This is a genomic window from Rhizobium sp. P38BS-XIX, from assembly GCF_012641435.1.
Lineage (GTDB): Bacteria > Pseudomonadota > Alphaproteobacteria > Rhizobiales > Rhizobiaceae > Rhizobium.
This window is the reverse complement of the sequence record NZ_JABAIJ010000017.1, coordinates 55,583-105,336: the sequence shown is the minus strand read 5'-3', so window position 1 is coordinate 105,336 and position 49,754 is coordinate 55,583. Positions and strand designations below refer to the sequence as shown.

The 49,754-nt window shown below is 60.7% G+C and carries 47 protein-coding genes and 1 tRNA gene (1 of these 48 cut by a window edge); 20 read left to right on the top strand and 28 right to left on the bottom strand.

Features of this window, described 5'->3' with window-relative positions:
• The first annotated feature begins 622 nt into the window (after window positions 1–622).
• From HGP17_RS31995 to blaOXA, 4 genes are all read left to right on the top strand, one after another.
• Window positions 623–1,534 carry a sterol desaturase family protein gene (locus tag HGP17_RS31995; RefSeq protein ID WP_168815806.1) on the top strand — a complete coding sequence of 304 codons (912 nt, stop codon included), beginning with the start codon at window positions 623–625 and terminating at the stop codon, window positions 1,532–1,534.
• 81 nt (window positions 1,535–1,615) lie between these two features.
• The gene (locus tag HGP17_RS31990; protein WP_168815796.1) at window positions 1,616–1,999 is read left to right on the top strand and encodes a hypothetical protein; all 384 of its coding nucleotides are present in this window, start codon (window positions 1,616–1,618) and stop codon (window positions 1,997–1,999) included.
• Between the two features lie 40 nt (window positions 2,000–2,039).
• Window positions 2,040–2,777 (top strand): SIMPL domain-containing protein, encoded by a 738-nt coding sequence (locus tag HGP17_RS31985; protein WP_168815794.1) that lies wholly within the window; start codon window positions 2,040–2,042, stop codon window positions 2,775–2,777.
• Between the two features lie 12 nt (window positions 2,778–2,789).
• Window positions 2,790–3,596 carry a class D beta-lactamase gene (gene blaOXA, locus HGP17_RS31980; RefSeq protein ID WP_168815792.1) on the top strand — a complete coding sequence of 269 codons (807 nt, stop codon included), beginning with the start codon at window positions 2,790–2,792 and terminating at the stop codon, window positions 3,594–3,596.
• A gap of 320 nt (window positions 3,597–3,916) precedes the next feature.
• On the opposite strand, the gene HGP17_RS31975 is transcribed toward blaOXA, so the two are convergent.
• From HGP17_RS31975 to HGP17_RS31940, 8 genes are all read right to left on the bottom strand, one after another.
• Window positions 3,917–7,042, bottom strand: a complete 3,126-nt coding sequence (locus HGP17_RS31975) for an efflux RND transporter permease subunit (RefSeq protein ID WP_168815790.1) — start codon at window positions 7,040–7,042, stop codon at window positions 3,917–3,919.
• 9 nt (window positions 7,043–7,051) lie between these two features.
• The gene (locus tag HGP17_RS31970) at window positions 7,052–8,179 is read right to left on the bottom strand and encodes an efflux RND transporter periplasmic adaptor subunit (protein WP_168815788.1); all 1,128 of its coding nucleotides are present in this window, start codon (window positions 8,177–8,179) and stop codon (window positions 7,052–7,054) included.
• A gap of 136 nt (window positions 8,180–8,315) precedes the next feature.
• Window positions 8,316–8,945: an outer membrane beta-barrel protein gene (locus HGP17_RS31965; protein ID WP_168815786.1), complete on the bottom strand. Its 630-nt coding sequence runs from the start codon at window positions 8,943–8,945 to the stop codon at window positions 8,316–8,318.
• Between the two features lie 265 nt (window positions 8,946–9,210).
• Entirely contained in the window at window positions 9,211–10,548 is a 1,338-nt protein-coding gene (locus tag HGP17_RS31960) for a HAMP domain-containing sensor histidine kinase (RefSeq protein ID WP_168815784.1), read from the bottom strand.
• Window positions 10,545–11,219, bottom strand: a complete 675-nt coding sequence (locus HGP17_RS31955; protein WP_168815770.1) for a response regulator transcription factor — start codon at window positions 11,217–11,219, stop codon at window positions 10,545–10,547. The genes HGP17_RS31960 and HGP17_RS31955 overlap by 4 nt, the downstream gene beginning before the upstream one ends.
• A 117-nt stretch (window positions 11,220–11,336) precedes the next feature.
• Window positions 11,337–12,539 carry an MFS transporter gene (locus tag HGP17_RS31950; protein WP_168815768.1) on the bottom strand — a complete coding sequence of 401 codons (1,203 nt, stop codon included), beginning with the start codon at window positions 12,537–12,539 and terminating at the stop codon, window positions 11,337–11,339.
• Between the two features lie 57 nt (window positions 12,540–12,596).
• Complete coding sequence (locus HGP17_RS31945) at window positions 12,597–14,015, bottom strand: HAMP domain-containing sensor histidine kinase (protein WP_168815766.1); 1,419 nt, start codon at window positions 14,013–14,015, stop codon at window positions 12,597–12,599.
• Window positions 14,012–14,686, bottom strand: a complete 675-nt coding sequence (locus tag HGP17_RS31940) for a response regulator transcription factor (RefSeq protein ID WP_168815764.1) — start codon at window positions 14,684–14,686, stop codon at window positions 14,012–14,014. Before HGP17_RS31940 ends, HGP17_RS31945 begins: the two co-directional genes overlap by 4 nt.
• A 144-nt stretch (window positions 14,687–14,830) precedes the next feature.
• Here HGP17_RS31940 and HGP17_RS31935 point away from each other — a divergent pair, with 144 nt between their 5' ends.
• Window positions 14,831–15,466 carry an rRNA adenine N-6-methyltransferase family protein gene (locus HGP17_RS31935; RefSeq protein WP_168815762.1) on the top strand — a complete coding sequence of 212 codons (636 nt, stop codon included), beginning with the start codon at window positions 14,831–14,833 and terminating at the stop codon, window positions 15,464–15,466.
• Window positions 15,467–15,493: 27 nt separating this feature from the next.
• On the opposite strand, the gene HGP17_RS31930 is transcribed toward HGP17_RS31935, so the two are convergent.
• The 6 genes from HGP17_RS31930 to HGP17_RS31905 form a co-directional block, all read right to left on the bottom strand.
• A complete protein-coding gene (locus tag HGP17_RS31930; RefSeq protein WP_168815760.1) occupies window positions 15,494–16,558 on the bottom strand; it encodes an ABC transporter ATP-binding protein in 1,065 nt (354 codons plus the stop codon).
• Entirely contained in the window at window positions 16,555–17,484 is a 930-nt protein-coding gene (locus HGP17_RS31925; protein WP_168815758.1) for a PfkB family carbohydrate kinase, read from the bottom strand. Before HGP17_RS31925 ends, HGP17_RS31930 begins: the two co-directional genes overlap by 4 nt.
• Window positions 17,485–18,507 (bottom strand): SIS domain-containing protein, encoded by a 1,023-nt coding sequence (locus HGP17_RS31920; RefSeq protein WP_168815755.1) that lies wholly within the window; start codon window positions 18,505–18,507, stop codon window positions 17,485–17,487.
• Window positions 18,504–19,349: a carbohydrate ABC transporter permease gene (locus HGP17_RS31915; RefSeq protein ID WP_168815753.1), complete on the bottom strand. Its 846-nt coding sequence runs from the start codon at window positions 19,347–19,349 to the stop codon at window positions 18,504–18,506. Before HGP17_RS31915 ends, HGP17_RS31920 begins: the two co-directional genes overlap by 4 nt.
• A complete protein-coding gene (locus HGP17_RS31910; protein WP_168815751.1) occupies window positions 19,349–20,233 on the bottom strand; it encodes a sugar ABC transporter permease in 885 nt (294 codons plus the stop codon). Before HGP17_RS31910 ends, HGP17_RS31915 begins: the two co-directional genes overlap by 1 nt.
• Before the next feature lie 71 nt (window positions 20,234–20,304).
• Window positions 20,305–21,543, bottom strand: coding sequence for an extracellular solute-binding protein (locus tag HGP17_RS31905; RefSeq protein WP_168815749.1), 1,239 nt, complete (start codon window positions 21,541–21,543; stop codon window positions 20,305–20,307).
• 229 nt (window positions 21,544–21,772) lie between these two features.
• On the opposite strand from HGP17_RS31905, the gene HGP17_RS31900 reads away from it, so the two are divergent.
• The gene (locus HGP17_RS31900) at window positions 21,773–22,975 is read left to right on the top strand and encodes an ROK family transcriptional regulator (RefSeq protein WP_168815740.1); all 1,203 of its coding nucleotides are present in this window, start codon (window positions 21,773–21,775) and stop codon (window positions 22,973–22,975) included.
• 9 nt (window positions 22,976–22,984) lie between these two features.
• Here HGP17_RS31900 and HGP17_RS31895 read toward each other — a convergent pair whose 3' ends face one another.
• Entirely contained in the window at window positions 22,985–23,320 is a 336-nt protein-coding gene (locus tag HGP17_RS31895) for a DUF6665 family protein (RefSeq protein ID WP_168815738.1), read from the bottom strand.
• 255 nt (window positions 23,321–23,575) lie between these two features.
• Between HGP17_RS31895 and HGP17_RS31890 the strand changes: the two genes are divergently transcribed.
• Complete coding sequence (locus tag HGP17_RS31890) at window positions 23,576–24,109, top strand: methylated-DNA--[protein]-cysteine S-methyltransferase (protein ID WP_168815736.1); 534 nt, start codon at window positions 23,576–23,578, stop codon at window positions 24,107–24,109.
• A gap of 91 nt (window positions 24,110–24,200) precedes the next feature.
• Here the strand turns inward: HGP17_RS31890 and HGP17_RS31885 are convergent, their stop codons facing one another.
• The 5 genes from HGP17_RS31885 to HGP17_RS31865 all read right to left on the bottom strand — a co-directional run bounded on the left by HGP17_RS31885 (window position 24,201) and on the right by HGP17_RS31865 (window position 30,443).
• Window positions 24,201–26,204 (bottom strand): aldo/keto reductase, encoded by a 2,004-nt coding sequence (locus tag HGP17_RS31885; protein ID WP_168815734.1) that lies wholly within the window; start codon window positions 26,202–26,204, stop codon window positions 24,201–24,203.
• Between the two features lie 54 nt (window positions 26,205–26,258).
• On the bottom strand, window positions 26,259–27,347 hold the full coding sequence (gene ugpC, locus HGP17_RS31880; protein ID WP_168815732.1) for a sn-glycerol-3-phosphate ABC transporter ATP-binding protein UgpC: 1,089 nt from the start codon (window positions 27,345–27,347) through the stop codon (window positions 26,259–26,261).
• 15 nt (window positions 27,348–27,362) lie between these two features.
• Complete coding sequence (locus tag HGP17_RS31875) at window positions 27,363–28,199, bottom strand: carbohydrate ABC transporter permease (RefSeq protein WP_168815730.1); 837 nt, start codon at window positions 28,197–28,199, stop codon at window positions 27,363–27,365.
• Complete coding sequence (locus HGP17_RS31870) at window positions 28,196–29,056, bottom strand: sugar ABC transporter permease (RefSeq protein ID WP_168815728.1); 861 nt, start codon at window positions 29,054–29,056, stop codon at window positions 28,196–28,198. Before HGP17_RS31870 ends, HGP17_RS31875 begins: the two co-directional genes overlap by 4 nt.
• 112 nt (window positions 29,057–29,168) lie before the next feature.
• Window positions 29,169–30,443: a sugar ABC transporter substrate-binding protein gene (locus HGP17_RS31865; RefSeq protein ID WP_168815726.1), complete on the bottom strand. Its 1,275-nt coding sequence runs from the start codon at window positions 30,441–30,443 to the stop codon at window positions 29,169–29,171.
• An 86-nt stretch (window positions 30,444–30,529) separates the two neighbouring features.
• Between HGP17_RS31865 and HGP17_RS31860 the strand changes: the two genes are divergently transcribed.
• Together HGP17_RS31860 and HGP17_RS31855 are read left to right on the top strand one after the other, a co-directional pair.
• Window positions 30,530–31,477, top strand: coding sequence for a helix-turn-helix domain-containing protein (locus tag HGP17_RS31860; protein WP_168815804.1), 948 nt, complete (start codon window positions 30,530–30,532; stop codon window positions 31,475–31,477).
• 195 nt (window positions 31,478–31,672) lie between these two features.
• On the top strand, window positions 31,673–32,443 hold the full coding sequence (locus tag HGP17_RS31855) for a TIM barrel protein (protein WP_168815724.1): 771 nt from the start codon (window positions 31,673–31,675) through the stop codon (window positions 32,441–32,443).
• Between the two features lie 46 nt (window positions 32,444–32,489).
• On the opposite strand, the gene copD is transcribed toward HGP17_RS31855, so the two are convergent.
• The gene (copD, locus tag HGP17_RS31850) at window positions 32,490–33,374 is read right to left on the bottom strand and encodes a copper homeostasis membrane protein CopD (RefSeq protein WP_168815722.1); all 885 of its coding nucleotides are present in this window, start codon (window positions 33,372–33,374) and stop codon (window positions 32,490–32,492) included.
• Window positions 33,375–33,754: 380 nt separating this feature from the next.
• Here copD and HGP17_RS31845 point away from each other — a divergent pair, with 380 nt between their 5' ends.
• Window positions 33,755–34,528: a metallophosphoesterase gene (locus tag HGP17_RS31845; RefSeq protein ID WP_168815720.1), complete on the top strand. Its 774-nt coding sequence runs from the start codon at window positions 33,755–33,757 to the stop codon at window positions 34,526–34,528.
• Between the two features lie 9 nt (window positions 34,529–34,537).
• Here HGP17_RS31845 and HGP17_RS31840 read toward each other — a convergent pair whose 3' ends face one another.
• Complete coding sequence (locus HGP17_RS31840; protein ID WP_168815718.1) at window positions 34,538–36,019, bottom strand: NAD-dependent succinate-semialdehyde dehydrogenase; 1,482 nt, start codon at window positions 36,017–36,019, stop codon at window positions 34,538–34,540.
• A 72-nt stretch (window positions 36,020–36,091) separates the two neighbouring features.
• The gene (locus HGP17_RS31835) at window positions 36,092–37,363 is read right to left on the bottom strand and encodes a 4-aminobutyrate--2-oxoglutarate transaminase (RefSeq protein WP_168815717.1); all 1,272 of its coding nucleotides are present in this window, start codon (window positions 37,361–37,363) and stop codon (window positions 36,092–36,094) included.
• Window positions 37,364–37,585: 222 nt separating this feature from the next.
• Between HGP17_RS31835 and HGP17_RS31830 the strand changes: the two genes are divergently transcribed.
• From HGP17_RS31830 to HGP17_RS31820, 3 genes are all read left to right on the top strand, one after another.
• Window positions 37,586–38,416, top strand: a complete 831-nt coding sequence (locus tag HGP17_RS31830) for a MerR family transcriptional regulator (RefSeq protein WP_168815715.1) — start codon at window positions 37,586–37,588, stop codon at window positions 38,414–38,416.
• A gap of 83 nt (window positions 38,417–38,499) precedes the next feature.
• Window positions 38,500–39,126: a ribonuclease D gene (locus tag HGP17_RS31825; protein ID WP_168815713.1), complete on the top strand. Its 627-nt coding sequence runs from the start codon at window positions 38,500–38,502 to the stop codon at window positions 39,124–39,126.
• A 249-nt stretch (window positions 39,127–39,375) separates the two neighbouring features.
• Window positions 39,376–41,097 carry a hypothetical protein gene (locus HGP17_RS31820; RefSeq protein ID WP_168815711.1) on the top strand — a complete coding sequence of 574 codons (1,722 nt, stop codon included), beginning with the start codon at window positions 39,376–39,378 and terminating at the stop codon, window positions 41,095–41,097.
• A gap of 203 nt (window positions 41,098–41,300) precedes the next feature.
• Here the strand turns inward: HGP17_RS31820 and rpsA are convergent, their stop codons facing one another.
• The 3 genes from rpsA to HGP17_RS31805 all read right to left on the bottom strand — a co-directional run bounded on the left by rpsA (window position 41,301) and on the right by HGP17_RS31805 (window position 44,485).
• Window positions 41,301–43,004, bottom strand: a complete 1,704-nt coding sequence (gene rpsA / locus HGP17_RS31815; RefSeq protein ID WP_168815709.1) for a 30S ribosomal protein S1 — start codon at window positions 43,002–43,004, stop codon at window positions 41,301–41,303.
• A 180-nt stretch (window positions 43,005–43,184) separates the two neighbouring features.
• Window positions 43,185–43,817 carry a (d)CMP kinase gene (gene cmk / locus HGP17_RS31810; protein ID WP_168815707.1) on the bottom strand — a complete coding sequence of 211 codons (633 nt, stop codon included), beginning with the start codon at window positions 43,815–43,817 and terminating at the stop codon, window positions 43,185–43,187.
• A 32-nt stretch (window positions 43,818–43,849) separates the two neighbouring features.
• Entirely contained in the window at window positions 43,850–44,485 is a 636-nt protein-coding gene (locus HGP17_RS31805) for an FMN-binding negative transcriptional regulator (protein WP_168815705.1), read from the bottom strand.
• A 325-nt stretch (window positions 44,486–44,810) separates the two neighbouring features.
• Between HGP17_RS31805 and HGP17_RS31800 the strand changes: the two genes are divergently transcribed.
• The 5 genes from HGP17_RS31800 (at window position 44,811) to HGP17_RS31780 (ending at window position 47,536) form a co-directional block, all read left to right on the top strand.
• The gene (locus HGP17_RS31800) at window positions 44,811–45,191 is read left to right on the top strand and encodes a TIGR02300 family protein (RefSeq protein WP_168815703.1); all 381 of its coding nucleotides are present in this window, start codon (window positions 44,811–44,813) and stop codon (window positions 45,189–45,191) included.
• Window positions 45,192–45,342: 151 nt separating this feature from the next.
• Window positions 45,343–45,418 (top strand) — tRNA-Ala (locus HGP17_RS31795).
• Window positions 45,419–45,604: 186 nt separating this feature from the next.
• Window positions 45,605–45,850, top strand: a complete 246-nt coding sequence (locus tag HGP17_RS31790; RefSeq protein ID WP_168815701.1) for a GIY-YIG nuclease family protein — start codon at window positions 45,605–45,607, stop codon at window positions 45,848–45,850.
• A 100-nt stretch (window positions 45,851–45,950) separates the two neighbouring features.
• Window positions 45,951–46,673, top strand: a complete 723-nt coding sequence (locus tag HGP17_RS31785) for a YoaK family protein (RefSeq protein WP_168815700.1) — start codon at window positions 45,951–45,953, stop codon at window positions 46,671–46,673.
• 71 nt (window positions 46,674–46,744) lie between these two features.
• Window positions 46,745–47,536: a YdcF family protein gene (locus HGP17_RS31780; protein WP_168815698.1), complete on the top strand. Its 792-nt coding sequence runs from the start codon at window positions 46,745–46,747 to the stop codon at window positions 47,534–47,536.
• A 20-nt stretch (window positions 47,537–47,556) separates the two neighbouring features.
• On the opposite strand, the gene HGP17_RS31775 is transcribed toward HGP17_RS31780, so the two are convergent.
• Window positions 47,557–48,036, bottom strand: coding sequence for a hypothetical protein (locus HGP17_RS31775; protein ID WP_168815695.1), 480 nt, complete (start codon window positions 48,034–48,036; stop codon window positions 47,557–47,559).
• A 141-nt stretch (window positions 48,037–48,177) separates the two neighbouring features.
• Here HGP17_RS31775 and HGP17_RS31770 point away from each other — a divergent pair, with 141 nt between their 5' ends.
• Entirely contained in the window at window positions 48,178–48,813 is a 636-nt protein-coding gene (locus tag HGP17_RS31770) for a trimeric intracellular cation channel family protein (protein ID WP_168815693.1), read from the top strand.
• Between the two features lie 43 nt (window positions 48,814–48,856).
• On the opposite strand, the gene irrA is transcribed toward HGP17_RS31770, so the two are convergent.
• Window positions 48,857–49,279: an iron response transcriptional regulator IrrA gene (gene irrA, locus HGP17_RS31765; RefSeq protein WP_168815691.1), complete on the bottom strand. Its 423-nt coding sequence runs from the start codon at window positions 49,277–49,279 to the stop codon at window positions 48,857–48,859.
• Window positions 49,280–49,575: 296 nt separating this feature from the next.
• Between irrA and fabA the strand changes: the two genes are divergently transcribed.
• On the top strand, window positions 49,576–49,754 hold the 5' portion of the coding sequence (gene fabA, locus HGP17_RS31760; RefSeq protein WP_015338264.1) for a 3-hydroxyacyl-[acyl-carrier-protein] dehydratase FabA. The gene runs 337 nt beyond the window's last position; the window shows 179 of its 516 coding nt (coding positions 1–179); the start codon lies at window positions 49,576–49,578; the stop codon falls past the right edge of the window.

Genomic DNA, 49,754 nt, shown 5'->3' with positions numbered 1-49,754 from the left:
GCCGGCCGCCGTCGTGCATTGATACTGGTAGGCGCGCCCGAGATACGTGCGTGTTCCCAAAATCGCCGGCAATCCCTCGCCCACACGTCGAACCAAAAGACCCTCCGCACGGCAACCAAGTACAAAATTCTCGGGAATGGCCCCGAAGTCATCCTGAGATAGCCTGATCTGCCCGCCGCCAAATGTCTCCGCCGTAACCAACGAACCCGCGCGGTCGATGACACGTAAAGGTGCTTCTTCCGAAAATCGCAATGCTCATGCAATTCATCGCACTGAAATTGCCGCCGTTCAATGAAGCGAAGGCGGCTCTTATGCGATTACCTTTTCTATTGGCGTGCATGGTTCTGACCGGAGGGCATTGCTTTTCCGAGGCGCAGTCCAGGCCCGCGCGTGACGGGATGTCTCCCGTCCCTGTTCAGCATCGATACGACCCGTGCACCGATGGTCGTTTTAGTGATGGGCGACCGCGAGGCTGCGCCGAGCTCCGTCGACAGCTCAGATACGATCGATGGCGCGATCGGCTTGATGAGGATGATCGCCGGCGCCGGTACCAACATATCAATCCCTGCACCGATGGTCGCTTTAGCGATGGGAAAGCGCGAAGCTGCGGCGAGCTCTTGGACTGGCTGGATCGCTCGCAATGAAGATCTTTCTATCCCTGATATCCTGGCCGCTGGTGTTCTTTTCCGGTCTTCTGGGCGCATATTTCGCGTTTTCCAGCAGCCGCCCGATGCTGGCTTTCGTGCTGGTCTATGCAGTCGCGGTGCTGCTCCTTTTTCTGCTTGAACGCTATATTCCCTATGAGCGACGCTGGCTGCTCGCGGATGGCGAGACGGTGAACGACATCGCCCATACCATTCTGACGAAGGGGCTGGTTCAGGTTCTCGCCTTGCTTGGCGCTCTTTTTCCCATGCTGGCCGCGACGATGCTGCAGCCGCTTTTGGTTGCCCGGTTCGATGTCTGGCCTGTAGCAATGCCGGCGCTGTTGCAAGTGGCGCTGGCTGTGATCATCGCCGAATTCGGCCTTTATTGGTCGCATCGAATCGCCCATGAGCGACTTTTCTTCTGGCGATTCCATGCGCTGCATCACAGCGTCACCCGGCTTTGGGTTGTGAACACCGGGCGTTTTCACATTGCCGATTCGCTCTTCAAAGTCGCGCTCAGCCAAATCCCGCTTTATCTATTGGGTGCCCCGCTTCAGGTGTTCTGGTGGCTCGGTGCTGTGACAGCCTTCATGGGGATTCTCACGCACTGCAACGTCGATATGCTCACAGGTGTCCTTGATTACGTTTTCAGCACGCCGCGGCTCCATCGCTGGCATCACTCCAAGGATATGCGCGAGGGCAACACGAACTACGGCGAGAATATCGTCGTATTTGACCTGCTGTTTGGCACATATTTCAATCCGGATCGGCCGTCCTCCACCGATATCGGCATTCGTGGCCAGATCGCCAAAGGCTTTCTGAGACAATTGGCGCAACCTTTCAGCAGGGATGGAATCCGTCAGATCCTGGGCCGCACGACAAAAGGTTGAGGGGCAGCGTTGCGCAATGCTGCCGTAATCCAGCCCACGTACCCCTGCTTGCGATCTCCTCCAGCGCAAAGGACGTTCCTGATGTCTTCCAGCATGAGACGGCTCACGACCGGCATTGGCATGCTTGGCGTGTTGCTGCTCGTTTCGGCCTGCGCCTCGCAGGTGATGAAGAGCTATATCGGCGCGCCCATCAGCAGCGTCATGCTCGACTACGGACCGCCGGACAATGTGTATGATCTGCGGCCCGGCGAGCGCGCCTATCAATGGCGCAAGCAGAAGACACAGGTGGTTGCCGGGCAATCCAGCGGCGAAGTCAAGGAGACACGGCGCGGCCGGCGCTATGAGGTTACCGAGACGCCAGGCTATGTCGAGCAGACCGAATGTTTTTACACCTTCCATGCCCGGCGCTCCGGGTCGGATTGGTATGTGACCAGCTTCCGGCAGCCCTCGCTGGAATGTGAGTGAGCCACTCGTCAGATATTTTCAGTTACGGGATTATCGCAACATGAAACCTAACTTCATCACCGCCGTTGCCATCACCAGCCTCTCCATCGCTTTGAACACCCCCGCCTATGCCCAGGAGAAACTGGGGCAGGGAGCCGGCCTCATTCGCGTCGTTGGCGAAGGGCAGATCCTGCGCAGCCCTGATCTCGCCGTCGTTCGCCTGACCGTATTGCGGCAGGCGGGTGAGGCGAACCAGGCCGTCGCCGCATCGACGGAGGCGACGCGCAAACTCATTGCCGCGCTGGTCTCCATGGGCATCAACAGGGACGACATGCAAAGTGCGGATTTTCAGATTTCGCCGCGCTTCGACTACACCGCAAAGCCAGATGGCATGGCGCCATCCTCGACGATCATCGGCTATGACGCCAGGAATACGCTGATGGTGCGTGTTCGCAAGGTGACGGAGGTCGGCAATGTCCTTGATGTTGCGCTGAAGAATGGTGTCAACGAGGGTGGCGCGGTCGATTTTCTGGTCGAGGATATAGCGGCCGCCGTCGATGAGGCGCGCAAGAAAGCCGTCAGCGCCGCCGCAAAAAGCGCTGGCACGGTGGCCGAGGCGTCCGGCCTCAAGCTCGGGCCGATCGTCGCAATCGAAGATCAACCCGCCGCGACGGTGTTTCCCTATGCTTCCATCGATGCGCGTCTGCGGGCCGCTAGTGCCGATGGCGGGGTTCCGGTCGAGACCGGCAAGAATGTCGTCACGGCAAGAGTTGCCGTATCCTATCTGGTTGCAAGGTGAGTGGAGACGATCATGAGACATATGTGCCTCGTTGCGGTGACCGCGGCGTTTGCCAGCCTTCCCGCGGTTTCTCGAGCCGAGACGATCTGCTCGATCGTGGCGGATGTCGAAAGCGGTAAAACCCTTGTGAAGCAGGGAGACTGCGATCGCAGGATCTCACCGGCATCGACGTTCAAACTCGCGCTCAGCCTCATGGGGTATGACGCCAATATCCTGACCGATGAGACGAAGCCGGTCTGGCCTTTTGTGAAAGGCTATTCGGACTGGTCGACGACATGGGAAGACAAGGCAACGCCGCGCCTGTGGATGGAGAAATCGATCGTATGGTATTCGCAACGTCTGACGGAGGCGCTCGGAGCTGCCAAGTTCCAAGCCTATACGAAGCAGTTCGACTACGGCAATGCGGATGTTTCTGGCAATCCCGGCAAGCATGATGGTCTGACGCATGCCTGGCTCGGGTCGTCCCTGAAGATCTCGCCTGTCGAGCAGCTCGCCTTCCTGCGAAAGCTTGTCCGCCGCGAGCTCGGTGTCAGCGACAAGGCCTATGAAATGACGGCGAAGATAGCCGACTACGGCGTCCAGCAGCAATCGGGCTGGCATGCCTTCGGCAAAACCGGTGCCATGCCGTCGTCACGCATTGGCATTCGCGGCGACCGCTACAAGATGTACGGCTGGTTTGTCGGCTGGGCGGTGAAGGGCGATCGCAAAATCGTCTTCGCACGTCTGATCGGTGAAGAAAGTAAAATCCCCGGCTCGGCCGGCAAGCGAGCGCGCGACGCCATTCTTGCCGATCTCTTCTCAAAGCCCGATGCGATATGAGTATTGAGTGCGGCGCCATACGGTGAGCCGAGAAGCTGCGGGCGAAATGCGCAAAGACTGAGAGAGCGCGACGCTTCCACCAAATTCGAACTCTGATCGGCGCCGCGGGCAGGATCCCGGCGCCGAATTCTTTTCAATAGGTCTCTGTTTCTGCCCATCGTCAACGCCATGGGTTTTCGTTTTCCCGCCGGGCTACTGGCACCGTCCACGTCGTCAGAACAATAGCCGCACTGACCTCCAGCACCGCCCATTCTTGCCAAAGGCATGCCAGACTTGCTCCACATTCATGGAGTTTGACGCGGAATCAGGCGTTTGTCTTGTCACGCCGACAGATCGTCTGCCTGTTCCGCGTCAGGACGCTCGGTCCTCTTCATGATCATCGCCCTGCAGCTTTCGATCAACGACAAGGCCACGGGTACGAAGACCAGCGTCAGCGCCGTCGAAGAGACAAGGCCGCCGATGACGGCATGCGCCATCGAAGCACGTTCCTGTCCGCCTTCGCCATAGCCCAGCGCCAGTGGCATCATGCCGATGATCATGGCCGATGTGGTCATGACGATCGGGCGGAAGCGGACGACGCCGGCATCGATCAGGCCTTGCCGCATGCTGGCGCCTTCCCGACGACGCTTGTTGGCATGATCTACCAGCAGAATGGCGTTTTTTGTCACCAGGCCCATCAGCATGATGAAGCCGATCACCGAGAAGATGTTGATGGTCGAGCCGGTCAGCAGCAGGCCGCCGAGCACGCCGCCGATCGAAAGCGGCAGGCTGGTCATGATTGCCACCGGCTGAATGAAGGAGCCGAATTGTGAAGCGAGGATCAGGTAGATAAAGACGACGGCCAGCACGAGTGCTTGCATCGCATAGCCGAAACTTTCCACCATGTCGTCCGCTTCGCCGCCGATCGCGATGCGATAGCCTGCGGGCAGGCTGGTGGAGTCGATGACCGCTTGGATGTCGCGAACGACGAGACCGAGAGGGCGGCCCCCCAGATTGGCAGAGAGGCGCACTTCACGATCGCCATCCCGCCGCACGATCGTCTGCGGTGCAAGTGTTTCCGTGATATCGGCCACTTGCGCCAGCGGCACCGTTGCGGCCGGATTGCTGGTACCTGAACGCTCCACCGGAATAGGAATCTGCTTGAGGTCGTCGAGCGTTCTGCGCCCTTCTTCCGGCAGGCGGATCGCGACATATCGCGATTCGTCGCCGCCATGCGCCCAGCTGGTCAGTTTTTCGCCGGCAACCAAAGGCCGGAGGTTGCGCTCGATCGTCGCCGTGGAAATTCCAAGGTCGGCCGCCTCCTCGGCGCGAAGCCGAACCATCAGCATCGGGCGCTTCTTGTCGGCAGAGGATTCCAGATCGATCAGCCCTTCGATGCCACGCAGCCTGCCCCTGATGTCCTGAGAGATGCGCTCAAGCATATTCAGGTCGCCGCCCATGATCGATATCTGGATTGTCTTTGCCTCCGCGCCGGAGATGTCGCCGGGCTGGCCAACCTCCAATGTCGCGCCGGAGATAGGGCTCAGGGCGTCGCGCAGCTTGGGCGCGATCGTGACCGATGTCATCGTTCGCTTGTCCGGTGACACCATGGATGCGGCGATCCGCGCCTCGTTGGTATTGGCGCCATCGCCGCTGTTGACGGTCGAATAGAGGTCGAGAATATCCGGAAACTGCCGAAGGATCGCTTCCGCCTGCCTGATCTTGGCGCCCGTATATTCAACCGACGACCCCTCCGGCAGTGTCAGGCCGACAGCGACCATGCCCTGATCCGATTTTGGCACGAACTCCGTACCGATGCGCGGAATGAGGCAGAGGCTGCCGATAAACAGCGCCAGAACGCAAAACGAGGTGACGGCACGGTGATCGAGGCACCAGCCGACGATGCGGCCATATCCCTTTGCTATGCCTTCAAATCCATGATCGAAGCGGTCGAGCATGGCTTGCAGTCTTCCTCTTTTCGCAGAAGGTCGGTCGACCCAGACGCTTGAAAGCATCGGATCGAGCGTGAAGGAGACGAACAGAGAAATCAGCACGGCGACGGAAACGGTGATGCCGAATTGCAGGAAGAACCGTCCGATCACCCCACCCATAAAGGCGACGGGAAGGAAGACGGCAACGATCGAAAGCGTCGTGGCGAGCACGGCGAGGCCGATCTCGGAGGTGCCGTCCAGCGCTGCCTGCTTGCGATCCTTGCCCATTGCCGCGTGCCGGCTGATATTTTCGCGCACCACGATGGCATCGTCTATCAGGATGCCGATGCAGATCGATAGCGCCAGCATGGTCATCAGATTGAGGCTGAAGCCGAGAACGGCCATTGCCGCAAAAGTGCCGATGACCGCGACCGGAAGTGTGAGTGCGGTAATGATGGTCGAGCGCCAGGAATTGAGAAACAGGAGGACGATGACGATGGTCAGCGCGCCGCCTTCGATGATCGTTCTCTGCACGTCGCCGATCTGCCCGATAATCGTTCGAGAGCTATCCTGCGATATGACGACGCCGATATCGCGCAGCGCGTCGTCTTTTCTCAGCAAAGCCAGCTCGCGCTCGACACCCTTGGCCACGTCGACCGTGTTGGCGCCCTCGAGCTTGACGATATCGAGGCCCAGCGCCGGTTTGCCGTTGTACCAGGCCCGGCTCTTCGGATCGGCGCCGGCCTCCATCACATCGGCGACCTCCGACAGACGGATGGCGCGACCGGCGCTGTCCCGGGTAACGACGATATCGGCGAACTCGCCGACACTGCCTGGCTGCACGCTGACGGTCACACTGCGATCTCGCGTCGAGGACACGATGGAGCCGATCGCGCTGTCACGCGTTGCCCGCTGAATGGATTCGATGACGGTCGGGATAGGAATGCCGAAGGATAGAAGCTTTGCGGGATCAGGCTGAATTCTCACCTGATCCTCGCTGCCGCCGACCAGTGTCACCTGACCCACCCCAGGCACGCGCCGCAAGCGCGGCACGATCGTCGTGTCCGCAATTTTCGTCATCCGGCTAAGGGAAAGGTCCGACGAGAAGGCGGCGAGCGACATGATCGGCGCATCCTGCGGATTGAAGCGCATGACGAGCGGTCGATCGGCGCTATCTGGTAGTGCATCCTGCAGTCGGGATACACGGTCGCGCACTTCGTCCGCCGCAGCGCGCGATGGCGTTTCGAGGGTGAATTCGGCAATGACGAGCGAATTGCCTGTCGATGACTTCGAGGTGATCTTCTTGACGCCGGCGATCGCGCCGATGCTTTCCTCGATCGGCCGGCTCACCTGCTGCTCGACGGCAAGCGCGGAAGCGCCATCATAGTTGGTGGATACGACGACGGTCGGGAGGTCGATCGAAGGCAAAAGGTCCACGGGCAAACGTAACCAGGCGCTGATGCCCAATACGACGATAGCGACCATGACCATGGTCGCGAAAACGGGCTGCTGGATCGAAATTCGGGCAAGAAACATCTGTTATTCCTAACGCACGGCGATTTTCACGGAGGTGCCGTTGGAAACGTCTGGCAGGGGGACGGTTATGACGACGTTGCCTTCGTTGAGCCCGCTCTGGATTTCAACGAGGTCTTCGCCGATTCTGGTCGAGCCGAGAACAACAGGCTGTTTGTGCACGACGCCATTGGCGATCGTGCGAATGAAGGTTTCCTCGCCTTCTTTGACGATGGCGGCTGCCGGAACCGCCAGAATATTTTTGTGATTGGCAATCTCCAGCAAGCCATGGCCGAACATACCGCCGCGAAGGCCGGGAACGACATGCTCCAGCCTCAGATAGACTTGCAGCGATCGGGAGTTGTCGAGGGTTGCCGGACTGATCCGGTCGAGTCTGGCGGAAAGTGCGTTGCTGGGTAGCCCTTCGATCTCGATGGATGCCTTCTGGCCGATCGAGAGACCGGCGCTTTCCTGCGGGGGGATGAGCGCGACGAGATCCAGTTGCGCGATATCGACGATCTCGAACAGTTCGGTATTGATCGACACGGCTTGGCCGGGGTTGATCCTGCGGGCATTGACGATCCCGTCGAAGGGAGCGGTGACGACAGCGTCGTCAAGCGCGCGCTGTGCTTCGGCTTCCTCCGCCTGCAGGGCGCGCAGCTCTGCCTTCAGCACCGCCACATCGGTCTCGACCTCGGTCAGCTTCGCCTGTGCAACGCCGCCACTGGCGGCAAGGCTGCGCGTGCGCTCGAGATCCTTCTGCGCGCGCAGGAGCGTCGCCGCCTTGGCTTCCGTCGTTGCCACCAGACGGTTCTGCGAAAGGGTGAGGGATTCCGTGTCGAAGCGTGCGATGACGTCGCCGGCACGAACGGCTATTCCCACGTCGGCTTCGACGGTCGCCAATGTGCCAGACAGTCTCGCCGTCAACGTCACGCGTCTGGCCGGTTGAATGAAGCCGTTGATGCGAATGTCCTGGCTATAGTTTTGCCGATGGACCTCCATCACCTCCATGGAGGCAACCTCAACTGATTTGGCTGCGGGCGTTCGCTCAGCCTGCTGTCCGCCTTGGACATCGCGACTGGCCTGTGCAACCACGGCACTGACAACACCTAGCGCAATCAGCGCCAGAACAATCGTTATTTTCGTGAGACGGCTTGTCATGGCAATCAACTTCACGCTTTCAGTTCATGGTTGAGAGCGGCGAGAGGACTGACTCGGGGTTTGATCAGACTCTCTCACCGCTCTCCGCCGGGCATGCCTTGCTTGGAAGGCATGTCGACGTCTGCGAATTGCTCTATCAGAAGCGGTAGTTCAGACCGGCCTTGATGACGTGATCGCGAAGATCGGTCTTCGACTTGCCTCTGGAGGTGGAGGTCGCAACGTCATTGGTCATGACGTAGTTGTATTCGACCTTGGCCGACAGGCCGCCGCCGAAACCCTGTTCGATACCGCCGCCGAGCAGATAGCCCTGCTTCCAGCCGCTGGGGCCGGAGACACCCTTTCCGCTATCGAACTTCGTCATGGTCAGACCGGCGGTGCCGTAGAGCAGGGTGCGGTCGAAAGTCAGGCCGGCCTTGGCCTTGGCTGCGCCGCGGAACCGCTCTTCGAGCTTGCCGTTGGGAACGCGCACCTCGTTGTTTCCGAGATAGGACCCTTCAAGTTCCGCACCGATGATGCCAGGGCCGACCTGGAAATTGTAGCCGGCCTGTACGCCGCCGGTCAGGCCCTTGCCATCGGCGAAGGGGTTTAGCTTCGGTGAGGCAATACCCCCATGCGCACCGAAATAGGCACCGCTCCATTTGAATGCCGGCGGCTGTTCGTAGCCGGCATCGGGAGCCTGATAGGTCGTGAGGTCGGCGGCGGATGCGTGGGTCGCGGCCGCAACGGCCATAACGGCGAACAGAATAGATTTTGCGCTGAGCGACATTGATAACTCCATACGAAACCCATGCGCCATCCCTAGCGCTCGCAAGGTCTCTGTTTGCGTTGGAGAACCGGAAGCCGGTTCCTGCTGGCCTCCAGCGCCGACCATTTCACGAACGGTCGGGTCCAAGGAGACAAGAGCCATTTTGCCTGCGAGAATTGCGGGTACATTGCAGGATTTGAAAATATTGAAAATTTATTCAGTATTTTTATGGAGTTGTACGGAGTTATTTAACTATATTTTAAGGATGGCGCGGACAACCGCCGGCTCAAACGGGGAAGGACAGACGAAAGCAGGCGCCGCCCTGCTGGCTGTCCAGCGCGACGACGTGACCGCCGTGTCGCTGCATGATTTCCTTGACCAGATTGAGCCCGAGGCCGGCTCCATGCTCATGCGGATGGAGGCGATGGAACGGCTCGAAGATCCGCTCCCGTTCCGTTGCGGGGACGCCCGGCCCTTCGTCGATGATCTCGATCACGGCTCGCCGCTCGATCCTGATCGTGATGTTTCCCCTGCCGCCACCATGTTCGATTGCGTTCTGAACGATATTGAAGACCACGCGGCGCAGGGCACCGGCGTCGCCTTGAACAATCAGGTGGTCGAGCAGCGTCTCTAGTGACAGGTCATAACCCTGCGCAATTGCCAGTGGCGCCATATCGGCAGCAACGTCCCGGCATATCTCCACCAGGTCGACGGCAGAGAAATTTCCGCCGATGACATCGAGCCGCTGCAGGTCCAGCAGTTGTTCGGCAAGTGCGGCGATACGGGCGGCATCGGAAAGCAGCCGATTGCGGATCGGACCTTCGGCAATGCTTTCGACCCGCGTCTGCAAAATGGCGACCGGTGTGCGCAGCTCGTGCGCTGCATCGAGAATGAAGCGCTGATGCCGCTCATGTCCTTCATCGAGGCGCTGAAGCGCCCCGTTGATCGCATTGACGAGCGGCATGACTTCGCGGGGGATCCCCGTTTCCGGCAATCTGTATCCGCGCCGGTCGATATCGATAGCCTCCGCTTCCTTGGCGACCGTGGAAAGGCGGGAAAATGCCCTGCTGACGATCCAAGGAATGACAATGATCGTGACGATCACCAGCAGCACAAGGATCGGCACCATCAGCAGGTTCGATAGCAGAATGATGGCGTATGTCATGCTGAACACGTCACCCTTGCCGATGACGGTAAAGTCTCCTGCCGGCCCCGATGTGCTGCGTATGACGGCCAGGTATGAGAAGGGGGCTTTTGTGTCCCTGATATCGCCGAAGGTTATGCGATCCAGATGCTGCGCCATCGCGGCATAAACCTCAGGCACATTGCCGGTCTGAACGATTTCGCCCCTTTCGCTTCGGGCGACGAACCAGAAGTCGGGCGACGTTTGCCTCAGTTTGGCAATCTGCTCCGTTTCGTTGAGAACGAGACGGCCATCCGCTTTGCGTTCGATTGCGCGTCCGGCCGCGTCTGCAAATTCGGGATCGGAGAGAACGATGCCCTCCCCTGCCTGTATCAGGTAGGCGACGAACGCCACGCTGAACAGGAGGAGAATGCCGACCTGGAAGAGGAGAAGCTGCGCGATCAGCCGACGCTTCAGCGATTTCGCCTTGATGCGCTTCATGCGGTCGGCCTCAACAGATACCCCACTCCGCGAATGCCGTGGATTTCCACGCCGGCCTGCGCATCGGCCAGCTTCTTGCGCAGTCGCGACACGTGCGAATCCAGCGCATTCGACTGGATCTCGTCATCGAAAGCATAGACGGCTTCCTCGAGCGCGGCTCTGAGCACCGTCCGGCCGTGCCGGCGGATCAGCGTTTCCAGCACCAGAAGCTCGCGCCTCGGCAGATCGAGCACCTTGCCGCCGATACGGGCCTCCCTGTCGTATAGGCTGAATTCCAGTCGGCCAAGCTTTGCGACCATGGGGGCGACCGCCGCAGGCCGGCGCATGAGCGCACGGATGCGCGCCAGGAGCTCATCAAGCGCGAAGGGCTTGGCAAGATAGTCGTCGGCGCCGAGATCCAGGCCGTTGACACGGTCGGCCAGAGAACCCCGGGCGGTGAGCACGATGACCGGCACGGTCGCACCGATCGCGCGCAAATGCTGAATGAGCTCAAGCCCATCGCCATCGGGCAGCTGCCTGTCGAGCACGATCATGTCATGCACATGTTCTGCGACCGCGCTTTTCGCATAGTCGAGGTTTGGCACATGGTCCACGATGATGTCGTGCTGGTGCAAGGCGGTGGCGAGCGCATCCGCCATCTGCGGCTCATCTTCCACGAGCAAGAGGCGCATTCCTTGTCTCCCTGAAATGGAACGGTTTTTCCAAGACATAGCGATCAACATTACGGCATCATTGCGCGTAATGGTTTGTTTCTCACATTGTCGGTTCGTTGTCCGATCTATTTCCGGCTAATCATTCTGAATGGACTCCAGCCAGGCCGCGCTGACCGCTGCCGCCAGCGACAGCAGGAACATCAGGAGGATACAGGTGGTGCGAAAGGACATAAGGCCGATTGCGGCGCCCGTTAGCATGTATTCGAACGGCAGAAACAACAGCACCACGGCATAGGAGAATCCCATGACATAGGGCTTGCTCTCGCGCGAAGCCTTGATCTGCAGGATCGCGACGAAGGCGGGCGACAGCCAGCCATTCGCCAATCCTGCGACAAAGCCCGAAAACATCATGGTCGCCGGCGAAACCTCGATCCAGAGCATCCCCATCGCAAGCGCCAGCCCGAGGAAGGCTCGCGAGACGATAGCTGCAGGTGGTGGCGTGTGCTGGCGCGATGCCAGATGCAGGTTCATCATGATCGTAGCGACTGCAGAGGCCGCGATAAATATGCCGAGCCACGCCATGGATCCGCCTTGCAGCCGCAGCGCCGCCGGCACGAGAAAGATCTGCAGCGTCATGAAGAAACCGAGGGCGGCGCTCGCGCACAGTGCCAACGGCAGCGAGGCGGCCAGGCGCCGGAACTGCTTTCCCGCTGCGATGACGTCCCTAAACCGTGGCGCCCCCCGAAGCCGAAATTTCGGCAGGCTGAAGGATAGAGTAACCATGGCGGCGAAGTTGCAGAACGCGATCCACCAGGCTGCATCCTTGGACCCGATGGCGGCGATAATGAAGGCGCTTGCGGCGGACGCCGTGAGCAGAACGAAGCCGTCGAGCACGTCGTCTATCGAATTGGCGTCGGTCAGCGACATCCCCGAAAGGCGGGCAATCTCCGGAATTTTGGCCTCCGTCGCAACGGTCGCCGGCCCGTCGAGGATCGAGCTCATCAGGCCAAGCAGAATAAAGATGCTGGGGCTGAGAAAATCGGCGGTGTAAAGCGCTGCGATCAGCAACGATGTCAACGTGCCGACCTTGGCGGATATGAGTGCGGTGTAGCGAACGCCCAGAAGTTCCGCCACATAGCCGCCGAAGGCCATGCCGAACAGAAGCACGATGCTGTTTAGAACCGCCATGACCGCCATGCAGACGACGCTCCCGGTCAGATCATACATGATCCAGGGGTAGAGGACGGTCGCGAAGGCGTGGCTGAAATTCGAGGCCACGTTGCTCAATTGAAGCCCGACAAAGGGCCATCGCGCATTGCGCTGAAGTCGTTGAAGCACGGTATTTTTCCGATGGTCGTTTGAGCATCAGATTCGGCCCGCTGCCTTGCAGTAACATTACGGACGCAGAGATTTGTGTGCGCAATCAAAAGCGGTGCGGTCAGATTGCATTGCCCGCAAAGTCCGGGTGATCGGCGCCAGATCGATCGTCAACCGCGCCCCGCCTGTAGGGCTGGCGCCGGCATGAACAGTGCCGCCATGCAACTCCACGATCTGCCTGACCAGATGAAGTCCAAGGCCCGTCCCACGAGGGCGCGGCTTCAGCCGATAGAAGGGCTCGAAGATGCGCTCGCATTCTTCCTGCGGTATCCCGGGGCCATCGTCGCAGACCTCCATCCGGTTGGACGAGATGCGAATATGGATCGTTCCCTTGCCGCCGCCGTGGTCGATGGCATTCTGGATCAGGCTTGCCAGCGCACGCTCAAGTGCGGCCTCGTCACCCTGAACAGGGTCGTCGTCGCCCTCGAAAAACAGGTCCAGGCCATAGCCGGCCGGAAAGGCGAGCGGCGCCATATCGCTGACCACCCGCTTGCCGAGCCCCAGCAGCGAGACGGGCTTGAAATCGGCAATATCCCGCCGCAACCGCTCTATATCCAGCAGCTGCTCCGTCAGCGTCGTCAATCGCGCCACGTCGGCAATCAGCTGCATGCGTTCCGGCAGCTGCGGCAGCGCGGCGATGCGGGTGCCGAGAATGGCAATCGGCGTTCTGAGTTCGTGGGCTGCATCCGCCAGGAAGCGTTGATGTCGCTCGTAACCGTCATCAAGCCGGCGAAGCGCTTCGTTGACGGCACGGATGAGCGAGGCGATTTCGGGCGGCGTGCCTGCTGTTGCCAGCCGCACGCCTCGTTGGCCGATATCGATGAGGGCTGCCTGCTTTTCCGCCTTTGCGATGCCGGCGACCGCGCCACGCACGACGATCGGGGTCGCGATCAATATGCCGAAGACGATGACCACCAGGATCGGCAGGCCAACCTTGATGAAGACGAGCAAAAGCCCGAGCGCGATCATGGCCAGCGGCGCCCCACTTTCGGTCCCCGTCATAATCTGCATTTCACCGACGGTGGTATAGACGGTGCGCATGCGCGCCTCCGGCCGATCCATGGCAGCGCCGTCCACTGTCGATCCGAAGCGAGCCTGGCCGATGCCGGGCAAAGCTTCGCTGATGGTCGTGAAGATTGCCGGGACCGGCCCTTCGGAAATTCTCCTGCCTTGTGCGTCGCGGATGATGAACCACAGGCCCGGCTCGGCTCCTCTCAGCGCCGTCAGCTCGGTCGTGTCGCGGAGTTCCAATCCGCCACCCGCATCGCGCTGGATGGCATGCTGCAGGGCTTCGATCGTTCGATCCGTCGAGCGGAAGGCAAAGAGATCGCCCTTCAGAAACATGATCGCGAGAACGAAGAGAAGGATCAGTGTCTGCAGAACCACCAATCGGCGAATCAACTGCCATTTGAGCGAGCGGCCTGCCGGCTGCTTCATGCCTGCTCCATCAGCATATAGCCGACGCCGCGCACCCCGTTGATGGTGACGCCGGCATCGATGTCGCAAAGCTTGCGCCGCAACCGTGAAATATGGCTGTCGAGCGTGTTGGATTGAACTTCGTCGCTCATGCCGAAGACCGATTCCATCAGGATTTCGCGCGGCACCATTCGGCCGGCGCGCCGCATAAGGGCTTCAAGCACGAGCAGTTCGCGTCTCGGAAGATCGAAGCGCATGCCCTCGACGCTCGCCTCGCGATGATCGAGATCGAGCGCCAGACGCCCCAGCTTGACGGCCATCGGGCTGAGATGATCCGGCCGCCGCATGACGGCCCGCAATCGCGCCAGCAACTCCTCGAAAGCGAAGGGCTTGGCCAGATAGTCGTCGGCGCCGCCATCCAACCCCGCGACGCGCTCGGCCAGCCGGCCGCGCGCAGTCAGCACGATCACCGGAATGCTCGATTTGTGCTGGCGGATTTTCGGAATGAGGCACAGTCCGTCGCCATCGGGAAGGCCGCGGTCGAGGATGATGGCGTCATAGGTGCCCGCCAGGATCATCTCCAGAGCGGTGGCGATCCCATCGGCATGGTCGGCGACCATATCGTGTCGCCGCAATGCCGCTTGCAGGGCAAGCGCCATCTCCGGCTCGTCCTCCACCACAAGGAGCCGCATCGATCATCCCTTTGCCGTTCGTCCTGGCGTTTTCCTGCCCGTCTTACATTGCGGCAGCATGACGCTTTCCAGCCATGCAGGCGTCAGATGCCACGAGGAAACCCTTGCGGGACATCATCAACCGACAAGGGACGAACCGACATCATGAAAGACAGCCTCTTTTTCCTGCGCCAATGGGCGATTGCTCCGCTCCGCACAGCCGCCGTCGCGCCCTCCGGCCGGGCGCTGGCAAAGCTCATGACGAAGGATATTACAGCGGCAACGGGTCCGGTGATCGAGCTTGGCCCCGGGACCGGGGTGTTCACCAGCGCCCTGCGCAATCGAGGGGTCGCCGAGCACAACATCACGCTGGTCGAGCTCAACCCGCACTTTGCCAAGCTGCTGAAACGCCGATTTCCGGCCGCCTGCGTGTTGCAGATGAGTGCTGCCGATCTCGCCGTATCACCTGCCTTGCGGGAAGGCGCCGCAGGAGCCGTCCTGAGCGGGCTCGGCTTGCTTTCGATGCCGACGCGACAGGTGATCAGGATCATGCAGGGCGCATTTTGTTGCCTTGGCCCGGCGGGCGCTTTCTACCAATTCACCTATGGGCCGCGCTGCCCCATATCGGACGACGTGTTAAATTTCCTGGGCCTGCAGGCGGAAAAGATCGGCGGGACCTTCTTCAACCTGCCACCGGCATCCGTCTATCGCATCACACGCACACCGGTGTGGCCGAACGGAATACTCAATCGCGGGATGACGAGCGCATTGCTTCGTCATCTCGACGTTTTCGAGCATTGACCCGAACAATCGTGAAGTGGGTCGGACCTATTCGACACGTTTGCCGGTGGCGCGGTCGAAAAGATGCAGCGCGCTGGCATCGAATCCGAGCCTGAGCGCTTGTCCCTCGGCAATCACGGTGCGCGGCGGCAGGCAGGCCATCAGCCGCTGCGAGCCTGCCTGTGCCGTCACGATCAGTTCGGGGCCGGTGAGTTCCGCCACCTCGCAGACCGCCTCGAGCTTGCCGTTCTCTTCCAACCGCAGCGTTTCCGGCCGGATGCCGATAACCAGCTCCTGGCCCTGAGTGACCGTCGCTGTCGTCGCCGGCATGGGCAGCGTGATCGATGTTCCATCGATGCGCAGCGAACCCTGATCGGCGGTAGCGTTCAAGAGGTTCATCGGCGGCGCACCGACGAAGGTCGCGACATAAAGGGTCGCTGGATGATTGTAGATCTCGTCCGGCGTGCCGAGCTGCTCGATCCGGCCGTCGCGCATCACAGCGATGCGGGTTGCAAGCGTCATCGCTTCGATCTGGTCGTGCGTCACATAGACGACCGTGGTCTTCAGCATCTGGTGCAGACGCTTCAGCTCGGTGCGCATCTCCATGCGTAGCTTCGCGTCGAGGTTGGAGAGCGGCTCGTCGAAGAGGAAGACCTCAGGCTTGCGCACCAGGGCACGGCCGATCGCCACGCGCTGACGCTGGCCACCGGAAAGCTGGCTCGGCTTGCGCTCCAGCAGCGCTTCGATCTGCAAAAGCTTTGCCGCCTCGCGCACGGCCTTGTCGCGCTCGGCGGCAGGCACCTTGCGCATCTCCAGGCCGAAGCCGATATTGCGATGGACCGAGAGGTTCGGATAGAGCGCGTAGGACTGGAACACCATGGCGATGTCGCGGTCCTTCGGATGCACGCCGAGCACGGAGCGATCGCCGATGCGGATATCCCCGCTCGTCGCCTCGGCAAGCCCGGCGATGATGTTCAGAAGCGTGGACTTGCCGCAGCCCGACGAGCCGAGCAGCACCAGGAACTCACCGCTTTCAAGCGAAATATCGATGCCTTTCAGCGTCTCCACTTCGCCGTAGCTCTTGCGGATGTTCTGGATTTCGAGCGCGCTCATTGAACAGCCTCCTCGGATGCGTTGGCCGGGCCGTAGTTGCGCGGCAGTGTGGAAATGGCGCGAGAAGCGACCGCGGTCCCTGCCGAAAGGCAGGCCGCAGGCGGCACGCCACGGGCAAGGGCGGCCAGAAAACCAGCATTGAAGACATCGCCAGCGCCTATCGTATCGACGACCGTGACACGCGGCGCCGCGGCCGAAACGAGATTGCCGTCGGCATCGATAGCAATCGCGCCGTCAGGGCCGCGTTTGACGACGAAGACGGCACCCTCTGGCATCAGCGCGTGGAGTGCGCGTGCAGCCTCGACCGGATCATCCACGCCGGCAAGCGTGGTGGTTTCGACCTCGTTCATCAGCGCCACGCCGCAGCGGGAAAGCCAGCCGCGGGTAGCGTGGCAGTTCGCCTCCGTCCAGCCGTCGAGGGGCCAGCCGGTGTCGAGAGCAACCGTGATCCGGTGCTTGCCGGCCCAGTCGAACAGGGTGTCGTAGTCGCGGGCGAGATCTTCGGTCAGGAAGGCGCCGCAAAGGAGCGCGTAGCCGCCGGCAAGCCTGTCACCGTCGAGAACCATAAGCACGTCATCGAGATTAAAGCGTGGCAGGTGCCCGCGCGTCGTGAAAAAGGTGCGCTCACCATCCGGATGGGTGATGCCGACCGAGAGCGTTGTGCCCTCCGGCCGTACAGGCCATTTGCTGCTGCGCACGCCGAACGCTTCGCTGAGCCAGCGCCCGAACTGGTCGTTGCCGACATTGGCCGATATTTCGTATTCGACGCCGAGGCCTTCCCAGGCAAGCGCGCTATTGCCCGCCTGACCGCCGACGCGCAGCTCGTCATGATCGACGATGATCTCGGTGCCGGCCTTCGGCCATGGCGCTGCCGGCCCGAGGATCAGGTCGATATTGACGTTGCCGATGACTGCAAGCGGCTTCATTCATTCACTCCGGGTGATCTTGGTGGAGCGGACCGGCGTACCCGCATTCTCCACTCGCTCGTCAGCAAAGGCGATCATCAGCGCCTGCGCGACAGGCAGCATCTGGAAGATGGCGGCAATACCGGTTTCCGGCTTGAAGCGTAGCGTGACGCAGCCGGGCACGGGTTCGTCTTCAGAGCCGTCGAAGACGATGACGGGCGCACCGGTCTCGGCGGCGGAAACGGCCATGGCCGTCACGAGGCTCGCCGTCGCATCGTTACCGCGGAAGAGGATGACGCCGATCGACGGTCCCAGCATTTCCATCGGGCCATGACGCAGTTGTCCGCCTTCGAGCGAAAAGCAGGGACGGCGGGATAGCTCGGTCAAACCAAGCGCCAATGCCTCGGCGACACCCTGCAGGCGGCGGCCTGAGGTGACGACGGTCGCGACATTCGCAAGAGCCGAAAGCGCCGGCTTGATATCGAGCGTTTCAGGTGCGCGAAGCACTGCAAGCGCAGGCGCCGGGTCCTGCCCGAGCGCAGCAAAGATCGCCAGATGCAGCGCGAAGGTGACGGTGAGGCTGCGGGTTGCCGCAAAGGCAAGTTCGGTGCCGCCGGCGCCGACAAGAGAAGGCGCGGTTTTGGCGAGGAAGGAGCCGCTCTCCAGCGTCAGGCCGAATGTGTCGTCAGTCCCGCCCGTTTCGTTGAACCAGCGCACTACTTCGGCGCTTTCGCCGGATTGCGAGGTCATGAAGATCGTGCGTCCCTCAAGCGACAGCGGCTGGCCGAGCTGTTCGGAGAGCGGCAGGGCGATCGCATCAATGCCGGCGGCGCGATAGAGCGGCTCGACAGCGCGATTGACGGCGTGGGAACCACCCATGCCGAGGAGGAGCAGCTTGCCCGTGCGCTTCAATGATGCGGCGGCCTTGGCGGCCATATCGGCTGCGGCCTCGAAGGAAGCAAGCGCGTCGGCATGCTGGCGGGCCATTTCGCGGTCGATGGCGGCAAGGCCGGCTGGGCGTGTTTTCTCTGTGGTCATGGTCATCCCTTGACACCGCCATTGGTCAGCCCCGAGATCAGGGCGCGTTGCATGACAAGGCCGATCAGCACCGGGGGCAGGGCGGCCAGCACACCGGCAGTCGCGATCAGTCCGTAATCCGAGACACGGCCGCCGGCGAGATCCGCTATGGCGACCGTGAGGGTCTTGGCGCGCTGGTCTGATGTGAAAAGCAGCGCATAGAAGAATTCATCCCAGGCAAGCAGGAAGGCAAAGAGCGCCGAGGTTGCCATCACGGGCATGGCAAGCGGCAGCGTGATGATTCGCAGGGTCTGGAACAGCCCGGCACCATCGATCATCGCCGCAGCTTCGATCTCCTTCGGAATGGAATCAAAGCCGGATTTCATCAGCCAGGTCGTGAACGGTGCCAGGATCGTCAGATAGACGAGCGCCAGGCCGAAGACGTTGTTCAGCATGCCGATATAGGCAAGGCCCATATAGAGCGGCACGGCGAGTGCGACTGGCGGCAGCATGTAGGTGGCGATGACCATGGAAAGCGACCATCCCACGGACGGCGTGCGCGACACGGCCCAGCCGGCGGGAATGGCGAGCGCGATTGCGGCGACGGTCGCCATGCCGGCCACTTCGATGCTGTTGCGCAGCGACGAGGTGAAGGCCGCACCCTCGCTGTTCTCCAGCGTCGATAGCAGCAGCTTGTAGCGCGAGAAATCTGGTGTCTGTGGCCACCAGCGCAGCGGCTTGGCGGCAAGATCGGCAGCCGGCGAAATGCTCATGATGAACAGCCAGGCGATCGGCGCCAGAATGACGACGGCGAGCAGAATGGCGCAGACATAGATGAAGCAGGTAAAGAGCGGGCTCTTGCGTTCCATCAGGTGGCACTCCCTGCGGTTTTGCGGACAAGGGCGGCATAGGCGGCGGCAAGCACCGTAACCAGCAGCGTCACGATCAGGGCGAGCGACGCGCCGGACCCCGCTCGCTGGAAGGAGAATGCTTCCTGATAGACGAGGATCGACAGCGTGCGCGTGCTGTTTGCCGGGCCGCCGCGCGTCATCACCCAGATGATGTCGAAGACCTTGAAGGCCTCGATGGTGCGTAGCACCAAAGCCACCATCAGCGGTCCAACAAGATAGGGCATGATGACGAAGCGGAAGCGTTTGAGGGGTCCGGCGCCATCGACCAGCGAGGCCGCCGTGATGTCGCGCGGCACGGCCTGCAGGGCAGCGAGCGCGATCAGTGCGACCAGCGGGAAATTCTTCCAGCAGTCTGCAACGATGAGTGCTGTCAGCGCCGTGCCGGGTTCGCCCAGCCAGGAGCGGTAGGCGTCGAGCAGGCCGAGCTGGGTGAGGGCGGCATTGAGCGCGCCATATTCGGGATTGTAGATCAGACGCCAGAGCGTCGCGTTGACGACGGTCGGCAGCGCCCAGGGCAGGATCATCAGTGCGCGCAGCACGCCGCGACCCTTGAAATTCTGGTTGAGCAACAGCGCGGCCAGCACGCCAAGCACCATTTCAGCGGCAACGGAGATGATCGCGAACCAGGCGGTGGTGATCAGGGTGCGCTGGAAATTGGAGTTCGCCAGCATCTTCGCGTAGTTGTCGATGCCGACGAAATTGCCGCCGGTTCCCACAAGCTTTGCGTCTGTGAAAGAAAGGCCGATCGTGTCGACGAGAGGCCAGCCGATGACTGCGATCATCACCACGAGCAGCGGCAGCATCAAAAGCCAGGCGCGAGTTGTCATAGAGGTGCCGGACATGACGGGCCCCTTCTTTCATTCTTCATGGAGGATGAGAGGCGGGCGACGCAATGCGCCGCCCGGTAAGACTATCAGAGACCGCTGTTATCGGCAGCAGACTTCAGCGCGTCTTCTGGAGAAGACTGGCCAAGCAGCGATTCCTGGATCGCCTGCTGAAGTGCCGTAGAAAGTTCCTGATACTTAGGCGTGTTTGGACGCGGATACATGGCGGCGAGGCCGACCTTTGCGGCCGCGATCAGTTCTTCCTGGCCCTTGGTCACGGCCGGATCGCTATAGGACGATGCCCAGATCGGCAGGCTGAGCTTGGCATATTGGTTCTGCGTCGCCTGCGAGGTCATGAACGTGATGTACTTCCAGGCTTCGTCCGGATGCTTGCTGGCCGTGGTGATGCCGAGACCCATCGAACCGTTGACAGCCGAGGCTTCGCTCTTTCCAGCAACGCCAGGAGCCGGCACGACGCCGACCTTGCCGGCAACCTTGCTGTCCTTCGGGTCGTTGGCCATGTTGTACATGTAGGTCCAGTTCAGCGCGAAGGCGGCATCGCCGTTTTCGAACACCTTGCGGACATCCTCTTCGAGGAATTCCTTGGAGTTCGGATTGGTAAGGCCGGACTTGTAGCTGTTGACCATGTACTTCAGGGCATCGAGGCCGCCGCCGTTCTGGAAGTCCGGCTTGCCGTCCTTCAGGAAGTCGCCCTTATAGGCGCTGACGAGCGTGGTGTAGTCGCAGATTGCGGCTTCTGCTTGCGACCAGCTCCAGGCGATCGGCGTTGCCAGCAGGCCCTTGTCCTTGATTGTCTTGGCCTGTTCGTTCAGTTCGTCCCAGGTCTTCGGCGGCGTCTTGATGCCTGCCTTTTCCAGGATTTCCTTGTTGTAGAATAGGTACTTGGTATCGAGGATCCAGGGCATGCCATAGTATTTGCCGTCATACTGGACCGTCGTCCAGGCGCCCGGCAGGACGTTCTTCTTCGTATCGTCGGAGATGCGCGAGGAAACGTCGACCAGAACCTTGTTGGTCGCGTATTCGGCAGGCCAGATCACGTCGAAGAGCACGACGTCGTAGCCGCCGCCGGACCCTTGAGCCAGCACGGTCTTGTCGTGCAGGCCTTCATAAGGCACGAATTCGAGATTGACCTTGATATCCGGATTCGCCTTGGAGAAGGCATCCGTCATGGCGCGTACATCGGCTTCGCTATAGGCGGCCTGCGCCATGAAAAGGGCGTTGATCGTGGTTTCGGCAAAGGCATGCGAGGCGAAGGATGCGCCGATCAGCGCTGCGCCGAGCAATGTCTTGTTCAATGATTTCAACATTCCATCCTCCAGTTTTTGACAGTCACGCGATTTTTCCAATGGCGGCTGACGTCGCCATCGGGTGTCGAGCAGGCAATTGGCCGGGCCGGCTGCCGAACGTCGATCGGCGCGTCTCTGGAGCCCTGGGGCTCGCTCAAGTTCCCTGATGAAACTCTGTGGTTTCTTTTAAGTCAATTGTCTTGACTAATTTGTTCTTCAATATTCTATTGGTGTCAAGAGGCAAAAACAGATGAACGATATTCGCCCGATCAGGGCTACGAGCGGAACGAACCACGAAGGCACCAGCGCCCATAACCGGCGGGTGATCATCGATGCCCTCAGGTTGAACGGTGCGCTCTCCCGCGCCGACCTTGCGCGCGCCACCCGCCTGACGAAGCAGACGGTCTCCAACATCATGGAGGAGCTCGAAAATGACGGGCTGGTGATATCGAGGGAAACGGTGCGGCGAGGCCGCGGCCAGCCATCAACGCCCTATGGTCTCGTGCCCGAAGGGGCCTTCGCCATCGGCCTGCAGATCGATCGTCATATCACTCGCGCCATCGCCGTCGATCTCATCGGCAATGTCCTCATCCGCAAGGAAGCGAACCTGCCGGCCGGCGGACCGGCAACGGGTACCCCCGTCGTCCTGCAGCTGGTGGAAGATGTGCGCAACGAACTGAAACAACGGGTGGCGCAGGCGGAAAAGCGCCTCGTCGGCCTCGGTGCGGCAATGCCGGGGCCGTTCGGCATCGATCAGGATGATGCCGACAATCCCTGGATGATGGGCGCCTGGCAGCGCTTTCCCCTGCTCGAAACCCTGTCTGCCGGCACCGGCCTCAACGTCACCCTGCAAAACGACGCCGCCGCCTGCGCCACCGCCGAACGCATGGTCGGGGCTGCGCACGGGCTCGATCACGCCGTCTGCCTTTATGTCGGCTACGGTATCGGCGCCGGCCTCATCCTCGGCGGTGAACTTTATAGCGGCGCCTATGGCAATGCCGGCGAAATCGGTATGGCGCTGCTGACGGCCGGCGGTCGCCTGACACAGCTCGAGCATCGCGCCTCGCTTGCCTCGCTCTATGAGCATCTCGGCGTCGATCCCATGGCGCCGGACCTGTACTCCCTCATAAACGACCGCGCCGCTGCCGAAGATCCCGACATCCTCGCCTGGATCGAGCGGGCGGCCATCGATCTGCGCTGGAGCGTCAATCTCATCGAAACCGTATTCGATCCGCAGACAGTGATTCTATGCGGCGGTGCGCCGGCAGAGCTGGCGACACGGCTGATCGCCGCCATGCAACCGCTCTTGCCATCCAATGCCGATCGTCCGGACCGGCTGCTGCCGCGGCTGCAGCTTGGCATGACCGACCCTTGGGCGGTGGCGCGCGGCGCGGCGGCCGAACCGATCGGCCACGCCTTCGATCCGCGCTTCCAGGCAATCCTCAAATCGTAAGATTGACAATCACGGGTGCCGTGGGCTGGCCCCGAGGCGCGCAAGCACCTTGTTGGGAATGCCGTAGCGCTGGATGACGTCGCGGCCGTTGCGCAGGCCGCAGATCTCGCGGTGAATGAACATTCCCCAGACGGCTTCGGCGGCGGTATCGACCAGCCGCTCGTGTTCGACACCTTCCTTGCCCTGCGCCTCACCCTCCTGCAAGGCGGCAAGCGCCACCTCGACCTTCATGCCATGATGGCCGAGCGTGCTGGCACGTTCCGACATGACCTCATATTCGAGAATGCCGAGGCCGGTTTCCCTGGTCTGCGATGGGTTGAAGTTGCGCGGCGGGCGAACTGTCATATCGGGCTCCGCATGCTCTGATGAATTGGCTCTTTCTCGTTTTACACAATTGCAGCCGATTTCCCAAGCATGAGCATGCCGCCTGCGTCATCTTGAGCCTGACTGCGCAAATCGGAAAACGTCGGGATTTTCGTGCCGCCAATCTCTTTTCGGGTGGTTGCGAGCGCTCATTTAAGGTCCAATGCGGACATAAGCGCTGCATCAAAGGTAATCTCGCCCGATGCCACGAGCGCAATTCAAAGAAAGGAAATCGGCATGACCAAAACTCCGAAAAATGCAGAGAAGCAATATGTCTATCGGATTGTGAACTCGCCTGTTGGGGCCTTGAAGCTCGTCGGCAGCGATGATGGGCTTGCCGCGATCCTCTGGGACAATGATCGCCCGGGCCGTGTGCCGTTGCTGATCGTGGCGGAAGACGACAGCCATCCCGTGCTGGTGGAAACCGAGCGGCAGCTCCGCGAATATTTCGCCGGCGAACGACAGGCTTTCGATCTGCCGCTCGATTTTGCCGGAACGGAGTTCCAGCAGAAGGTATGGCAGGCGCTGCTCGCCATTCCCTTCGGAGAGACGCGCAGCTATCGCCAGATCGCAAGCGAGATCGGCTCGGCCAAGGCGATCCGCGCCGTCGGCGCCGCCAATGGCCGCAACCCGATCTCGATCATCGCGCCCTGCCATCGAGTCGTGGGATCGGCCGGCGATCTTCGGGGATTTGCCGGTGGTCTCGAGCGCAAGGCCTATCTCCTGCGGCTCGAAGGAGCGGATACCAAGACGTTCGATTTCGCCGCCTGACGTCTCGGCGTTCATTCAGGCATATGAAAAGCCCATCCGGTTTCCCGGATGGGCTTTTTTTCGGTGCCACCTGTCGGGGTAAGCGCCTATCCTAGCCTTCGAGCCATTTCACCTGTTCTGGCGTCAGCTTGATGTCGAGCGCCGAAAGGCTGTCCTCCAGCTCTGCGATCGTGCGCGGGCCGATCAGCGGTATCACAGGGAAGGGCTGGGCGACGACATAGGCAAGCGCGATGTGGATCGGGTTGCGGCCAAGCTTCTGCGCCAGTTCGATCGCCCTGTCGCGCCGGCCGAAATTGCGCTCGGAATACCAGACGCGCACCACTTCCTCGTCGTCGCGCTTGTCGCGGCCGGCGCGGTCGGTAAAGAAGCCGCGACCCTGGCTCGACCATGCGAAGTTCGGGATCTGCTTCGCATTCAGCCAGGCCTTCCATTCGTCGTCCGAGGCGGCGATGCAGCCGGCCCAGATCGGGTCGAGCATTTCCGCCAGCGAGAAGTTGTTGGAAAGAGCAGCCGGTGCCGTCTTGCCGTTCTTCTCGGCATAGGCGATTGCCTCATCGAAGCGGGCGCGCGTCCAGTTCGAGCCGCCGAAGATGCCGCGAATGCGGCCGGCCTTCACCTCGGCATCCATCGCATCGACGAACTCGCCGACCGGAACGTCGGTGTTGTCGCGGTGCATGAAGTAGATGTCGACATAGTCGGTCTTCAGGCGGTTGAGGGACTGGTCGAGTTGCTTGGCGATCATGTCGGGGTAGCAAAGCGGCGAATGGGCGCCCTTGCCGATCAGCACGATCTCTTCGCGCGGCACGCTCCGGCTGGTGTGCCAGTCGCCAAAAATGCTTTCCGTCTTGCCGCCGCCATAGACATAGGCCGTGTCGAAGGCATTGCCGCCTGCTTCATAGAAGGCGTCGAGCGTCAGCGATGCTGCGGCGAAATTCGGGAAGAATTCGAAGCCGAGCGTAACGAGCGATGCCGGCTTGGAGATGCCGGGAATGCTGCGCTTCGGAATGCTGTTGCCCTTGGTGACGGTCGCACCGGCGATGTTCTTCGTCCGCTTTGCTGCTTTCTCGACGCCATATTCGAGGCCGATTGAAGCGCGCCACTGGTCGAGAACCCGGAGATTGCCGATCGAATCCGCCCAGCCGATGCCGGGATAGGCGAATTCCTTGTGTCCGGCGCGGATGGCATCGCCAGCCGCATCGACTTCGAAGGAATAGAGCCAGCGATCTTCCTTGACTTCGATCGTCTGCGTCTCGCCGCCCTTGATGACGTCGATCTTGCCGACGCCGCCCTTGTGGCCGGAGGCGAACCAGAAATCGGCCACTTCGATACGGCCTTCGGAGCCGATGATGCGCAACGTGTTGTCCTGATTTGCCATGATCGAGCAGGACACTTCGGCGATGACGTTGTTCGGGAACTTCAGGACGGCGGACGCCCATTCGTCCACGCCCGTCTGGCCGAGATGGCCGACGCCGGAAACCTTGTCGGGATCGAGGAACGGCTTGCCGTCGGCCGCACCGGCAATCAGGCGCGCCATCGACACCGGATAGCCGCCGACATCGAGAATGCCGCCACCGGCGGTCTCATTGGCAAACAGCCGGTGCTCCGGATTGACCTTGCCCATGTTGAAGCCGAAGGAGGAGCGAATGATGCGCAGATCGCCCACGATGCAGCTTTTCACCAGCTCGATCAGCTTCGCCGTCTGCGGATGGACGCGATACATGAAGGCTTCGCCGGCGAAGACCCCCGCCTTCTTGGCTTCGTAATAGATAGCCTCGGCATCGAAAGCCGAAAGTGCGATCGGCTTTTCGACAAGGACGTGCTTGCCGGCACGGATCGCCTTGATTGCCCATTCGGCATGGCCGGTGTGCGGCGTGGCGATATAGACGGCGTCAATCTCCTTGTCGGCGAGCAGGGCGTCATAACCGTTGACGATGCGTGCGCCGGGGAAGCCATCACCGAGACCCGGCTTGTCCGGGTTTCGGCTGGCGATCGCCACCAGCTTGCCGGTGCGGGAATGGGCGACACCATCGGCAAAAGTCTGCGCGATCCTGCCGGGGCCGATAATGCCCCAGCGGATTGAGGTCTCAGTCGTCATGAAATGGTCCTTTCCTAAATCTGCATGCTGTCTTGGGAGGGATAAGGGCAGCGCCTAGCGCAATCGCTTGCCGGCGCTGTCGAACAGGAATGTCTTGGCCGCCGATAGCGCCACGGTGAGCTTGTCGCGATTGCCCGTGTTGCGGGATTCCTCGCGCTCGATGACGATCTGCTCGCCGCTTTCGATATTGGCGTAGATGTAGCTTGTATTGCCGAGATGCTCCGCAACATCGACATCGACGGTCATGTCGATGTCGCCGCGGCCGGCATCAAGAAAGTGTTCCGGGCGAACGCCGAGCGTCACCGGCTGGCCAACCTCAACCTTGTCGGAGGTAATCGGCACGATCAGGCGCACATTGCGCTGGCCCTTGAGCACGACGGCAATACGGCCAGCCTGATTGTCCGTCACCTCGGCCTGCAGGAAATTCATCTTCGGCGAGCCGACGAATCCGGCTACGAACTGGTTGGCCGGATCGTCATAGAGATCGAGCGGCGCACCCACCTGCTCGATATTGCCGCCGCGCAGGACGACGATCTTGTCCGCCAGCGTCATCGCTTCGGTCTGGTCGTGGGTGACATAGATCATCGTCGTGCCGAGCTTCTTGTGAAGGCGGGAGATTTCGACACGCATCTGCACGCGCAGCTCGGCATCGAGGTTGGAGAGCGGTTCGTCGAACAGGAAGATCTGCGGCTCGCGCACGATGGCGCGGCCGATGGCGACGCGCTGGCGCTGACCGCCCGAAAGTTGCTTCGGCCGGCGCTGCATCAGCTCCGAGATCTGCAGGATCTCGGCCGCCTGCTTGACGCGGCGATCGGTGTCGGTCTTCGGATTGCCGTTCATGCGCAGCCCGAAATTGAGGTTCTGCTCCACGGTCAGATGCGGGTAGAGCGCGTAGGACTGGAAGACCATGGCGATGCCGCGATCGGCCGGTTCGACGTCGTTGACGACGCGGCCGCCGATCTTCAGCTCGCCGCCGGAAATATCCTCCAGCCCGGCGATCATGCGCAGCAGCGTGGATTTTCCGCATCCCGACGGCCCGACGAAGACGACGAATTCGCCGTCCTTCACTTCGAGATTCGCGCCATGAATGATTTCCAGAGCACCGTAGCGTTTGACGATATTGGTAAGAGACAGTTCAGCCATACGAGGTCCCCGGAATTATTTGATTGCGCCGGCCGCGATGCCGGCGATGAAGTGGCGTTGCAGGAGAACGAAGATGATGAGGATCGGCGCCGTCAGCATCACGGCGCCAGCCATGATGCCGCCCCAGGAGACCCTGGTGAGACCGATCAGCGTTCCGAGCGCCACCGGCGCGGTCATCATCCCCGGCCGGGAATTGATGAGCAGCGGCCAGAGGTAGTTGTTCCAGGAGGCGAGGAACAGGATGATGGCCAGCGCCGCCATTGTCGGCCGTGCGAGCGGCAGGGCGATGCGCAGGAAGATCTGCCATTCCTTGACGCCCTCGACGCGGGCGGCGTCGAACAGCTCGCCCGGCATCATCGAGAAGGCCTGCCGCATGAACAGCACACCGAGCGAGTTGAAGAGCGGCGGCACGATCAGCGCGACCCATGTGTTTGCGAGGCCGAAATCGCGCGCCACCATGATGAATTGCGGGATGATCACCACCGAGTAGGGCAGCGTTATGGTGCCGAGGATGATTCCGATGACGCCCGAACGGCCAGTGAACTGGTAGCGCGCCAGCGCCCATCCGGCCATCGAGGTCAGCAGTACCGACAGGAAGGTGTAGACAATGGCAACGACGATGGAGATCGTCATGGCGCCGATGAAGTTGGTGTCTGCCTGCAGGTTGCGGACGTTGTCCATGAAAGCTGTCGACGGCGTCAGGATGATGCCCGGGCTGAAAATGCCGTAATCGGGCATGGTCGAGAAGACGAACATCATCCAGAGCGGAAACAGCCAGATGATGGCGAGCGGTGCCAGCAGGCCATGCAGGGCGATCGAGCGGATGAGCGTGGATTTGGACTTCGATTTCATTTCGGTTCGCGCCCCACCCAAAGATTGAAAAGAGAGATGACCACGGCCAGCGCCGCCATCGTGTAGGCGATCGCCGAGGCATAGCCGAAGTTGGTGGACTGGAAGGCTTGCCGGTAAAGCAGCAGGCCGAGCGTCTCCGTGCCGCCGCCGGGACCGCCCTTGTTGGTGATGAGATACGGTTCGGTGAAGAGCTGCATGGTGCCGATGACGGACAGGACGACGCAGAACAGAATGATCGGCTTCAACAGCGGCAGGGTGATGTGAATGAACTGCTTGAAGCGGCTGACGCGATCAAGCGTGGCAGCCTCGTAAACATCCTCAGGGATCGATTGCAGTCCGGATAGGATGATGATGGCATTATAGCCTGCCCAGCGCCATGTGACGGCGATGATGATGAGCACCATCGCGGCATGCGATTCGGCGAACCACGACACCGGCGAAACGCCAATAGTGCCGAGCAGCTTGTTGATGATGCCGAAATCGACGTTGAACATCAGGCGGAAGACCGCGGCATAGGCCACTTCGCCAACGACGACGGGCGCGAAGAAAGCGAAGCGGAAAATGCCGCGCGCCCTGAGTAGCGGTGAATTCAGCAGCACCGCCATGACCGTGGCGAGCGTGATCATCACGGGAACCTGGACAATCAGGATGATCAGCGTGTTTTTAAGCGCGTTGTAGAAGGCCGGGTCGCCGAACAGGCGCCCCCAATTGAGTGACAGGTTGAAAACCCAGGGATTGACGCGGGTGTTCTGGAACGAGATCAGGAACGAATCGATGATCGGCCAGACCCAGAACGCCGCAAATACCAAAAGATAGGGTGCAAGGAACGCATAAGCGCTCCGGGTTCGCAACCGCATGAAAGCCTCCTCCCTTATGCGCGATGACATGATAGGTGACATCGCATCCGCATCGCCCCGCAGGCGATGGGGATGCCGGGCGCGGCTTGGGATGCGCGCCCGGCGGTGTCACTCATTTCGCGAGCGGCAAACCCGTCGCCGAGGCGATTTGCTGGGCTGCATCGTCGAGCGCAGCCTTGCCGTCCGGATAGCCGCCGGCAAGATATTTTGTCTGCACGGCTTTTATGACCTCGTCGGCATCGCTGAAATACTGCGTGCCTGGGCTCGGATGGATCTTCGGCAGGGTGGCGAGGATATCGGCCCAGATCTTCTGCCCGCCCCAATAGGGCTGGGGCTGGTTGACGAAGGGATCCTGGACCGCCGTCAGCAGCGACGGCACCAGGCCGAAGGATTTCAGCATCGTCACCTGGCCCTCATTGGTGCCAAGCGTGTAGTCGAGGAACTTCCAGGCGGCTTCCTTGTTTTTCGAGCTGTTGGAGATCGCCAGCGACGAGCCGCCGAGATTGGCCGCATGCTGACCGTCGGCCGTCATGCTCGGCATCGGATAGACGCCCCACTTGCCAGCAAGATCCGGCGAGGTTGAGCGGATCGTGCCTTCGTACCAGCCGCCGTACAGTTGCGATGCGACCTTGCCGGCATTGTTCGCCTGGATTTTCTCGTTCCAGTTCGCCGCGCTCAGCAGGCCGGCATCCTTGATCTCCTTCACCTTGTCCAAGGCCTTGATGCAGGCCGGCTGGTTGACGGTGATGCTCTGGCTGTCGTCCGAGAAGTAGCCGCAGCCTTGCTCGTTGGCGAGCATGCGGAACCATTCGGTATCGCCGTTGAGATCGGCCTGCGCCATGATGACGCCCGGATTGGCGGCGGAAATCTTCTTGCCGGCGGCGATGAAGTCATCCCAAGTCTTGATCGTTGCCGGATCGACACCGGCCTTTTCGTAAATATCGCGGCGATAGAACACGGCGACCGGGCCGGAATCCCAAGGCATCGCATAGGCGGCGTCGCCGACTTCGAGTTCGGCGCGCTTGAAGTCCGGGAACTGCTTTTTCAGATCGTCATTATAGCCGAGCTTTGTCAGGTCGGTCAGGCAGTCAGGGAAGCGGTTCCAGAAGATCGATGCCTTGTGGTTTTCGATCGACATGACATCCGGCAGGCCGTCACCGCCGGCGGCGCAGGCAGCCAGCATCTTGTCGAAGACCTGCGGATTGCCGATGTCCTGCACATCGACCTTGATATCGGGATATTTCTTATTGAACCCTTCGATCGTGGATTTCAGCGCCGATGCGGCGATGTTCCAGCTCCAGACTGTAATGGTAGTCTGTTCTGCGAAAGCAGAACCGGACGCGAGCAGGACCGCAAGGGCCGTCGCTCCAGCAAGTTTCAAACGCATTGAAAATCCTCCCTTTTCAATTGCCGTTCTCACGAGAACACGCTTAAACTAGCTGCCGGTACGCTTCTGTCTCCTAAAAAAGGAACATCGACTTGGCGAAAAGTAAGGTGGGTCAACGGGCGATCTATCAACCGGGTGCAAGCAGCGTCGAAGGGCTGCCGAATATCCTGCAGATGTTCCATAACCACCCGTTGCCGATGGCAAAGCCGCATTGGCACGCGCAGGTGGAGGTCAATTACATCGTGCGCGGCAGCGTGCACTATTGGATCGGCGATCACGAGCTTACTTTGAGAGCGGGCGAGATCTGCCTTTTCTGGGGTGGCCAGCCGCATCAGCTGGATGATCTGTCCGACGATTCGATCTATGCCGGCGCGCACCTGCCCTTGGTGCATTTTTTCCGTCTTCGCCTGCCGCTCGACATCTCGGGTCGCCTCATTCGCGGGCAGACCCTGATCAGCTCCGCAACGGATGCCGCGGACGACGAGAATTTCGCGCGCTGGCATCGTTACGTGATGTCCGATGACGGGGCCAAGGCCGAGCATGCCGTCGCCGAACTGCTCCTGCGTCTGGAGCGGATTGCCTTCGAACCCTACCGCATGCTGCCGGAAAAGCAGGAGAACCTAGGCAACGAGCAGGCCCATCCGCAATCCTCGCGCAGCCTGGCGCGCATGTGCGATTTCATCGCCGATAATTTTCTGCATGACATCGATACGGTCGATATCGCCAAGGCGGCGCATCTTCATCCGAAATACGCGATGAATCTCTTCAAGAAATCCACCGGCATGACGCTGGCAAAATATGTGAGCCTGCTGCGCCTGTCGCGTGCCCAAGCCATGCTGATGCGGGACGGCGCCAATGTGCTGCAGGTGGCGATGGACAGCGGTTTCGGCTCGATCAGCGCTTTCAACAAGTCCTTCCGCCACATCGCCGGCATGACGCCATCCGATTTCCGCCGCGACATGCGGGTACTTTCCGCGATGAATGTGGAAGCGCTCAAGCCCTCGATGCAGAGATTGCCGCAGCAGTATCGCTAGGCAATTCTCCTGGTGGAAATGCGCAGCGGCTTACCGTACGGAATGTCTTGACCGGAAGTCCTTGAAAAGAGAGGGAGCGGTTCAGAGCTTCCGTGAAAGGCTGAAGCGCACTCTCTGGATTTGCGGTCCTGCTTGCTCTTGCAGTATCGAGCGATCTCGCGCATTGCTCATGCCCGGTTGAGGGAGGAGAATCTCATGCGGCAGTTTTCGGCTTGTATCGAGTGGTTGTTTGCGCGCGAGGGCGACGCTTTTGCGGATCGCATCAGACTGGCGCATCAGGCCGGCCTTGCCGCAGTCGAATTCTGGCATTGGCGGAACAAGGACATCGATGCCATTGCCGCAACCGTTGCCGAAACCGGCATAGCAGTGTCCGGCATGGTGGCGGAGCCGATGATCGCGCTGACGAATCCGGCAAACAAAGAGGCCTGGCTCGCGGGACTTCGGGAATCCCTGGCGGTTGCTCAGCGTCTCGGTGCGCCTGTTTTGATCGCGCAGGCCGGCGATGATTTGCCGGAGTTTTCACGCGTCGAGCAGCGAGCCGCTATCGCCGCCGCGCTCAGCGCCGGCGCAGATATTCTCAAGGGGTCCGGCGTCCGCCTTGGCCTTGAGCCGCTGAACACGAAGATCGACCATGTCGGCTACTATCTTTCCTCCACGGTAGAGGGTCTGGATATCGTCGACGAGGTCGGCCGCCCGGAGATCGGCATCGTCTATGATCTCTACCACTCCGCCGTCATGGGCGAAAATACGCCCGAAGTGGTTGGGAACCGGATCGACAGGATCGTGCATCTCCATGTCGCCGATCATCCCGGCCGCAACGATCCCGGCACCGGCCACATCGACCTGGCAGAGCGGCTGGACTGGCTGTTCGTGCAAGGCTATCGCGGCCGGGTAGGCATGGAATACAAACCGCTGACCACCGATGCGGACGCCGTTCGCACAGTGGTTCAATCACTCGGCGGCTAGAGCTGACCGGCAGCGATGCATAGCAGGTTGCCGCTGGATCGACTTCCTACACCGGCTCCATCATGCCGAAGACCGCCACCAGCGCGATGACGACAACGCCGATCATGATCTCGGCGATGCTTCCAAGGCGCAGCGCTTGCAGGGCACGACCGGGGCTGCGGCGAATCCAGGGCACGAAGACATAGCGATTGACGATCGCCAGCAGGGCCATCATGGCAACCAACGCTATTTTGAGCGCAAGCAGCTTTTGATAGGGCGAAGACCAGTCCGTCGGTAGGCGTTTCAGGATCAGCATCGTGTTGACGATGCCCGACACTATGACGACCGCGACCGCGGCATGCCCGGCATTCGAGAAGCGCCGCAGCGCCACCCGTGCCTCCGCCTTGCAATCCGGCCGCCCAAGAAGCTTGAGAATGGGGATTAACGGCAGCAGCGCTCCAAGCCAGCCGCCGCCTGTCAGGACATGGAGGATGTCGTTGGCCCTATGCGCCTGGCGCAGCCAGCCGTCCAGCATGGAGGCGTGGCCGGTCAGGCACAAAGCCGCAAGCCCGAGACCGGACCCTGCGGCCAGCCCGAGAAGACGCCGGCGTTCGGGAAGAAGAAAGGCACCGAGCGTCAGAACGGCGCACACGGCCTGCGCTTGCCAGGCCTGACCAATGGTTGTTTCGAGCAGGACGTCCCGAACTGTCCCAAGATCCACCGCATCGCTCCAGCCATTGCCGACGGTGGCTGCGGCCAGCGGCAGCGATACCAGCGTCGTCAGAACCGCGACGATTGCAAACAGGGAAAATGATGTTGCCGACAGGCGCCAGACGATATCGGCAAGCGTTTTGGGCACGAAAAACAACAGATAGGCGCAGGCTCCCCACAGAAGCATCAGTGATGCATCGTGGAAGAATCGGCAGAGTTCGAGCGCTGTCGTCGGGTCCATCAAGGCTTCACGATAAAGTTACAAAAGCCATGAGAGAACGTTCCCCGGGGTTGTTGCTGCCATTGTTTTCTCGGCATTCTCCCGCGGCCTGCATGGAGAGCCTCGGGAGACAAGACCGTTTCAATGCGGATGATGGAGGATTCTTCCGTCATGTTGTCAAGCGCGATAGGAGTGCGGATACGCACTGTCAACTTTCTCCATGCATAAAGGCGCCGTTGGGGACGCTTTGCCGCAAGGCAACCCGACTTCGTGGATCTCATGAGATCACGTTGGTGGCCATTGGCGCCGATTTCTGCCCTTCGGCAAAAAATCGTCGCTTTTCGGGCCTTTTTGCAGAAGTTTGTAAGGCGTTCCGGGGTGTGCGCTCGAAAGGGAGTTTCATGTCGGCAGCTAGAATTCGCGAAAAAATGGCGCAGGGCTTCGGTCATCGCCGCCGGCGCGAGCGGCTCGATAATCTCGATATGCCCATCTACGTCGTGGGTGATGTCCATGGCCGCTATGATCTCTTGAGCGCGCTTGAGCGTAAGATCGTCGCCGATGCCGCCGGCTTGCCCGGGCGCAAGCTCATTGTCATGCTGGGAGATTATATCGATCGCGGCCCAGCTTCGGCTCAGGTCATCGGCCGGCTGATGGCGCCGCCGCCGAATGGTTTCGACCGCATCTGCCTGACGGGCAATCATGAAATGGAAATGCTTGCCTATGTCGATGGCGAGATATCTTTGGACGACTGGATTGCGCTTGGCGGCGATGCGACGCTTGCCTCCTATGGCGCGAATATCCTCAAGCTGAAACAGCAATATCCCACCCAGAAGAAACTCGACACGTTCCTGCGAACCTGGCTTCCCGACGATCACATCAATTTTCTGCGCCGCCTGCCCGTGATGCTGGATACGCCGCAGGCCCTGTTCGTCCACGCCGGCATCGATCCGGATCGCCCGATAGCGGATCAGCAGGATCACGACCTCGTCTTCATCCGCTCGCATTTCTACGATAGCGCCCAGCCCCTGCCGAAGCTGATCGTGCATGGTCATACGCCGATCCAGCAGGCCGAAGTCAGCGGCCTGCGGCTGAATCTTGACACCGGCGCGTTTCGCACCGGGCGGTTGACTGCGGCCCGGCTATGGCAGGGCCGCATTCATATTACCTCGACTTGATTTGCCGGCTTAAAGATTGCCGATGCAGAGGTACTTCATTTCCAGATAGTCGTCGGCGCCGTGACGCGAGCCTTCGCGACCGAGGCCGGATTGCTTGATGCCGCCGAACGGCGCCGTCTCGGACGACATCAGGCCGGTGTTGATGCCGACCATGCCGTATTCCAACGCTTCCGCCACGCGCCAGACCTTCTTCAGGTCGCCGGCGAAGAAATAGGCGGCGAGGCCGAACTCGGTGTCGTTTGCCTGGGCGATGACGTCCTCGACCGTCTCGAAGCGGAAGAGCGGGGCAACAGGGCCGAATGTTTCCTCACGCGCGACCTTCATGCTCCGGTCGACGCCGGTCAGGATGGTCGGCGCGAAGAATGTGCCGGCACCTTCGATGCGCTTGCCGCCAAAGGCGACACGAGCCCCCTTGGAGACGGCGTCACGAACGTGGTCTTCGGCCTTGGCGACACCCTGTTCGTCGATCAGTGGCCCAACGGTCACACCCGGCTTGAAGCCGTCGCCGACGGAAAGCTCGCCAACCTTTGCGGCGAGCTTGGCGGCGAAGGCGTCATAGACGTTGGACTGGACATAGATGCGGTTGGCGCAGACGCAGGTCTGGCCGGCATTGCGGTATTTCGAAGCCATGGCGCCTTCGACGGCGGCATCGAGATCGGCATCGTCGAAAACGATGAAGGGTGCATTGCCGCCAAGCTCCAGGCTGACCTTCTTGATCTGGTCGGCACACTGGCGCATCAGGATGCGACCGACTTCGGTCGATCCGGTGAAGCTGATCTTGCGCACCTTGGCATTGCCGCAGAGTTCGCGACCGATCGCCGGGCCGTCTACACCGACGATGATGTTGAGAACGCCGGCCGGGATGCCTGCTTCTTCTGCGAGAACGGCAAGCGCAATCGCCGTCAGCGGCGTCTGTTCGGCGGGCTTCGAAACGACGGTGCAACCGACGGCAAGTGCCGGTGCGATCTTGCGGGCGATCATCGCGGCCGGGAAATTCCAGGGCGTGATCGTGCCGACGACGCCGACCGGCTGCTTGATGACGACCATGCGCTTGTCGTTGGAGGGTGCGGGAATGGTTTCGCCGTAGATGCGCTTGGCCTCTTCCGCATACCATTCGACATAGGAGGCAGCGTAAAGGATCTCACCCTTGGCTTCCGGAAGCGGCTTGCCCATTTCGGCCGTCAGGATCGCTCCGAGCTCTTCGGCGTTGGCGACCATGAGATCGAACCACTTGCGCAGGATGACGGCCCGCTCCTTGGCCGGGCGTGCCGCCCAGGCAACCTGGGCGATATAGGCGGCATCGATGGCGGCGGTGGTTTCGGCTGCGCCCATATCCGGCAGAGAAGCCAGCACTTCGCCGGTCGCGGGGTTGATGACGTCGAACGTCTTCGTTGCCCCGCCGCCCGTCCAGGCGCCGTTGATATAGCCGGCGGCACGCAGAAGGCGCGAAGAGAAGGGAACATGCTTGGTCATTGCGGTCGTAAAGGACATTCTATGCACTCCGACTGGTTTCGCCCGGTAGGCCGCGCGGGCGCGTAAAAGAATATGATGAGGATAGGGCGGTTATCGGGAGGCGCTTGCCTCCAGCAGCGATGCCTCGAGAATATCAAGCGCTTCGCTGAAGACCTCGTCCTGAATGGTGATCGGCGACAGGAAGCGGATGACGTTGCCGTGGACGCCGCAGGTCAGGAGGATCAGTCCCTTGTCGAGCGCGATCAGCCGCACCTTGTTGGCGAAATCGGCACTCGGCAGCTTCGTCGTCGCATCGTTGAACTCCACGGCATTCATGAAGCCGGGTCCGCGGATATCGACGATTTCCGGCACCCTGTCGCGCAATGATTCCAGACGCTGTTTCAGGCGCGAGCCAAGTTGATTGGCGCGATCGCAAAGGCCTTCTTCGGCAATGACGTCGAGCACCGCATGGGCTGCGGCAATCCCGAGCGGGTTGCCGCCATAGGTGCCGCCGAGACCGCCGGGGCCGGGCGCATCCATCACTTCGGCGCGGCCCGTCACGGCGGCAAGCGGGAAGCCGCCGGCAAGGCTCTTCGCCATGGTGACGAGATCTGCCGCGACGTCATGATGATCCATCGCGAACATCTTGCCGGTGCGCGCAAAGCCTGTCTGCACTTCGTCGGCAATCAAGAGAATTCCGTACTGGTCGCAGATCTCACGCAGCGCCTTCATGAAAGCGGCCGGGGCGGGATAGAAGCCGCCTTCGCCCTGCACGGGTTCGAGAATGATCGCAGCCACACGCTGCGGATCGACATCGGCGGCAAAGAGCTTCTTCAGCGTTGCCAGCGATTGCTCGACGCTTACGCCGTGCAGCGGCACCGGGAAGGGTGCATGGAAGACATCGCCCGGCATCGGGCCGAAGCCGATCTTGTAGGGCGCGACCTTGCCGGTCAGCGCCATGCCCATGAAGGTACGGCCATGGAAGCCGCCACCGAAGGCGATGATCGCGGAGCGGCCGGTTGCAGCGCGAGCGATCTTCACGGCGTTTTCGACCGCCTCAGCGCCCGTCGTCACGAAGATCGTCTTCTTGGCGAAATCGCCGGGGACGATTGCGTTCAGCCGCTCGGCCAGATGTACATAGCTCTCATAGGGCACGACCTGGTGGCAGGTATGCGTAAAGCGGTCGAGCTGCTCCTTGACGGCGGCAATAACGCGCGGATGCCGGTGGCCGGTGTTCACCACGGCGATGCCGGAGGCAAAATCGATGTAGCGATTGCCTTCCTTGTCCCAGATTTCGGCGTTTTCGGCGCGGTCGGCATAGATTTGCGTCGTCATGCCGACGCCGCGGGAAATGGCGGCGTTCTTCCGCTCGGTCAAGGTCATCGCAGTCGCTCCCAGAAAGCAGTTTCGAATTATCTTGCAGAAGTTCTGCAATTTATTTAGAAAACTCCTACATTTTTCCTGCAAGATTTCAAGCGGGATTTTGTGCGGGTGACAACAATGCGCGACGTGGTCGCCGGGAGCGCCGCAGGGCTTTTAGGGCGCGCTAAGCCGTGTCATCCATGCTAAACGGTTTAAAAAACGAAAGATCAGGGATTTTGGCACATGAGCAGCATCGAGTCCGAGCGCTACCCCGTGCGCTATAAGGTGGCGGAGGCGGCGCGGCTTGCCGGCGTATCCCCCTCCACGCTGCGCCTGTGGGAAAGTCAGGGGCTTGTCGTGCCGTTGCGCTCCGAGACAGGACATCGCCAATACAGCGCCGAGGACGTGGCGCGGCTGAAGCGCATTTCATGGTTTCGGGCCGAGCGCGGCCTCAATCCGGCAGCGATTCGCGAGGCGCTGGAAACGGAAGAGGGGGTTGCGGCCAATACGGAGAATGGCGAACAATCGGTGTCCTCGGATATCGGCCGCAGGCTTCGGTCGCTGCGCCATGCCGCCGGCAAGACGCTGGAGCAGGTTGCTGCCGACATGGGCATGACATCCTCGACGCTCTCGACCCTGGAGCGCACCTCTCAGGGCGTCAGCTTCAAGACCCTGCACGACCTCGCGGATTATTACGGCACGACGGTATCGCGCCTGTCCGGCGAAGAGCGTGAGGACGTGCCGGCGCTCATCCGCTCCGGAGAATGGCGCGCCTGGCCGGCAACGACACCGGGCGTCACCGTGCAACTGCTGGCGGAAGGCAGGACGATGATGGATTGCCATCGTTTCGTGCTGGCGCCCGGTGCCGCCAGCGAGGGGGCCTATCGTCACGAGGGGGAAGAGTTCATCCATGTGCTTGCCGGGCGCCTGGAGCTGGTGCTCGACAGCGACCAGTTCTTCGATCTTCTGCCGGGAGATTCCCTTTATTTCGAAAGCCGCCGCTATCATTCCTGGCGCAACCGGCATGACGGTGAAACCATATTGCTCTGGATCAATACCCCGCCGACTTTTTGAGGTCCGGCAGTATGGTTATCACCCCGCCTGTTCTATAGAACGGACGAAAAGCGAATTCTGAAAGACATAGTTCGGAGACTGTCATGGCTGCCACCATCCGCTATCACGAAGGCGATATTTCCGCCGAAGACGCTGCCCGCTACACCGGCGCCATAGCCATCGATACCGAAACCCTTGGCCTCATCCCGCGCCGCGACCGGCTTTGCGTCGTGCAGCTGTCGCCGGGCGATGGTTCGGCAGACATTATCCGGATCGCTGCCGGGCAAAAGCAGGCACCCAATCTGGTCACCATGCTTGCCGATCCCGCGCGCCAGAAGATCTTTCACTATGGCCGGTTCGATATCGCCGTTCTCTTTCACACGTTCGGTGTCACCACCACGCCGGTCTTCTGCACGAAGATCGCCTCGCGCCTGTGCCGCACCTATACTGACCGCCATGGCCTGAAGGACAATCTCAAGGAAATGCTCGAGGTCGATATTTCCAAGGCTCAGCAATCGTCCGATTGGGCCGCGGAAACACTGTCGCAGGCGCAACTCGAATATGCGGCCTCCGACGTTTTATATCTGCATGCGCTGCGCGAGAAGTTGACGCATCGCCTGCTGCGCGACGGCCGGATGGATTATGCGGATGATTGCTTCGCCTTCCTGCCCACCCGCGCCAAGCTCGATCTTCTCGGCTGGGAAGAGGCGGATATTTTCGCCCACAGCTGATCGCTCCGCGCAACGAGACGTTCAGACTCCATAAATAGGCCGATGCCGCATCAATGGTACCGGTCGTTTTTGTTTAGCGTTCTGTTAAGGAATCGGCTGCTATTCTGGAACTGATTTCCGATCCGGCGCGTTCACGCTCTGCCTTCGTGGTGACCTCGCGCTAGTTGATCCTATAGGCCGCATGAGCGGATCCTGACTGAACCTGCCCTCCCGCCTCCATCGTCATCTTGCCAGACAAAGGAGCATGTCATGTTGCTTCCCGTTGGTGCCGTGTCCGTCGTGGGTGTGTCCGTGGAAAAGCCTGTCGTCGCAACGCCTGAAACCTCGGGGCTTCAGACGGCGGCAACGCCTGTGGCGGTTTTGTCGAATGCCATCAATACCGGCGTCGAGGGCAAGCTGAACATGCTCCTCGTTGCCGCCCGCGAGCGCATGTTCGATAGCCTGCTATCCGCCATCGATGCCGCCAGTGCAGCGCTCGGCGTCGCGCGCAAGCCGGACGAAAGCAATGCCAGCTTCGCACAGCGTGTGGTGGCCGCCATCCGCAGCCTGCCGCCGGAGCAGCTTGCGGCCGCGCAACAGCGGCTCGATGCGCAGATGAGCCCAAGCGTGCCGTTGCCTTTGCTTGCCGAGGTTTTGGAAGAGCCCGAAAGCCCGCAAGCGGTCCAGTTGGCGCTCAATCTCGAACAGGCGTCGGCAGCCGAACCGGATGCCGTGCTGAAAGCCGTCGTCAATTCCTACGGCCAGAACGCCGGGGAGACCGGACCGATCGCAGGCCAGTCCCTGGCGGCGCCTCTACAAAAGGCGATCGATGCCACGAGCACACCGATGGCGGGTTTGGCTCCTCCTTCGGAAGAGACTGCCATGAGCGCCGCAAACCTGGCTGCCGCGTCGCCTATATCGAAAGAAACGCAACAACTCGGTACCGCGCCGCAAGCCGCACCTGCTGCCACGGCGGAGACGCCAACGGCAATCGCTCCGCAAAACGCGACAGCTCCGGTGACAACGCAAGCCGCACAGACAGCAGTACAGGTAGTTCCAACCTTGGAAGCGCCTGTACCGGCGATAGCGCAATTCGGAAGTTCCAGCATGCCGCAGGCTACAGCCGCGAGCGGCGGTGCGGCCGCGGCCCAAACTACGCAGCCATTACAGCTTGCAGCACTGGTCGACGATCTGGCGGCAAGTGCCTTGATAGCAGCGATTGCAGCCGAAGCCGAGATCCCGACGGAAGTGGCGATGATCAGATCGCCGCTGACGCCGCCATCCGTGCCGCGCGATATCCAGCAGATTCAGGCCGATCTCAAACAGGGGCTGCAGGTCGTTATCGGGCCGCCTGCGATGGCGGCGAGTGCCGATCTCCTGCAGATCATCAAAAATCCATCCTCATCCGTGGAAAAGATCATCGCACAGGCGCTGACGGGCAATGCAGCGGCAGAGCAACCGTCGTCGCAGCAGCCGATTAACGATCATGGCAGAGCATCCGCCATGATCGTGCCTGCTTCCTTGGCGGATCAGCAGGAGACACCCGCGGCCATGCTTTCGGGAAAAGCGCCGCTGCCGGTTTCCTCTGTAATGTCCGCCCCTGTCTATGAGGCTGCTGAGCAGGCAGCCATGTCTGCGCCACTGCCGCCTGGCGTTCCCTTCGTCGTGGCAAATTATCTGCCGGCGGAGACACCCGTCAAAAACCGCGAATCGAAACTACTCAATCGCGTTGATCCCGTTGGCGATGAGGATGGTGGCCAAACGCCCGATGAGGACATGCCGCAGGATCGTCACCACGATGACGAAGAGGCCGGCAGCGACGCGCAGTCGGTTCAGACGGCGGAAGGGCAAGCGGGAGTCGTAGAGGAAGCAGCCGTCCCCTCGCCGAATGATCGCAGCAGGCCGGATCTCGCCGCCTTGCCTCAGCCATTGCGCGATCCCCTGCAAGACCATGCTTTCGATTTCTACCGACGGATGGTGGCCTGGGAATAGGTCGCCAGGCAGCAGACAGCGATGCAGCTGTGGCTAGAGCGGTTCAGCTTTTCATGGAATCCCGCAACCGCTCTATCTCTTTGTTTTCAAGCAATTCCTGACGGAAAACCGCCGCGCACTTTTCCTGGAATTGCTCTAGCGGACAAAGAAAAACCCGCCGGATCGCTCCGGCGGGTCTTTTGTTTCCAGGCTTCGACCGAAGATTATTCGGCGTTGCGGTTCTTCAGAGCCGCACCCAGGATGTCGCCGAGCGAAGCGCCCGAGTCGGACGAACCGAACTGAGCAACGGCTTCCTTCTCTTCTGCGATTTCCAGAGCCTTGATGGACAGCATGATCTTGCGGTCCTTCTTGGAGAAGTTGGTGACGCGAGCGTCGACAACCTGACCGACAGAGAAACGCTCAGGGCGCTGCTCGTCACGGTCACGCGACAGATCGGCGCGGCGGATGAACGAGGTCATGTCTTCGTGGTTGACGAGCTTGACTTCGATGCCGCCGTCGTTGACTGCGATGACTTCGCAGGAAACGACTGCATTCTTGCGCAGGTCGCCGGAAGCTGCTGCTTCGCCGACTGCATCCTTGCCGAGCTGCTTGATGCCGAGCGAGATGCGTTCCTTCTCGACGTCAACGTCGAGAACGACAGCCTTGACGACGTCACCCTTGTTGAACTCTTCGATGACCTGTTCGCCCGGACGGTTCCAGTCGAGGTCGGAGAGGTGAACCATGCCGTCCACATCGCCGTCGAGGCCGATGAACAGGCCGAATTCGGTCTTGTTCTTGACTTCGCCTTCGACTTCGGTGCCAGCCGGATGGTTGCGGGCGAATGCTGCCCACGGATTTTCCAGCGTCTGCTTCAGGCCGAGCGAGATACGACGCTTGGTCGGATCCACTTCGAGAACGACAACTTCGACTTCCTGGCTCGTGGACAGGATCTTGCCGGGGTGAACGTTCTTCTTGGTCCAGGACATTTCCGAGATGTGGATGAGGCCTTCGATGCCCGGCTCCAGCTCGACGAACGCACCGTAGTCGGTGATGTTCGTGACAGTACCGGAAATCTTCTTGCCTTCCGGATACTTGGCCTGGATGCCATCCCACGGATCGCTCTCGAGCTGCTTCATGCCGAGCGAGATACGATGGGTTTCCTGGTTGATGCGGATGATCTGTACCTTGACCTGCTGGCCGATGGACAGGATTTCCGACGGATGGTTCACACGGCGCCATGCCATGTCGGTGACGTGCAGCAGGCCGTCGATGCCGCCGAGGTCAACGAACGCACCGTAATCGGTGATGTTCTTGACGACGCCGTCAACAACCTGGCCTTCTTCGAGGTTCTGAACGATTTCAGAACGCTGCTCGGCACGGGACTCTTCCAGAACCGTACGACGCGAAACGACGATGTTGCCGCGGCGCTTGTCCATCTTGAGGATTTCGAAGGGCTGCGGGTTGTGCATCAGCGGGGTAACGTCGCGGATCGGGCGAATGTCGACCTGCGAACGCGGCAGGAAGGCGATAGCGCCGTCGAGATCGACGGTGAAGCCACCCTTGACCTGGTTGAAGATAACGCCTTCAACGCGCTCGCCAGCTTCGAACTTGGCTTCGAGCTTGATCCAGCTTTCCTCGCGGCGAGCCTTTTCGCGCGACAGAACAGCTTCGCCAAGTGCGTTTTCGATGCGCTCGACGTAGACTTCGACTTCGTCGCCAACCTTGAGCGTGCCGTCCTTGGCGCGTGCACCGAATTCCTTCAGCGCGATGCGGCCTTCGACCTTGAGGCCGACGTCGACAACGGCAACGTCCTTCTCGATGGCGGTGATGATGCCCTTGGTGACATAGCCTTCAGCCAGGTCGTTCTTGGCAAAGGATTCTTCGAGAAGAGCTGCGAAATCTTCGCGAGAGGGGGAAGTTACAGACATAAAATCTCCTGGCGTGTTCCGATCATGCGATCTGAACACTGACGCGCCGGTGGTTCGCGTTAAACAGGCCTGACCCCAGTCCGCCTCCCTTTCGGGAAGCTATCCGGCGCTTGGACGGAATGTCAGGCTATTTGAAATCGGCGGTTCCGGGCGCGAAGCGCGCGAAGGCCGCTCATATTTTCAGGCATTTCGGCTCAGAGCGGCGTCGATGATCGATTTTGCCGTCTGAAACGCCGCTTCTATACTCATTTCTGAGGTATCAAGCAAGTATGCCTCTTCAGCCGGTTTCAGCGGGCTGTCGGTGCGGCCCATATCGCGCTCGTCGCGCCGTTTCACATCCGCGAAAATGGCGTCGTAATCGGCGCTGCCTCCGGCGTCTATGATCTCTTCAAAGCGGCGTCTGGCGCGCACCTCGGCCGAGGCCGTCACATAGAGCTTCACCGGCGCATCCTGGCAAACGACGGTACCGATATCGCGGCCATCGAGCACCGCGCCCGGTGTCTTCAAGGCAAAACGGCGCTGCGCATCGACAAGCGCCCGGCGCACGGCCGGCATGACGGCGATTTTCGATGCCGCTTCGCCGATCTCGTGGCGGGAGAGAACGGTTCGATCGAGACCGGCAAGATCGACCTTGCGCGCCATGTCTTCGGCAATGGTCTCGTCGTCAAGCGACAGCCCGGCATCGAGCAGGGCCTTGGCTGTGGCGCGGTAGGTGAGGCCGGTGTCGAGATGATGATAGCCGTAGGTTTCGGCGATCCGGCGCGCTAGGGTTCCCTTGCCGGCAGCCGCAGGTCCGTCGATGGCAATGATCATGTCGTCTTCTATCCCCAGCCTGCATTCCGATGTTATTTGCCGTAGCGCCGCACCAGATCGGCCATTTCGGCGGCTTCGGTGCGATCGATCGCCGACAGGCCCTCGGCCACGCCCTGTCGGTCGGCTATCGGCCGGTTCTGGCTTACCTTCCATTTGCCGTCAATCGTTTCGATGTCGATTTCGATGCCGATGATCCCCTTCAGCTGAGCCGAGACGAATTCCGGCGGGGCATCGTCGACCGCCCAGGGCTGGGCCCGGTCGCTCTCGTTCTCCCCGGTCAGCGCATCGATCTGCGTGCGAAGCCAGGCGGGATCTTCGATCGTCCGTGCGCTGCCGCGAACCTGGACGATCGCATAGTTCCAGGTCGGCACCACCTTGCCCGTTTCGCGCTTCGTCGCGTACCAGGATGGCGTGATGTAGGTATCGGCGCCCTGGAAGACGACGAGCACCGGCGCGCCAGCGGCAATCTCCTTCCATTGTCCGTTCGCCCTGGCCAGGTGCGCCTGCAGCGTGCCCTTGGGCGAAAGCGACGTGTTGAGATGAAACGGCACGGCATTGGCGATCAGCCCGCCGTCACCCGCCGTAATCAGCATGCCGAGCGGATGCGCGCGGATCAGCTGGTGCTGCGTTCCGAGATCGTCTTCGCGGTGATGTGGCGGCTGATACATGGCGTCTGTCCGTTTGCTGCGCCATTTTCGCGAAGCCGGCCGAGGCGGGCTTAGAATGGCCAAGGGAAACTCTTTATCAATGCAGGGCTTCGAGCGTCGCGCCCATTCTTGTCACGATAGCAAAAAATCGAGCCGGACCGGTAGCGATGATCGCGGCGCTGCCTGCTCGTGTTGCAACGCTTGAAAAGCATGTATTCGCGAGCATGAAGTTTAGCTTTGACAGAAACGACCTTAACGATTAAGGGGACCGGCTGATATTTCCCTTAAATCGCCGGCTTCCCCGGCATTGCCGAATTTGCGTTCGGCCATTCATGAGGCTTTGACAGTGGCGAAAGCGGAACTTGGAACAAAACGTACCGACCCCGATAACGGCAAGAAGTTCTATGACCTGAACCGGAATCCGGTGGTCTCGCCCTATACCGGCAAGTCCTGGCCCTTGTCGTTCTTCGAAGAAACCTCTGCTTCCAAGGAAGCTCCGGAGGAAGAAGAAGTGGCCGAAGTCGATACCGAAAACACGGAAGTCGAACTGGTCTCGCTCGAGGATGCCGAAGATTCATCCAACGGCGACGACATTCCGGACATGGGCGATGACGACGTCGAAATCGACGACGATGACGACGATACCTTCCTCGAAGCCGACGAAGATGAAGACGATGACGACATGAGCGACATCATCGGCGTCACCGGCGACGACGACGACGTCTGATCCAGACACAATCGGCCCGGCGAACAAGAAAAGTTTCCCGGGCCGAATTTTTCGGCTTGCTATCTGTGAAAACCACAAGTAATAAGCCGCCACCCCGACGGGCGAAGCGCTCGAAAGGGACCCAGGGCCGGTAAAACGGCACCATCTTGATGGGGCTATAGCTCAGCTGGGAGAGCGCTTGCATGGCATGCAAGAGGTCAGCGGTTCGATCCCGCTTAGCTCCACCACGCTTCGCCCTTACGGGCTTCGCGTGGCGCAGCCGCGGGAAACCGCTAGGCCGAAGCAGTGTCCGGCATAGCCCGCAGGGCGACGACGGGCTGAAATTAAGCAAAATATTTCCAAGTATAAAGACAATTGCGGTTGTACATAGAATTTGCGTTCGAATTACCGAATGCCAATCGAGCGAGATGCGGATGTGGTACGTTTACATCCTTCAAAGCGCGAATTTTCCTGATCAGCAATATACCGGATTGACCTCGGACCTTAAGCGGCGGCTTGCCGACCACAATGCTGGCAAGTCGGCTCACACCGCGAAGTTCATGCCCTGGATTATCCTTTGGTATTCGGCATTTCCGGACAAGTATCGGGCATTGGAGTTTGAGGCTTATCTGAAATCCCACTCAGGCAGGGCATTTGCAAAGAAGAGGCTGCTCCCATAAGTGAGCTCGTTTTCTTATCACGGATGATTTGATCCATCCTCCGCATCCTCCAAGCTTCATGCTAGCCTGTTCTTCTCCTTAACCTCACTCCGATTCGGCCATGACCAGACAGCGCCGCCGTCGTCTTATCAGGACCCGTCGCACGGTGACGGGGCTTTCGCTTGTCGCGACGATTGCCTTCCTCGCCGGTATGACCGATGCGGTCGGGTTGATGCTCACCGGGAATTTCGTGTCGTTCATGACCGGGAATACGACGCGGGCGGCGATTGCTGTGGGGACGGGGGATTTCGGGCATGCGGCGGTGCTTTTCGCGGCTATTTTTACCTTCATCGGCGGCAATGCACTCGGGATCGTCATTGCGCATCTTGCCGCGCGGCGAGCTTTTGTCGTGCTTGCCTGTGTCGGCCTTCTTCTGGCGATAGCGGCCGGCGTGACGGAGCCGGGTTTGGTGCTCGTGCAGTTCTATCTGGTGGTGCTGGCCATGGGCATGGTCAACGCGACTGTCGAGCATATCGAGGGCCTGCCGATCGGGCTGACCTATGTGACGGGCGCGCTCTCGCGCTTCGGCCGGGGCATCGGTCGCTTTCTGCTGGGCGACCGGGATTTTGCCTGGACGGTGCAGATCGTCCCCTGGAGCGGCATGATATCGGGCGCCGTCTGCGGCGCGATCCTTGCCAACTCACTTGGTGCGGGCGCGCTCTGGCTGGTGTCGGCTATGGCGTTTTCGCTGGCCCTGGCAACGCTCTTCATTCCCCGCCCGCTGCAACGCCGCTTCAACCAGCGGCTGATGATTGCATCATCGATGGCGCGGCGAGCGAAATAGCCGCATTGCAGCGCACAAAAATCTGCTAGGGAGAATGTGAATCGTTTTGCCGACAAGCTGAAGGATATGCCGTGTTCGTTTTTTCGAAACTTGTCTGGATTTTCGGTCAGCCGCTGTCGCTGGCATTTCTCTTCGGTTTTCTGGCGCTTCTGGCCGCACTTTTGCGCTGGCGCGCGACGACCATCATCACCTCGCTCTTGTCTGTCCTCGTGCTATTCGTCGCGCTTTATACGACCGCGGGCGCCTATATCGTCCAGGGGCTCGAAGAGCGCTTTCCGCGGGCTGCTGCCGATCCGGCGGACCTCAAGTGCATGATCGTGCTCGGTGGCGCCACGCAGAACGAGGTGACGACGGCGCGCGGCGGCTACGAGCTTGATTCGGCGGGCGATCGTCTCGTCGAGGCGCTGCGGCTGGCGCAGAAGTATCCGCAGGCGCGCATCGTCATCTCCGGCGGCGATGGTTCGCTTGGCGGCACCTACGAGGGTGATGCCGTTATCTCCGAACGCTTCTTTACCGCCCTCGGCATCCCCACGAGCCGGATGGTAGAAGACAGGACCTCGCGCACGACCTTCGAAAATGCCGTCAACACGAAGGAACTGCTGGCACAGAACGGTCTTTCGGATTGCCTGCTCATCACGTCAGGCTTCCATATGCCACGCTCGATGGGCATCTTCCGCAAGCAGGGCATTCCCGTCGTGCCGTGGCCGGTCGATTATCGCAGCACGGGCAAGGAAACGCTTCGCCTCGATTTCACTCAACCGTCGCTGAACGCCCAGTTACTGGCGACCGGCGTGCGCGAGTGGGTCGGTCTCGTCGGCTACTACGCCGTCGGCCGCACATCGGCGCTTTATCCCGGGCCGTAACAGGTGTCCGGGCCGTGAGCCTATTTCTTTGAGATGGTAACGAACTTGACGCCGCGCACCCTGACGGTGATCTCGCAGGCGTCCTCGCCATCCTTGCGGTCGCAGAAGTGAGGGTGCATTTTCATGACCAGCACCATGTTGCCGAAGCGCTGGATGAAGTCGTAGCCGTAGATCTGCGCGGTGGCGACAAGGATATAGCCGCCTTCAGCGACCTGGACGTAGAAATTATAGGGGCAGCCTTCATCCGTGCAGTAGGGGCCTTTTTCGCCCTTGCAGGTGATCTCGCCTTCGTTGATGACGATATCGTTCAGCTTGTCGTTGTTGATATCCTGCACCGTCGAGAAGCGATCGCCGAAGCTCACTTGGCCATCGCAGCTCTTGGTGAAGTGTTCCTTCTCGAACGCCACGGGATCCTGCAGGATCGACTGCTGCGCCTGCGCCACGGCAGGCATGATCACGAATGCGATGAGATTGAGGATCACGATCAGCAGGGATTTCACGGGGGTATTCCTTTTCGAAGCGCCGTCGCGGCCGCCGATGTCGCCGCAACCGCCGCGACATCTTTACACGCTCCTGCTTGCGCGGCCCTTGCCGTCGTGATTCATTTCAGCAAAATCGCCGGTGTCCCGTTGGAGTTCTCGATGTCGCTTCTCTCGTTTCTGGATTATGCCGGCGTCGCCCTCTTTGCCGCGACTGGCGCGCTCTCGGCCTCGCGAAAGCAGCTGGATCTGATCGGTTTTCTCTTTCTTGCGGCGGTGACCGGCATTGGCGGCGGCACGCTGCGAGACATCGTCCTCGGGAGAGTGCCCGTTTTCTGGGTGCTGAACCCGACCTACATCATCATCTGCGCCGTGGTCGGCGTCTTGTTCTTTTTCACCGCGCATCTGTTCGAATCGCGCTATCGGCTTCTTCTCTGGCTCGATGCTGTGGGATTGTCGGCCTACTGCGTGATGGGGGCCGCCAAGGGAATGGCGGCCACGGGCTCGCCCACGGTCGCCATCGTAACCGGAGCGTTGACGGCCACCTTCGGTGGCATCCTGCGCGATCTCCTGGCAAATGAGCCGTCCGTGCTGTTGCGGCCGGAGATCTACGTCACCGCCGCGATCGTCGGCGCCGGCGTCTTCACGGCGGCCAATTCAACGATGCTGCCGCTTTACGCGTCAGCCGGGTTGGGAGTAGCCGCCGCCTTCGCGGTGCGTGGCGGGGCTCTGTGGTTCGGCTGGACGTTCCCGACCTATCATCATAAGCCAGGGCGGCATCCGGACGATGTGATGTGAGGAGTGCGCTTGCTGTGCAACGGCGCCGACAGCAGCGAGAGGCTTAGCGCTGCTGCTTGCGGCGCAGGCGGATCACCACGTCGACATGGGCGATTTCCATGCCCTTGGGCGGTTCCGGCAGATTGCCGATCGTCAGATTGCTGATCGGAATATCCAGCACCTCATTGTGGCCTTCCACGAAGAAGTGATGGTGATCGGAAACGTTGGTGTCGAAATAGGTCTTGGCGCTTTCGACGGCGAGAACGCGGATCATGCCGGCCTCGGTAAATTGATGCAGCGTGTTGTAGACGGTTGCGAGAGAGACCGGCACGCCGGCGGCGACAGCTTCCTCGTGCAGCTCTTCCACGGTCAGGTGCCGGTCGCCCTTGGCGAAAAGAAGATCACCCAGCGCGATCCGCTGCCTGGTCGGCCTCAAGCCGACATTGCGCAGCCTGGTCTCGATCGCGATTTCGGCTTCTTCCGCCATTCAGGGACTCCGGATTCCTGATTTCCATAATTCTTCTCATAGCCATATAACTTTTGCCTTGATTGCTTTCAATAGTTTCGATGGGGTGGGAAGGTGCTGAAAAGCCGGAAAAATCGGGCTTTTGGCGTATTTGCCACTGGTCGCAGCTCTGGCGTTCCTGTATGCGACCACCACATAAGAGCTGGTGCCTTCAGTCGAATAGACGAATGAGAGTGTGATGGTTGCGCTTCATTTTCTGTCGATCTTGCACTAAAGCTTCACATCCATCGGCATTCATGCGGGGGAAACGGAATTTTATGACGACGAGACAATCCAGCTTCAATTACGAGGAAATCCTGTCCTGTGGCCGCGGCGAGCTGTTCGGCCCGGGCAATGCACAGCTTCCCCTGCCACCGATGCTGATGGTCCATCGCATTACCGATATTTCCGAAACCGGTGGCGCCTTCGACAAGGGCTATATCCGCGCCGAATATGA

Excerpts from the sequence above, each read along its gene's own strand:
- HGP17_RS31890 (WP_168815736.1), top strand. The coding sequence starts at position 23,576 with ATGACCAAAACTCCGAAAAATGCAGAGAAGCAATATGTCTATCGGATT.
- HGP17_RS31965 (WP_168815786.1), bottom strand. The coding sequence starts at position 8,945 with ATGTCGCTCAGCGCAAAATCTATTCTGTTCGCCGTTATGGCCGTTGCG.
- HGP17_RS31960 (WP_168815784.1), bottom strand. The coding sequence starts at position 10,548 with ATGAAGCGCATCAAGGCGAAATCGCTGAAGCGTCGGCTGATCGCGCAG.
- HGP17_RS31990 (WP_168815796.1), top strand. The coding sequence starts at position 1,616 with ATGTCTTCCAGCATGAGACGGCTCACGACCGGCATTGGCATGCTTGGC.
- ugpC (WP_168815732.1), bottom strand. The coding sequence starts at position 27,347 with ATGGCTGAACTGTCTCTTACCAATATCGTCAAACGCTACGGTGCTCTG.
- HGP17_RS31900 (WP_168815740.1), top strand. The coding sequence starts at position 21,773 with ATGAACGATATTCGCCCGATCAGGGCTACGAGCGGAACGAACCACGAA.
- HGP17_RS31910 (WP_168815751.1), bottom strand. The coding sequence starts at position 20,233 with ATGTCCGGCACCTCTATGACAACTCGCGCCTGGCTTTTGATGCTGCCG.
- HGP17_RS31875 (WP_168815730.1), bottom strand. The coding sequence starts at position 28,199 with ATGAAATCGAAGTCCAAATCCACGCTCATCCGCTCGATCGCCCTGCAT.
- HGP17_RS31790 (WP_168815701.1), top strand. The coding sequence starts at position 45,605 with ATGTGGTACGTTTACATCCTTCAAAGCGCGAATTTTCCTGATCAGCAA.
- HGP17_RS31925 (WP_168815758.1), bottom strand. The coding sequence starts at position 17,484 with ATGAAGCCGCTTGCAGTCATCGGCAACGTCAATATCGACCTGATCCTC.
- HGP17_RS31975 (WP_168815790.1), bottom strand. The coding sequence starts at position 7,042 with ATGTTTCTTGCCCGAATTTCGATCCAGCAGCCCGTTTTCGCGACCATG.
- HGP17_RS31845 (WP_168815720.1), top strand. The coding sequence starts at position 33,755 with ATGTCGGCAGCTAGAATTCGCGAAAAAATGGCGCAGGGCTTCGGTCAT.
- HGP17_RS31935 (WP_168815762.1), top strand. The coding sequence starts at position 14,831 with ATGAAAGACAGCCTCTTTTTCCTGCGCCAATGGGCGATTGCTCCGCTC.
- HGP17_RS31805 (WP_168815705.1), bottom strand. The coding sequence starts at position 44,485 with ATGTATCAGCCGCCACATCACCGCGAAGACGATCTCGGAACGCAGCAC.
- HGP17_RS31955 (WP_168815770.1), bottom strand. The coding sequence starts at position 11,219 with ATGCGCCTCTTGCTCGTGGAAGATGAGCCGCAGATGGCGGATGCGCTC.
- HGP17_RS31785 (WP_168815700.1), top strand. The coding sequence starts at position 45,951 with ATGACCAGACAGCGCCGCCGTCGTCTTATCAGGACCCGTCGCACGGTG.
- HGP17_RS31915 (WP_168815753.1), bottom strand. The coding sequence starts at position 19,349 with ATGGAACGCAAGAGCCCGCTCTTTACCTGCTTCATCTATGTCTGCGCC.
- irrA (WP_168815691.1), bottom strand. The coding sequence starts at position 49,279 with ATGGCGGAAGAAGCCGAAATCGCGATCGAGACCAGGCTGCGCAATGTC.
- HGP17_RS31825 (WP_168815713.1), top strand. The coding sequence starts at position 38,500 with ATGGCTGCCACCATCCGCTATCACGAAGGCGATATTTCCGCCGAAGAC.
- HGP17_RS31905 (WP_168815749.1), bottom strand. The coding sequence starts at position 21,543 with ATGTTGAAATCATTGAACAAGACATTGCTCGGCGCAGCGCTGATCGGC.
- blaOXA (WP_168815792.1), top strand. The coding sequence starts at position 2,790 with ATGAGACATATGTGCCTCGTTGCGGTGACCGCGGCGTTTGCCAGCCTT.
- HGP17_RS31930 (WP_168815760.1), bottom strand. The coding sequence starts at position 16,558 with ATGAGCGCGCTCGAAATCCAGAACATCCGCAAGAGCTACGGCGAAGTG.
- HGP17_RS31945 (WP_168815766.1), bottom strand. The coding sequence starts at position 14,015 with ATGAAGCAGCCGGCAGGCCGCTCGCTCAAATGGCAGTTGATTCGCCGA.
- HGP17_RS31920 (WP_168815755.1), bottom strand. The coding sequence starts at position 18,507 with ATGACCATGACCACAGAGAAAACACGCCCAGCCGGCCTTGCCGCCATC.
- HGP17_RS31855 (WP_168815724.1), top strand. The coding sequence starts at position 31,673 with ATGCGGCAGTTTTCGGCTTGTATCGAGTGGTTGTTTGCGCGCGAGGGC.
- HGP17_RS31865 (WP_168815726.1), bottom strand. The coding sequence starts at position 30,443 with ATGCGTTTGAAACTTGCTGGAGCGACGGCCCTTGCGGTCCTGCTCGCG.
- HGP17_RS31820 (WP_168815711.1), top strand. The coding sequence starts at position 39,376 with ATGTTGCTTCCCGTTGGTGCCGTGTCCGTCGTGGGTGTGTCCGTGGAA.
- rpsA (WP_168815709.1), bottom strand. The coding sequence starts at position 43,004 with ATGTCTGTAACTTCCCCCTCTCGCGAAGATTTCGCAGCTCTTCTCGAA.
- HGP17_RS31840 (WP_168815718.1), bottom strand. The coding sequence starts at position 36,019 with ATGTCCTTTACGACCGCAATGACCAAGCATGTTCCCTTCTCTTCGCGC.
- copD (WP_168815722.1), bottom strand. The coding sequence starts at position 33,374 with ATGGACCCGACGACAGCGCTCGAACTCTGCCGATTCTTCCACGATGCA.
- HGP17_RS31835 (WP_168815717.1), bottom strand. The coding sequence starts at position 37,363 with ATGACCTTGACCGAGCGGAAGAACGCCGCCATTTCCCGCGGCGTCGGC.
- HGP17_RS31940 (WP_168815764.1), bottom strand. The coding sequence starts at position 14,686 with ATGCGGCTCCTTGTGGTGGAGGACGAGCCGGAGATGGCGCTTGCCCTG.
- HGP17_RS31870 (WP_168815728.1), bottom strand. The coding sequence starts at position 29,056 with ATGCGGTTGCGAACCCGGAGCGCTTATGCGTTCCTTGCACCCTATCTT.
- HGP17_RS31970 (WP_168815788.1), bottom strand. The coding sequence starts at position 8,179 with ATGACAAGCCGTCTCACGAAAATAACGATTGTTCTGGCGCTGATTGCG.
- HGP17_RS31770 (WP_168815693.1), top strand. The coding sequence starts at position 48,178 with ATGTCGCTTCTCTCGTTTCTGGATTATGCCGGCGTCGCCCTCTTTGCC.
- HGP17_RS31895 (WP_168815738.1), bottom strand. The coding sequence starts at position 23,320 with ATGACAGTTCGCCCGCCGCGCAACTTCAACCCATCGCAGACCAGGGAA.
- cmk (WP_168815707.1), bottom strand. The coding sequence starts at position 43,817 with ATGATCATTGCCATCGACGGACCTGCGGCTGCCGGCAAGGGAACCCTA.
- HGP17_RS31830 (WP_168815715.1), top strand. The coding sequence starts at position 37,586 with ATGAGCAGCATCGAGTCCGAGCGCTACCCCGTGCGCTATAAGGTGGCG.
- HGP17_RS31985 (WP_168815794.1), top strand. The coding sequence starts at position 2,040 with ATGAAACCTAACTTCATCACCGCCGTTGCCATCACCAGCCTCTCCATC.
- HGP17_RS31885 (WP_168815734.1), bottom strand. The coding sequence starts at position 26,204 with ATGACGACTGAGACCTCAATCCGCTGGGGCATTATCGGCCCCGGCAGG.